The organism is Terriglobales bacterium (assembly GCA_035651995.1).
GTDB lineage: Bacteria > Acidobacteriota > Terriglobia > Terriglobales > Acidobacteriaceae > DASRER01.
Window position 1 is genome coordinate 1 of sequence record DASRER010000048.1, and the last position, 57,671, is coordinate 57,671.

The 57,671-nt window shown below is 63.2% G+C and carries 43 protein-coding genes, 1 tRNA gene and 2 pseudogenes (1 of these 46 running past the window's edge); 19 read left to right on the plus strand and 27 right to left on the minus strand.

Translation table 11 applies throughout. The features are described from left to right. Positions 1–161: 161 nt before the first annotated feature. On the plus strand, positions 162–368 hold the full coding sequence (locus VFA60_16050; GenBank protein HZQ93306.1) for an oligopeptide/dipeptide ABC transporter ATP-binding protein: 207 nt from the start codon (positions 162–164) through the stop codon (positions 366–368). 37 nt (positions 369–405) lie between these two features. Beyond that, positions 406–498 (plus strand): annotated as a pseudogene (locus VFA60_16055) (integrase core domain-containing protein). A 693-nt stretch (positions 499–1,191) separates the two neighbouring features. Here the strand turns inward: VFA60_16055 and VFA60_16060 are convergent. Both VFA60_16060 and VFA60_16065 read right to left on the minus strand, forming a co-directional pair. Then, a tRNA-Pro gene (locus VFA60_16060) sits at positions 1,192–1,268 on the minus strand. Between the two features lie 89 nt (positions 1,269–1,357). Next, positions 1,358–1,870, minus strand: coding sequence for a DUF4112 domain-containing protein (locus VFA60_16065; GenBank protein HZQ93307.1), 513 nt, complete (start codon positions 1,868–1,870; stop codon positions 1,358–1,360). A 103-nt stretch (positions 1,871–1,973) separates the two neighbouring features. On the opposite strand from VFA60_16065, the gene VFA60_16070 reads away from it, so the two are divergent. From VFA60_16070 to VFA60_16085, 4 genes are all read left to right on the plus strand, one after another. Then, a complete protein-coding gene (locus VFA60_16070; GenBank protein HZQ93308.1) occupies positions 1,974–2,525 on the plus strand; it encodes a 2'-5' RNA ligase family protein in 552 nt (183 codons plus the stop codon). Between the two features lie 145 nt (positions 2,526–2,670). Further along, positions 2,671–3,939 (plus strand): nucleotide sugar dehydrogenase, encoded by a 1,269-nt coding sequence (locus VFA60_16075; protein ID HZQ93309.1) that lies wholly within the window; start codon positions 2,671–2,673, stop codon positions 3,937–3,939. Positions 3,940–4,114: 175 nt separating this feature from the next. Next, positions 4,115–6,325 carry a beta-N-acetylhexosaminidase gene (locus tag VFA60_16080; protein HZQ93310.1) on the plus strand — a complete coding sequence of 737 codons (2,211 nt, stop codon included), beginning with the start codon at positions 4,115–4,117 and terminating at the stop codon, positions 6,323–6,325. Positions 6,326–6,332: 7 nt separating this feature from the next. Beyond that, the gene (locus VFA60_16085; GenBank protein HZQ93311.1) at positions 6,333–7,352 is read left to right on the plus strand and encodes an ROK family protein; all 1,020 of its coding nucleotides are present in this window, start codon (positions 6,333–6,335) and stop codon (positions 7,350–7,352) included. A 45-nt stretch (positions 7,353–7,397) separates the two neighbouring features. Here VFA60_16085 and glmS read toward each other — a convergent pair whose 3' ends face one another. The 6 genes from glmS to VFA60_16115 all read right to left on the minus strand — a co-directional run bounded on the left by glmS (position 7,398) and on the right by VFA60_16115 (position 15,537). Continuing rightward, positions 7,398–8,525, minus strand: a complete 1,128-nt coding sequence (glmS, locus tag VFA60_16090) for a glutamine--fructose-6-phosphate transaminase (isomerizing) (protein HZQ93312.1) — start codon at positions 8,523–8,525, stop codon at positions 7,398–7,400. Between the two features lie 26 nt (positions 8,526–8,551). Next, the gene (gene nagA / locus VFA60_16095; protein ID HZQ93313.1) at positions 8,552–9,712 is read right to left on the minus strand and encodes an N-acetylglucosamine-6-phosphate deacetylase; all 1,161 of its coding nucleotides are present in this window, start codon (positions 9,710–9,712) and stop codon (positions 8,552–8,554) included. Positions 9,713–9,768: 56 nt separating this feature from the next. Beyond that, positions 9,769–10,644 (minus strand): glycine betaine ABC transporter substrate-binding protein, encoded by an 876-nt coding sequence (locus VFA60_16100; GenBank protein HZQ93314.1) that lies wholly within the window; start codon positions 10,642–10,644, stop codon positions 9,769–9,771. 1 nt (position 10,645) lies between these two features. Further along, on the minus strand, positions 10,646–11,278 hold the full coding sequence (locus VFA60_16105; protein ID HZQ93315.1) for an ABC transporter permease: 633 nt from the start codon (positions 11,276–11,278) through the stop codon (positions 10,646–10,648). 61 nt (positions 11,279–11,339) lie between these two features. Next, a complete protein-coding gene (locus VFA60_16110) occupies positions 11,340–12,116 on the minus strand; it encodes an ATP-binding cassette domain-containing protein (GenBank protein HZQ93316.1) in 777 nt (258 codons plus the stop codon). A gap of 76 nt (positions 12,117–12,192) precedes the next feature. Next, positions 12,193–15,537 (minus strand): hypothetical protein, encoded by a 3,345-nt coding sequence (locus VFA60_16115; protein ID HZQ93317.1) that lies wholly within the window; start codon positions 15,535–15,537, stop codon positions 12,193–12,195. Between the two features lie 99 nt (positions 15,538–15,636). Here VFA60_16115 and VFA60_16120 point away from each other — a divergent pair, with 99 nt between their 5' ends. Next, entirely contained in the window at positions 15,637–17,184 is a 1,548-nt protein-coding gene (locus VFA60_16120) for a benzoate-CoA ligase family protein (GenBank protein HZQ93318.1), read from the plus strand. A 227-nt stretch (positions 17,185–17,411) separates the two neighbouring features. Here VFA60_16120 and VFA60_16125 read toward each other — a convergent pair whose 3' ends face one another. After that, entirely contained in the window at positions 17,412–17,624 is a 213-nt protein-coding gene (locus VFA60_16125) for a rhodanese-like domain-containing protein (protein HZQ93319.1), read from the minus strand. A gap of 354 nt (positions 17,625–17,978) precedes the next feature. Between VFA60_16125 and VFA60_16130 the strand changes: the two genes are divergently transcribed. Both VFA60_16130 and VFA60_16135 read left to right on the plus strand, forming a co-directional pair. Beyond that, complete coding sequence (locus tag VFA60_16130) at positions 17,979–18,485, plus strand: hypothetical protein (protein ID HZQ93320.1); 507 nt, start codon at positions 17,979–17,981, stop codon at positions 18,483–18,485. Positions 18,486–18,514: 29 nt separating this feature from the next. Then, positions 18,515–19,153: a thymidine kinase gene (locus tag VFA60_16135; GenBank protein ID HZQ93321.1), complete on the plus strand. Its 639-nt coding sequence runs from the start codon at positions 18,515–18,517 to the stop codon at positions 19,151–19,153. Between the two features lie 517 nt (positions 19,154–19,670). Here VFA60_16135 and VFA60_16140 read toward each other — a convergent pair. The 3 genes from VFA60_16140 to VFA60_16150 all read right to left on the minus strand — a co-directional run bounded on the left by VFA60_16140 (position 19,671) and on the right by VFA60_16150 (position 22,713). After that, positions 19,671–20,246, minus strand: a complete 576-nt coding sequence (locus VFA60_16140) for a hypothetical protein (GenBank protein HZQ93322.1) — start codon at positions 20,244–20,246, stop codon at positions 19,671–19,673. 56 nt (positions 20,247–20,302) lie between these two features. Next, positions 20,303–21,712: a YCF48-related protein gene (locus VFA60_16145; GenBank protein HZQ93323.1), complete on the minus strand. Its 1,410-nt coding sequence runs from the start codon at positions 21,710–21,712 to the stop codon at positions 20,303–20,305. A gap of 95 nt (positions 21,713–21,807) precedes the next feature. Next, positions 21,808–22,713, minus strand: coding sequence for a sigma-70 family RNA polymerase sigma factor (locus VFA60_16150; protein HZQ93324.1), 906 nt, complete (start codon positions 22,711–22,713; stop codon positions 21,808–21,810). A gap of 125 nt (positions 22,714–22,838) precedes the next feature. Here VFA60_16150 and VFA60_16155 point away from each other — a divergent pair, with 125 nt between their 5' ends. Then, positions 22,839–23,948 (plus strand): DUF6569 family protein, encoded by a 1,110-nt coding sequence (locus tag VFA60_16155; GenBank protein ID HZQ93325.1) that lies wholly within the window; start codon positions 22,839–22,841, stop codon positions 23,946–23,948. 599 nt (positions 23,949–24,547) lie between these two features. On the opposite strand, the gene VFA60_16160 is transcribed toward VFA60_16155, so the two are convergent. From VFA60_16160 to VFA60_16190, 7 genes and pseudogenes are all read right to left on the minus strand, one after another. Then, positions 24,548–25,798, minus strand: coding sequence for a hypothetical protein (locus VFA60_16160; GenBank protein HZQ93326.1), 1,251 nt, complete (start codon positions 25,796–25,798; stop codon positions 24,548–24,550). A gap of 41 nt (positions 25,799–25,839) precedes the next feature. Then, entirely contained in the window at positions 25,840–29,289 is a 3,450-nt protein-coding gene (locus VFA60_16165) for a carboxypeptidase regulatory-like domain-containing protein (GenBank protein HZQ93327.1), read from the minus strand. Positions 29,290–30,279: 990 nt separating this feature from the next. Next, a complete protein-coding gene (locus VFA60_16170) occupies positions 30,280–31,389 on the minus strand; it encodes a membrane dipeptidase (protein ID HZQ93328.1) in 1,110 nt (369 codons plus the stop codon). 250 nt (positions 31,390–31,639) lie between these two features. Then, positions 31,640–32,029 (minus strand): annotated as a pseudogene (locus VFA60_16175) (integrase core domain-containing protein). 229 nt (positions 32,030–32,258) lie between these two features. Next, on the minus strand, positions 32,259–33,239 hold the full coding sequence (locus tag VFA60_16180; GenBank protein HZQ93329.1) for a GntR family transcriptional regulator: 981 nt from the start codon (positions 33,237–33,239) through the stop codon (positions 32,259–32,261). Positions 33,240–33,528: 289 nt separating this feature from the next. After that, the gene (locus VFA60_16185) at positions 33,529–34,857 is read right to left on the minus strand and encodes a lanthionine synthetase LanC family protein (protein HZQ93330.1); all 1,329 of its coding nucleotides are present in this window, start codon (positions 34,855–34,857) and stop codon (positions 33,529–33,531) included. Positions 34,858–34,883: 26 nt separating this feature from the next. Then, the gene (locus VFA60_16190) at positions 34,884–35,267 is read right to left on the minus strand and encodes a DinB family protein (protein ID HZQ93331.1); all 384 of its coding nucleotides are present in this window, start codon (positions 35,265–35,267) and stop codon (positions 34,884–34,886) included. 725 nt (positions 35,268–35,992) lie between these two features. On the opposite strand from VFA60_16190, the gene VFA60_16195 reads away from it, so the two are divergent. Further along, a complete protein-coding gene (locus tag VFA60_16195) occupies positions 35,993–37,150 on the plus strand; it encodes an alpha/beta fold hydrolase (protein HZQ93332.1) in 1,158 nt (385 codons plus the stop codon). A 12-nt stretch (positions 37,151–37,162) separates the two neighbouring features. Here the strand turns inward: VFA60_16195 and VFA60_16200 are convergent, their stop codons facing one another. Beyond that, positions 37,163–38,050 carry a LysR family transcriptional regulator gene (locus VFA60_16200; protein HZQ93333.1) on the minus strand — a complete coding sequence of 296 codons (888 nt, stop codon included), beginning with the start codon at positions 38,048–38,050 and terminating at the stop codon, positions 37,163–37,165. A gap of 273 nt (positions 38,051–38,323) precedes the next feature. Between VFA60_16200 and VFA60_16205 the strand changes: the two genes are divergently transcribed. Together VFA60_16205 and VFA60_16210 are read left to right on the plus strand one after the other, a co-directional pair. Beyond that, a complete protein-coding gene (locus VFA60_16205) occupies positions 38,324–41,653 on the plus strand; it encodes a TonB-dependent receptor (protein ID HZQ93334.1) in 3,330 nt (1,109 codons plus the stop codon). Positions 41,654–41,830: 177 nt separating this feature from the next. After that, positions 41,831–43,138, plus strand: a complete 1,308-nt coding sequence (locus tag VFA60_16210) for a glycoside hydrolase family 28 protein (GenBank protein HZQ93335.1) — start codon at positions 41,831–41,833, stop codon at positions 43,136–43,138. 41 nt (positions 43,139–43,179) lie between these two features. Here the strand turns inward: VFA60_16210 and VFA60_16215 are convergent, their stop codons facing one another. Together VFA60_16215 and VFA60_16220 are read right to left on the minus strand one after the other, a co-directional pair. Continuing rightward, on the minus strand, positions 43,180–44,784 hold the full coding sequence (locus VFA60_16215) for a CBS domain-containing protein (protein HZQ93336.1): 1,605 nt from the start codon (positions 44,782–44,784) through the stop codon (positions 43,180–43,182). Positions 44,785–45,017: 233 nt separating this feature from the next. Next, positions 45,018–45,350 (minus strand): PilZ domain-containing protein, encoded by a 333-nt coding sequence (locus VFA60_16220; GenBank protein ID HZQ93337.1) that lies wholly within the window; start codon positions 45,348–45,350, stop codon positions 45,018–45,020. A gap of 290 nt (positions 45,351–45,640) precedes the next feature. On the opposite strand from VFA60_16220, the gene VFA60_16225 reads away from it, so the two are divergent. Both VFA60_16225 and VFA60_16230 read left to right on the plus strand, forming a co-directional pair. After that, on the plus strand, positions 45,641–47,446 hold the full coding sequence (locus tag VFA60_16225; protein HZQ93338.1) for a histidine kinase: 1,806 nt from the start codon (positions 45,641–45,643) through the stop codon (positions 47,444–47,446). Beyond that, positions 47,439–48,104, plus strand: a complete 666-nt coding sequence (locus VFA60_16230; protein ID HZQ93339.1) for a response regulator transcription factor — start codon at positions 47,439–47,441, stop codon at positions 48,102–48,104. Before VFA60_16225 ends, VFA60_16230 begins: the two co-directional genes overlap by 8 nt. 124 nt (positions 48,105–48,228) lie before the next feature. On the opposite strand, the gene VFA60_16235 is transcribed toward VFA60_16230, so the two are convergent. Further along, positions 48,229–48,531, minus strand: coding sequence for an SDR family oxidoreductase (locus VFA60_16235; protein ID HZQ93340.1), 303 nt, complete (start codon positions 48,529–48,531; stop codon positions 48,229–48,231). 130 nt (positions 48,532–48,661) lie between these two features. On the opposite strand from VFA60_16235, the gene VFA60_16240 reads away from it, so the two are divergent. Then, the gene (locus tag VFA60_16240) at positions 48,662–49,213 is read left to right on the plus strand and encodes a hypothetical protein (protein HZQ93341.1); all 552 of its coding nucleotides are present in this window, start codon (positions 48,662–48,664) and stop codon (positions 49,211–49,213) included. Between the two features lie 157 nt (positions 49,214–49,370). Here the strand turns inward: VFA60_16240 and VFA60_16245 are convergent, their stop codons facing one another. Beyond that, on the minus strand, positions 49,371–50,099 hold the full coding sequence (locus VFA60_16245; protein HZQ93342.1) for a DUF72 domain-containing protein: 729 nt from the start codon (positions 50,097–50,099) through the stop codon (positions 49,371–49,373). A gap of 144 nt (positions 50,100–50,243) precedes the next feature. Between VFA60_16245 and VFA60_16250 the strand changes: the two genes are divergently transcribed. Beyond that, positions 50,244–51,050, plus strand: a complete 807-nt coding sequence (locus VFA60_16250) for an SRPBCC family protein (protein ID HZQ93343.1) — start codon at positions 50,244–50,246, stop codon at positions 51,048–51,050. Positions 51,051–51,071: 21 nt separating this feature from the next. Here the strand turns inward: VFA60_16250 and VFA60_16255 are convergent, their stop codons facing one another. Continuing rightward, entirely contained in the window at positions 51,072–51,599 is a 528-nt protein-coding gene (locus tag VFA60_16255) for a hypothetical protein (protein HZQ93344.1), read from the minus strand. Positions 51,600–51,761: 162 nt separating this feature from the next. Between VFA60_16255 and VFA60_16260 the strand changes: the two genes are divergently transcribed. Further along, positions 51,762–53,558, plus strand: a complete 1,797-nt coding sequence (locus tag VFA60_16260; GenBank protein ID HZQ93345.1) for a TonB family protein — start codon at positions 51,762–51,764, stop codon at positions 53,556–53,558. Positions 53,559–53,627: 69 nt separating this feature from the next. Here the strand turns inward: VFA60_16260 and VFA60_16265 are convergent, their stop codons facing one another. Together VFA60_16265 and VFA60_16270 are read right to left on the minus strand one after the other, a co-directional pair. Continuing rightward, entirely contained in the window at positions 53,628–55,892 is a 2,265-nt protein-coding gene (locus tag VFA60_16265) for a hypothetical protein (GenBank protein ID HZQ93346.1), read from the minus strand. Positions 55,893–55,981: 89 nt separating this feature from the next. Next, entirely contained in the window at positions 55,982–57,433 is a 1,452-nt protein-coding gene (locus VFA60_16270; protein ID HZQ93347.1) for a tetratricopeptide repeat protein, read from the minus strand. A gap of 154 nt (positions 57,434–57,587) precedes the next feature. Here VFA60_16270 and VFA60_16275 point away from each other — a divergent pair, with 154 nt between their 5' ends. Continuing rightward, positions 57,588–57,671, plus strand: partial view of a hypothetical protein gene (locus tag VFA60_16275; GenBank protein HZQ93348.1) — the 5' end (the start) only. The gene runs 390 nt beyond the window's last position; the window shows 84 of its 474 coding nt (coding positions 1–84); the start codon lies at positions 57,588–57,590; the stop codon falls past the right edge of the window.

Sequence of the window (57,671 nt, forward strand, 5' to 3'; positions counted from 1 at the left end):
GAAAATCGAGCGCACCTTCGCCTGGTTGCACACCTATCGCCGCATCGAGATACGCCACGACCGCATCCTTGCTGTGTATCGAGGCTTCTTCCACCTCGCCTGCCTGATGATTACGTTGAGGTATTTATGAAACCAGCTCTAATCAAAAGCTCGGTTCGACCATGCTGTTCGTCTCCCACGACCTGCTCTCGGTGGCGGCGATTTGCGACCGCATCGCGATCATCCATGACGGCGAGATCGTGGAAACGGGTGAAACCGAACGCATCTTCATGCGTCCCCAGCACCCCTACACGCAGCAGCTTGTCGCTGCCCTGCCTGCACAGCCCGCATTCAAGCAACGAAATGTCGCGAAGATCGCGGCGACGTGAGAGCCGCTTCCCGATAGCGCCAATGCCCGGAAGTGGAGTGAGCTGGTTTCAGAACCTGTTCGACGCCCGGCGGAAGATCGCGGCGTGGCAGAAGGAGTACAACGAAGAGCGTCCGCACAGCAGCTTGGCCTGTCGCGCGCCCAGCCTACAATCATCATCCAAGGCTCCTTCTTCCCCAGCGTCTTTAGGCCCTCCAGTCCAAGACGCTGCTAGGGTAAGCTCGGAGCCTTCGCTCTTATCCAATCAACCCTTTTTCCCCACGTCAATCTCGATTTTGGGTGCCCCATCCTTTGCGGAGCGCGGTTTGCTCCGCAAAGGGGTGGGAGCTCGCCACCAGCATTATCGCTGGAGAATAGATTGGGACGCGTGGCCCACTCAGCCTTCCTTCGGCTTGAGTGGCGGCAGTTCCCAGATCCTCTGTCAAGCCCCTAAAATCCGGCAAACGTCCTCAACTTCAACCAAACACTCACAATAAATATCGCGCCACCCTTCCCATTCTCCCCACCGATTTTGCTACTCTAAAGGTGGATGCCCCGCCCGCGAGCCGGCCTCGCGGCAGCGGGGCTTGTTATTTGACAACTGATTGAGCCGTCGAGCTTTAAGACCTCGGTCTTAAACCAGCTCCAGTCAATACTTTGCCGGGAAAGAGCCGCGCAACTGCTTGCAAACAATAGAGGGCACCCGGGGGCAAGGGGGGGAGGGGCAGCTCACACTTAGCGGAGCGGCCGGTGCAGGCCCGGGCGCGTTCATTGGCCTGGCCGAGCTCCAGGAAAGTGCAGTCCCTCAGCGGTTTTTGCAGCGATGCGACAGAAAAAAAAACGATTGGTCGGGGCGACAGGATTTGAACCTGTGACCCCCTGCGCCCAAGGCAGGTGCGCTACCAGGCTGCGCTACGCCCCGACACGGCGACAGGCGGGAGTTCCAACCTTGAGTTTAACACTGACTGCTCGTCGCGCACTTTCGGCGCCCATCGAAACTCGATGTCGCTTCTATCGCCACAGCCACCGCACCAACACCACCAGCACGGCCAGCGGCAGGAGCGCCAGGCCGAGCAGAATCATTCCCAGAATCCCCAGGAACAGCCAATCGCGCCAGCTCTGCCGGCGTCGCTCGGCGCGGCCCTGCAGCAGGTTGAAGTTCATGCGGTTCGACTTCCAGTAAAAGTCGAACGCGTCGCCCACCACGGGCAGCGCGCCGCCGACCGAATCGATGGCGATATTGGCGAGCATGCGCACCAGCGTCACGCGTGGCAGGCCCCGCCTCCATCCCGCGTAGATCACCAGGAACGAACCAATCGCCGCCAGGGCGTCCCCCAACCCGGGCAGCAATCCGAGCAGCGGATCGATTCCGAAGCGCAGCCCGACCACGGGAAGGCGAAATCCGTCGTCCAGCAGCGAGACGATGCGCTCCAGCAGGTCGTCGCTGGGACCGGCGAAGCTCCGGCCGCGCATGACGAACGGCTCGTCGGGCGAAATGATTTCCGGTTCGCGTTGCGCTTTCATCAGCTCGCGGCCTGCTCCAGACTGGCGCTGGGCCCATCATCTCACGCGCCGCGGGCAATCGGCGGCCGGCGCGAGCGGGCGTATAATTCCCGAATCATCGCAGATGAAGCAGCCTCTGTACGCCCTGGTTACCTACGTTCAGGATTCGGTCGGTCAGTTCGTGGAAGACCTGCGCCACCAGCTTCATCCCGACCACGCCCATCTTCCCGCCCACATCACCTTGATGCCGCCTCGTCCGCTCGCCGGCAGCGAAGCCGACGCCATTGAGATGACCTCTCAGGTCTGCTCGTCCGTCGAACCGTTCGAGGTCGGACTCGGCGATGTGGAAAGCTTCGTCCCGCTCACGCCCACGGTCTTCATCCGCGTGGCGCACGCCGCCTACCGCATGCGCGAGCTGCACGACAGGTTGAACACCGGCGCCCTCGCCTTCACCGAGCCCTGGCCCTACATGCCGCACCTCACGATCGTCAAAAGTGACTCGGAGCAGACCTCCCGGCATGATTTCCACCTGGCGCGCCAGCGCTGGGCTGCCTACGCCGGCGCGAAGCGCGTTCGGGTGGAACAGCTCACCTTCGTTCGCGAGGGCGAAAACCGCACCTGGCACGACATTGCTCCGATCCCGCTCGGCCGCCGCCTCGCGCCCCTAATGCGCTGAAGTCCCGCTCTTGCGGAAGCCGCTTTGAGCCAGCCGCCACCAGCCAACAGCGGCTGTCGGTACATGTCCTTCCGCGCGTACATGTCCTTTCCCCATCTTGGCGGACCTCGCAGGCAGGTCTAAAAGTGAAGATGGAGGTAGAGGCATGCACATCGGCGTATACGGCTCCGGATACCTGGCGACGATCGGCTCGGCCTGCCTGGCCGACTTCGGTACACCCGTCACCTGCTACGACAAGGACACGGAGCGCGTCTTCGGCCTCGCCGAGGGCAACGTCCCGTTCTACGAGAAGAACCTTCAGGACGTGATTCGCCGCAACGTGCGCGCCGGCCGCCTGATCTACTCCACCGACCAGGAATCGTTCGCGCGCAAGTCGCAGGTCATCTTCCTGGCGCAGGATTCGCAGCGCTACATCGAGGACATGGCGCTCAACCTGGCGCAGATGGCGTCGCCGGAGACCATCTTCGTGGTCATGACGCCCTCGCCCGTAGGCACGGCGCGCCGCATCGAGCAGCGCCTGACCTCGGCCGGGCTCCAGCAGGTCGTCGTCACACAGCCGGTGTTCCTCACCGACGGATGCGCCGTCGAAGACTTCAACTGGCCCGACCGCATCGTGCTCGGCGCCGATTCGCCGCAGGCCGTCCTCACGCTCAAGCAGATTTATCGGCCGCTGGTGATGCGCGGCGTTCCCGTCATCGTGACCAACCACGAAACGGCGGAGCTGGTGCGCGAGGCCTCCACCGCCTTCGTCGCCACCAAGATTTCCTTCATTAACGAGCTCGCCAGTTTGTGCGAGCACGTCAAGGCCGACTCCATGGACCTGGCCCTCGCGCTCGGCCTTGACAAGAAAATCGGCCCGCGCTGCCTCCAGCCCGGCGCTGCCCTGGGTGGTTCGTTCGTCGAGTCGGAGATGGAGTCGCTCGCCGAGCTGGCCTACGGCAACGGCGTCTCGCTCAAGGTCCTCACCGCCGCGCGCGAAGTCAACCGCGCCCTGTGCGACACGGTGGTGAGCAAAATCAGCTCGCTCGTGCACAACATCGCCGGAAAGGAAGTTGGCATCCTTGGCCTGGCATTCAAGCCGCACACCAGTTCGGTGGCCGGCTCGGCGTCGCTCACGGTGGCGCGCAAGCTGGCCTCCGCCGGCGCGCGCGTCCGTGCCTACGATCCGGTGGCCCAGGCGGAAGCGCGCGAGCAGCTGCAATCGGCCGTGCGCTTCTGCGAAACGCCCTACCTGGCTGCCGAAGGCGCCGATGCTCTGGTGGTCGGAACCGGCTGGCCCGAGTTCCGCTCGCTCGACTTCGACAAGATCAAGAAGCAGCTGCGCCAGCCCATCATCATCGACACCAAGAACCTGCTCGATGGTGCGCACCTGCGCTCCATGGGCTTCCAGTACGCGGGCGTCGGCCGCGCCTAGCTGGCCGGCCGAATCCCCGCATTTTGACGACGGCGCCGCCCGACGCCGTCGGGCTGAGAGATCGCGCCCCGCCCGCAGCAGAGCGCCGGCACGTCTTTCAGCCCAGAGGGCATCCGGCCCGGAGTGGCCCAACCCACTCCGGGCTGCTATATTGGCCGCGCATTTCACCAGGCCAATGCGAAAACCACCCGCGGTCCTCTTCCTGCTGCTCTCCTGCTCTTTCGCTTTCGCGCAAACACCGTCAGCCGATCTGAAGCTCATCCCTGCCCCGCGCGAAGTTCAGCGCAAATCCGGATCGTTCGCCATTGGCGCATCCACCCGCATCGTGCTCGCGTCGCGCACTGCGGCCGAGGACCGCATCAGCGCAGAAATGCTCGCCGAAGAGATTGAGCGCGCGACTGGCCGCAAGCCCCGAATCACTACCGGCGGCGCGTCCGGCAGCGGCCTGATCTTCCTTGGTCGGAGCAGCGCTGACGCGAACGCCCGCGCTTCGAACACGGCAATAGCGGACGAGGAAGGCTACGAAATCGTGGCTGAGCCGGCGCGCGTGGTCATCACCGCGCGCACCGCGGCCGGTGTTTTCTACGGCGGGCAGACGTTGCGGCAGCTCATTCAACCGGGCGAACGCGGCAGCGCGTCGATCCCTGCGCTCACGATTCGCGACTGGCCCGCCATGCGCTGGCGTGGCGTACACATCGACCTGAGCCGCGGCCCTGTTCCCACGCTGACCGCGCTCAAGAGTTACGTGCGGACACTTGCCGAGTACAAAATCAACATGTTCGCGCTTTACATCGAACACGTTTTCGATTACGAGGCGCATCCGCTCATCGCGCCAAAGGAAGGTTCGCTCAATGCCGCCGAGGTTCGCGAACTTGTGGAGTACGCGCGCCGCTACCACGTCCTCATACTGCCCGAGCAGCAGGCGTTCGGGCATTTGCACCATGTCCTGAAGAGCGAGGTGTACAGCGATCTGGCGGAGACGCCGCACGGACACGTGCTCGCCCCGGTCAACCCGCAGTCCTACGACCTGATCAAGTCGCTCTACGCCGAACTCGTGCCGCTGTTCCCCGCTCCGTTCTTCCACATCGGCTCCGACGAAACCTTCGAGCTCGGCATGGGGCAGACATGGACGCGCGCCACCCAGGTGGGACTTGGCCGCGTGTACCTCGAGCACCTGCAAAAAGTCTCCGAGATCATGCAGCCCTACCACAAGCGGCTCATGTTCTGGGGCGACGTCGCCATCAAGTACAAAGAGCTGCTCAACATTCTTCCCAAGGACATGATCGCGGTCGCCTGGGAGTACGACGCGCAGCCCGATTTCACGCCCAAGATCAAACCGTTTCGCGACGCGGGCCTCGACGTCGTCGTTTCGCCCGGTGCGAACAACTGGAACCTGATCTGGCCCAACTTCAATGCCGCCTTCGTCAACATCCGCAATTTCGTGCGCGACGGCCAGAAGCTCGGCGCCATCGGCATGCTGAACACCACCTGGGCCGACGACGGCGAAGCGCTGTTCGGCATGACCTGGCCCGCCCTGGTCTTCGGCGCGCAATGCTCGTGGCAGGCAGGCGAGTGCTCCATCGAACAGTTTTCCAACAGCTACGACTGGGCGTTCTATCGCAACAACGATTCCACGTTCCGCGATGTCATCCTGAACCTGAACCGCAGCCATGCCCTGCTCACCGGCGCCGCCGCTGGCCTGGCGAACGACGACAGCTTCTGGCTGGATCCGTTCACCGAGGGCGGCTCGGTGTGGAACAATCGCGCTCTTCCCGCCGCCCGTGATCTGCGTATCGCAGCCGAGCGCGGACTCGAATCGCTGTATCGAAACGGCGCCAAAGCGCGCCTCCACGCTGACACCGTCGACTTCCTCCGCCTGGCCGCGATGCGCCTCGATGCTCTGGGCATGAAAATTCAGTTCTCAACCGAGATCAGCCGCTACTACATGGACGCGTATCTGAACATGAACGATCGCGACCGCGTTCGCCGCGACCTGCACGAGATTTCCGCGATCAACGCGCGCCTGGAAGACCTTCGCGACACGACCACGCGCCTGCGTGGCATTTATTCCGACGTCTGGCTGAAGGAGAACCGCCCTTACTGGTTGCAGAACGTGCTTGTCCGTTATGACACGCTCGCCGAGATCTACCAGCAGAAGATCATGCACGTGAAAGGCGCGCAAACGCAGTTCCGCCTGCAGCAAACGCTGCCCACACCGCAGCAGATCGGCTTCTACGTCGTGCCGGGCGCGCCACCGGTGCCCGCAACCCTGCCCCCACCGCTGCCGCCGCCGGCCGGGCCGGTCCCTGCGTCCGCTGGATCGGCCGCTGCCCCTAACCCGGCTGTTTCGCCGGCGGCGGCTGCGCCGCCCGCTGCTCCGAAGTAGCCGCCATATGTTTTCGGCAAACAGCCTGGTGCTCGGTGTGGACGTGGGCGGCACCAAGGTCGCCGCCGGCCTGGTGGACGCTCGCGGCCAGATCGTGCACAAGGCGCGCCGCCCGATGGTCGCGAATCGCGACGCCGAAGACGCACTGGCCGTGGTTCTGCGCGCCGCCGATGCTGCGCTGGCTTTGCCCGCGGCGCGGGAGGCCAACATCGAAGCCGCCGGCATCAGCGCTCCCGGCTACATTGATTCCGAATCCGGCGCGGTCATCGGCGCTACCAACCTTCCGTGCTGGCGCGGCTTTCCGCTGGCGCGCCGTGTTGCCGAACATACCGGTCTGGCAACCCGCATCGACAACGACGGCAACGCCGCCGCCCTGGCCGAGGCGGTCTGGGGATCGGGCGCCGGCTATCGCAGTGTCTTCTACGTGACCATCGGAACCGGCATCGGCACGGGCATGGTTTTCGATGGCCGCATCCATCACGGCCGGACCGGCGGCGCAGGCGAAGGCGGCCACGTGAGCATCGACTACCGTGGACCGCGCTGCCTTTGCGGCAAGCGCGGATGCATCGAGATGTACGCCGCCGGACCGGCGATCGCTGCCCGCGCGCAGGGTGCGCTGGCGGCCGCAGGCAGGCGCCGCTCGGCTCCATCGAAACGCGAAGCATCGCTGCTGCGTGAATTGGCTTGCGGCAAATTAAAGGCTGTAACGGCGGAAGTCGTCGGCAAGGCCGCGTTGGAAGGCGATGCGCTCGCGAATGCGGTGTTGCGCGAGGTCGCCGACCACCTGGCGGTGTGGCTGGGCAACATCGTTGATCTGCTCGAGCCCGACGTCATCGTTGTGGGCGGCGGGCTCGGGCACCTGATGGCCAGCTTCTTCGGACACATGCGCGAGCGGATGTCGCGCTGGTCCATAAACCCGCGCTCTTCCGAGATTCCCATCGTCGGCGCCATGTACGGCGCCGAAAGCGGCATTGCAGGCGCCGCCGCCCTGTGGCAGGAAGCTCAGGGTCGTGGCGCCGGCGTGTAATTTCCCGCCGATCTCCGTGTCTCTGTGTCTCTGTGGTGGATGCGCTTACTCCACCAGCACCGCCTTCGCCAGGTTCCGCGGCTTGTCCACGTCCAACCCGCGCCGCACAGCGACGTAATAGGCCAGCAGTTGCAGCGGGACAATTTCCAGCATTGGCAAAAGCAGCTCCGGCGCCGGCGGCACAAAGATCACATGGTCTGCGCTCTCGGCGATCTCGTCATCACCCTCGACGGCCACCGCGATCACCTGCCCCGAGCGCGCCTTCACTTCCTTGAGGTTCGAGAGCGTCTTCTCGTAACGTGTGCGCGAGCCGGCGCTGGCATCGTCCCGTGTTGCAAGAATCACCACCGGCAGGTCTTCATCGATGAGCGCATTCGGCCCGTGCTTCATCTCGCCGGCCGGATGGCCTTCGGCGTGAATATAGGAGACTTCTTTCAGCTTCAAGGCGCCGTCGAGCGCGACCGGATAGTGCACGCCGCGCCCCAGATAGAGGAAGTCCCGCACGCCGCAATACTCCTCCGCGAGTTGCCGGCACTGCCCGGCGGTTTGCAGAGCCGAGTCGATCGCGGCCGGCACGTCGAGCAGCGCGGCGATGCGCTGCCGCAATGCCTCGCCCGACAGGTTGCCGCAATGCTCACCCAGGTACAGGGCCAGCAGGTACAGCACCGCCAGTTGCGCCGTGAACGCCTTGGTGGACGCGATGCTGATCTCCGGGCCGGCGTAGGTGTAGAGCGCGCCGTCGGCCTCGCGCGCAATCGTGGAATCAATCACGTTGCAGATGCCGATGGTCCGACCGCCCCGCGCGCTGGCCTCGCGCAATGCGTTCAGCGTATCCACGGTTTCGCCCGATTGCGTGATCGCGACCACCAGCTCGTTCCCGCCGACGATCGGATCGCGATACGCGAACTCGCTGGCGTGGTCCACTTCCACCGGCAGCCGCGCGAGTTGTTCGATCATGTACTTGCCCGCCAGGCCGGCGTGCCGGCTGGTCCCCGAGCCGACAATCTGGATGCGCCGCAGCGCGCGAAACTCGCTCTCCTCGATTCCCAGGCCGGGGAACACCACTCGTTCGTGCGCTGACGTAAGGCGCGGGACCACCGTTTCGCGCACGCCGCGCGGCTGTTCGTGGATCTCCTTCAGCATGTGATGCGGAAAGCCGGCCCGCTCGGACATTGCAGCTCCCTCTGCCATGGTGGACGCTAGGACTCGAACTCCACGCCGCCGCAGAAAGTGGTGACCACCTCGCCGCTGGGCGTGACCACGACGATGTCGGCCCGCGCTCCCGGCGCAATCCTGCCGCGCTCGCGCTGCCGGCCGATGACGCGCGCCGGGTTCAGCGACGCCAGACGCAGCGCCGGACCGAGCTCCCAGCCGGCGAATTCCATCACGTTCACCACCGCGCGCTCCATCGTGAGCACGCTGCCGGCAAGCTTGCCGTCGTGCAGGCAGCGGTCGCCGCGCACTTCAACGGTGAATGCGCCCAGCTGAAATGTGCCGTCGCCCATGCCGGTAGCGCTGATCGCGTCGGTGATCAGCACCGCGTTCTCCGCGCCCTTGGCTTTCAGGAACAGGCCCACCATGGCAGGATCGACGTGAATGCCATCGGCAATAATGTCGGCAGTCACGCGGTCATCGCTCAGCACGCAGCCGGCGATGCCCGGTTCGCGATGGTCCAGCGCGCGCATGGCGTTGAAGGTGTGCGTCGCATGGCGCGCGCCCGCAGCGATGGCCGCTCGCGCCGCGGCGAGTTCGGCGTTGCTGTGTCCCAGGCTGACGCACACACCATGCCGCACCGCCGCCGCGATCACCTCGGCAGCTCCCTCCAGTTCAGGCGCGATCGTCATCAGCGCGATGTGGCCCTGCGACGCCTGCCAGAAGCGTTCGAACAACCGCACCGACGGGGCGGCGATATCGGCCGGCGGATGCACACCGCGCTTGGCGTGGCTGATGAACGGTCCTTCCAGGTGAATGCCAATCGGCCGCGCCAGCGGGTCGGGATGGTTGCCGGTTATGGCGTCGCCCAGGCGCTCCAGCGCGCGCAGGGTCGCGTCGAGCGGCGCCGTGACCGTGGTAGGGCAGTACGTGGTAACGCCGTGCCGCGCCAGCAGACTTTCCATGGCGGCGCGGCCGTCGGCAGCGGCGCTCATCACGTCGATTCCGGCGCCGCCGTGCACGTGAATGTCCACATAGCCGGGCGCGAGAACATTGGCGCCAAAGTCATTGACGTGCGCGCGTGGAGGAATTGCCACCGCGCTGCGCGGTCCCACCGCCGTGACCACGCGATCCTCGACCAGCACCACGGCGTCGGCAATGCGCTCCAGGGGCGTCCACAGCTCGGCGGCGGTCAGGGCGGTGATCATTGAGTTGGATTGCGGGCGCGAGTGTCTGCGAGCCAGATTCTAACCAATACCGGGCGCTACAAATGTTTGCGACTGAGGAACTCGCGGACCACGTCCTTCACGTCGCGACGTTCGCCGTCCACGGCGTAGTTCATGCGCCGCATCTCGTCTTCGCTGATCTGGCCGGCCAGCTCCGCCAGCGCCGCCCCAACCGCGGGATGCTCCGAGAGCGTCTTCTCGCGCACGATGGGCGCCGCTTCGTAGGGCGGGAAATAATGTTTATCGTCCTCCAGCACAACCAGCCCCAGGGCGGCGATCAAGCCGTCAGTCGCGTTGGCCGCGATCATGTCCACCTGTTTTTCCGTCAGTGCACGATACAGCAGGCCAAGGTCCATCACGCGCGGCGGCTCGGCGAAGTGGAGGTCGTAGGTCCGCGCCAGGCCCTTGTACCCGTCGGGCCGCTCCAAAAACTCGTAGCCCACTCCCAGCCGCCATTGCGGCGTGTGCGGCGCTGCTTGGGATAGCGTGCTGATGCCGAGCCGGCGCGCCTCATTTCCGCGGACCACCATGGCAAACGTGTTGTTGAAGCCGAGCGACGGCCCAACCGCAAGGCCAAAGCGTTGCGCGTATTCACGCTTCACTTCGGCGAACACTTCTTCGCGGCTGCTGCGCGGCGGCTGCTTGAGGATCGCGGTGAGAGCCGTGCCGGTGTACTCCACGTAGACGTCGATGCGTCCAGCCAGGACCGCCTGGTGGCAGATGTACGACCCTGCCAGATAAAACCTGCGGTCCACCGGCATGCCCGTGCGTCGCTCCAGGTGCTGCGCAATCAATTCGCCGAGCACCACCTGCTCGGTGAAGTTTTTCGAACCCACGACCAGGCGATCGCGCCGCGGCGGCCCGCAGGCGCACGCCAGCAGCAGCAACGCGACGACGGTCAGCGCGCGGCGCATGTCACCAGCGCGCCTTCAGCCGCCGCTCCAGCGCGCCCAATCCGACGTCAGCGCCCACGGCCAATGCCGCCGCCGGAATTGCGCCGGCCAGGATGAGCTGGTTGTTCACCATCGCCACCCCGCGAAAAATGAATTCGCCCAGGCCGCCGGCGCCGATCGCAGCGGCAATCGTAGCCACGCCCACGCAGATCACGGTCGCGGTGCGAACGCCTGCGATGATCACGCCCATCGAGAGCGGCAGCTCGATGCGCCACAGCAGCTGCGAATCGGTGAGACCCATGCCGCGCGCCGCCTCGCGGATCGCCGGATCGACACCCGCGATCCCAACGTACGTGTTGCGGATGATGGGCAGCAGCGCGTACAGCGTGAGCGCCGTGATGGCCAGCCGGTCCGCGCGCGCCCCCAGCCACGGCGCGGGCAGTAGAAATCCAAAAAGCGCCAGGCTGGGAATCGTCTGCAGCACGTTCGCCAGCCCGATCACCGGCTTTTGCCAACGGCGGCGCGTGAGCATGATGCCGAGCGGCAGCCCCACCGCAATCGCCAGCAGCATGGAGATGCCCACCAGCCACACATGTTCGAGCACGAGCGTGCTCACCTCGGCGCGGTCTTTCATCATGAATTCGAAAACGTTCATCGCATGCGCATCCTTCGTGCCCTTTGTGGCCGTTCGCGTCCTTCGTGTTTCGCTGTTGACTCTACGCTGTTGACTCAGCTTCCCCGCCCCGAAACGCCGCCACATATTCCCGTACCAGGGGATCGGTTGAGCGCAGAAACTCCGCCGGCGTAAACGGCCCGCGCATCACGCCGGCTTCGAGCAGCGCGATCCGCGATCCCAGCAGCAACGCTTCGTGCAGGTCGTGAGTGACAAAGACGACGGTCTTGGCCAGCCGCCGCTGCAGCGCGCGAAATTCGCGCTGGATCTCGGCGCGCGTTAGCGGATCGAGCGCGCCGAACGGCTCATCCATGAGGAGAATCGGCGGATCGGCCGCCAGCGCGCGCGCAATCCCCACGCGCTGCCGCTGCCCGCCTGAAAGTTGATTGGGATAACGCGAGCGAAATTCGGCCGGCGGCAGTCCGACCAGCTCCAGCATTTCATCCACGCGGGCGCGGATGCGCTCCGCGGGCCATTTTTCCAGGTCGGGAACCAGCCCGACGTTGCGCTCCACCGTGAAGTGCGGGAAAACAACGGCCTCCTGGATGACGTATCCGATGCCCCGCCGCAGGCGGATCGGGTCCCACCGTAGCGTGGAGCGTCCTTCGACGATGACCTCGCCCGATGTGGGCTCCAGCAGCCGGTTGATAAGCTTCAGCGCGGTCGTTTTCCCGGACCCGCTGCGGCCGAGCAGGATGAGCGTTTCGCCGCGCGCGATCTCCAGCGTGAGTTCCCGCAGCAGCGCGCGTCCGCCGTCAACGGTGTACGTCACCCCGCGATACGCGATGGCTGGGCCGTCGCTGCGCTCTCTGCCAGACACAAACCGCTACTTTGGCACGCCGAAGCCGCCAAGCGCCAGCAGGAAGCGCGAAGCATCGCCGTTTGACTTGAATCTTCTACTGCGTCCCCGCCGCGCCCGCCTGCACGCTCACCGCCGGCACATTCTGCTGCCGCACCAGGTCGTTGAATGCGGGAACATCGCTCGCCAGCACTTGTTTCCACTTCGCCAGCTGCTCATCTGACTCGTGGCTCAGCATCTCGAAAACTTCGTATGACTGCTTGGTTGGCGCCGTGTCCGCGCTCTCCACCACACCCGCCAGCGCGGCCAGGCGGTTGTTCAGCTTGATGGGGAAATTCAGCGGATCCTGCGAGCTGCGAGACTTGACCTGGATCAGTTCCTCCTCGATCAGCGACATCTTCTCGTTCAGCTTCTTGCCCGCCTCGGCGATGGCCTTGGCCCCTTCAGACTTCTCCACGTGCCGGTTCAGCTCTTCAATCTGCTTGCGGACGCTGCGAATCTGGTTCACGGCCTCGTGCACCTGGGTCAGCTTCTGATGGATCTGGCTCCGCAGCTCAAATTGCTTTTGCAGGTCAGCCAGCGGCGTCTTCACGCGCGGGTCCGTCCTGATTTCCAGCGGCTGAGTGTACGTTTTTCCGGCGACGGTCAACTTCAGCTGATACGTCCCCGGCAGCACCTGCGGCCCGGCCACGCTGCCCGCCCACAGGGGCGAGTTGGGCACGCGCGGTGCATCGTCCACGCGCAAGTTCCACACGAAGCGGTCGAGCCCCGGCTCGGCTGCCAGGCGGTTTGCCGCGCCTCGGCGAAATTCCGGTGGCGTTTCCGCATCGTTCGGATCAACGTCTTCCGGGCGCTGAATGTTGGAGAAGCGCCGCACGCGTTTGCCTTGCCCGTCCATGATCTCCAGCGTGATTTCCTCTTTCTCCTTGGGCGCGACCTTCAGTTGGTAATAAATCCATGCTCCCGTCGGCGGATTCTGTCCCGCGGGCGCGGTGACCGGAATCTCGAAGCCGGGCCCGCGCAGCCGATACGCGACCGCGGGCGCGTACAGCTTCGTCTCCTGGCTCGCCGGGTCGCCGGAGAACTGACGCACCGGGCTCAGATCGTCCAGAATCCAGAACGATCGGCCATGCGTGCCCACAACCAGCGCCGCGTCCTTCACAACCAGGTCGTGCACGGGCGTGGTAGGCAGGTTGCGCTGCAGCCACGGCTGCCAGTGCGCGCCGTCGTCCCAGGAGACGTACAGCCCGCTCTCCGTGCCCGCGTACAGCAGCCCGCGCCTGACTGGATCTTCGCGGACGGCGTGCAGCACGGCGCCCTGCGGAATTCCGGTGGTCACCTTCGACCAGCTCTTGCCGTAGTCCCCCGTCTTGAAGATATACGGCGCCCAGTCGTCCATCTCGTGCCGGTCCACCGCGACATAGGCCACGCCCGCTTCATGCGGCGACGCTTCCACCATGTTGACGCGCCCCCACTCGGGCATGTCTTTCGGCGTGACGTTGGTCCACGTCTTGCCCGCATCGCGCGTGATCTGCACCAGCCCATCGTCGGTGCCCACCCAGATCAGGTCTTTCTCCTTCGGCGACTCGGCCACGCTGAAGATCGTGTCGTAGTACTCCACGCTGGTGTTGTCTTTGGTGATCGGCCCGCCCGAGGGCTGCTGCTTCGACTTGTCGTTGCGCGTCAGGTCGGGCGAGATCGCCGTCCAGCTCATGCCCTTGTCGGTGCTCTTGAACAGGACGTTGGCGGCGTGGTAGATCACGTTCGCATCGTGCCGCGAGATGATGATCGGCGCCGTCCACTGGAAGCGATACTTAAGGTCCGAGGCGCCGTGGCCCATCGGATTGTCGGGCCACGGATTCACCTGCTGCTCCTGCCCGGTCCGCCGATCCAGCCGCGTAATCAACCCGCCGTAGGAGCCGGCATAAATAATGTTCTCCGGATCGTTCGGATCGGGCGCGATGTATCCGCTCTCGCCGCCGCCTACGTCGTAGTAGTCGGCGCGGCCAATCACGCCGCTGTCACTGCGGCTGGCAATCGCGACCGTGGTGTTGTCCTGCTGCGCGCCGTACACCCAGTACGGCCAGCGATTGTCGGTGATCACGTGGTAGAACTGCGCCGTCGGCTGGTTGTCCTGCCCGGTCCAGGTCGCGCCGCCGTTCACGCTCACGTTGGCGCCGCCGTCGTTGGAGTTGATCATCCGCTGCGGATTGTTGGGATCGATCCACAATCCATGATGATCGCCGTGCGGCGCCGGCACCGGCGTGAACGTCCGCCCGCCGTCGTTCGAGCGATACATGCTGGTGTTCAGCACGTACACCGTGTCCGGGTTCTTCGGATCAGCGAAGATGTGCGTGTAGTACCACGCCCGCTGCCGCAGCCGGCGCTCGTCGTTCATCAGCCGCCAATTTTCGCCGCCGTCGTCGGAGCGGAAGACCCCGCCGTTTTCGGCCTCCACCAGCGCGTACACGCGATTCGGGTTCGTTCCCGAAACGCTCACGCCGATCCTGCCGAGAATCGTCTTCGGCAGGCCTCCGCCCGTGATCTGCTTCCACGTGCTGCCGCCGTCGGTGGATTTGTACAAGCCGCTGCCCGGGCCGCCGCTCTCCATGCTCCACGGCGTGCGGTGCGCCTCCCACAGCGACGCGAACAGGGTGTTCGCGTTCGTGGGGTCGAAGGTGATGTCGATCGCGCCGGTCTTGTCGTCCTTATACAGGACCTTCTGCCAGGACTTGCCGCCGTCGACCGAGCGGAAGACGCCGCGGTTCACGTTCTGCCCGTACACGTGTCCCATCGCGGCCACGAAAACGGTGTTGGGATCGCGCGGATGCACGATCACGCGCCCGATCGTCTGCGTGTCGTCGAGCCCCACATGCGACCACGTCTTGCCCGCGTCCATGGATTTGTACACGCCGTTCCCGGCGACGATATTGCCGCGAATGCACGCCTCACCCGTGCCGACATAGATCACGTTCGGATCACTCTCCGCCACCGCGATGCTGCCGATGGAACTAACACCGCGCACCTTGTCGAACACCGGCGTCCAGCGCAGCCCGCCATCGGTGCTCTTCCACACGCCGCCCGCCACAGCGCCGAAGTAATAGACGTTGGGCTGGCTCGGCACGCCCGCCACAGCGAGCGCGCGCCCCCCGCGAAACGGACCGATCTGCCGCCAGGTCAGCGCGCGAAAGGCCTTCTCTTCGGCCGTCGTTGCCGGAGCTTCGCCGGCGCTGCCTGCTGATTCGGGCGTCTCCTTCGCGCGGCCCTCGGGTTGTGCCGCCTTCTTCTCCTCCGCTGCGGCAGCTTTCCACTTCTGCTCCGGCTGCTGCTGCGCCGCCGGCTTCGGCTGCTGCGTGTCCGCCTTCGGCTTTTCTTGCGCAAATGCAAACAGAATGGAAGAGACGGCAACAATCACGACCAGCGGAAACAGGCGAGCGCGCATCGAGCCCCTCCAGGATGATGAAAAGGACTGGCTATCCTAAAATCCAACGAAGGAAATGGGAAGTGGCCGCCGGTTGGGAAAGGTCGTAAAGTAGCCGCCGTGGACCCGCTCCGCATCCCCGAACGGTTCAACGCCGCCGCGTACTTCGTGGACCGCCACCTGGCGGAACATCGGTACGCGAAGGTCGCCTTCGAGTGCGGCGGCGAGCGTGTAACCTATGCGGCGCTCTACGAACGCGTGAATCGCTGCGGAAATGCGCTGCGCCAGCTCGGCGTCCGCGCCGGCGATCGCGTCATCCTGCTGCTGCTCGATACTCCCGCGTTTGCCTGCGCATTCTTTGGCGCCATCAAAATCGGCGCCGTGGCTGTCCCGGCGAACGTTCTGCTGAAGCCCTCAGACTGGCAGCACATTCTGGCCGACTCCGGGGCGTGCGCCGTGGTCGTGGCGCTCGAATTGCGGGATGAGTTCCTGAAGGTCGATCGCACCAAGCTGCCGAACCTCAAGTTCGTGCTCGTTGCCGGCGGAGAGTCGCTCCCCGGCGCGCTCAGTCTTGCTGACGCCATGTCCGCTGCCTCGCCCGCGCTCGATCCCGCCGCAACCGGAAAGGACGAACCCGCGTTCTGGCTGTACTCCTCCGGTTCGACGGGCGTGCCGAAAGGATGTGTCCACCGCCATCGCGACATGCTCGTCTGCGCCGAACGCTATGCCAAGGGTGTGCTTGGAATTCGCGAAGGCGACCGTTTCTTTAGCGTCGCCAAGCTCTTCTTTGCGTATGGGCTCGGCAACGGGCTCTACTTCCCGCTTGCCGCCGGCGCAACCGGCATTCTGTGGCCCGGGAGCACCTCGCCCGCAAACATCTACTCGGTCATCGAGCGCACGCGCCCGACGTTGTTTTTCTCCGTGCCCTCGAACTTTGCCGCGCTCCTCGCCACCACACGCGAAGGCCGCGACTACGATCTCAGCAGCATCCGCTACGCCGTTTCCGCCGGCGAATCGCTGCCCGCCTCGCTCTATCACCGCTTCCATGAGCGTTTCGGAGTCGAAATCCTCGATGCCATCGGTTCCACCGAGTGCCTGCACATGTTCATCGCCAACCGGCCCGGCGCCGCCCGTGCCGGCTCCAGCGGCCAGATCATTCCCGGATACGCAGCCCGCCTGCTCGACGAAAGCGGCCAGCCGGTCGCGGCCGGCGAAATCGGCAACCTGTTCATCCAGAGCGACGCCACCTGCATTGAGTATTGGAACCAGCCGGAGAAGACGCGCGCCACCATCCGCGAAGGCTGGATCCGCACCGGCGACAAATATCGCGTGGACGCCGACGGCTACTACTGGTACGCCGGCCGCTCCGACGACATGCTGAAGGTTTCAGGGATGTGGGTCAGTCCGGTAGAGATCGAGGCCGCGCTCATCGAACACCCCGCCGTCCTCGAAGCGGCGGTTGTCGGCCGCGAAGATGGCGAGCGCCTGGTGAAGCCAGCCGCCTACGTCGTGTTGCGCGACGCCGCTGGAACCGATGCGCTCGCCGCCGAGCTTCAGCAGTTCGTCGCGCAGAAGCTGGCCGCCTACAAGCGTCCTCGCTGGGTGGAGTTCCTGCCGGAGCTGCCCAAGACGGCCACGGGGAAAATCCAGCGCTTCAAGCTTCGCTGAAAGAAAGACCGCCACGGATTCTCGCGGCTGAACACGGATCGCTTCTTGGTCACAAAATCCGTGTCATCCGTGTTCATCAGTGGTGAGTTCTACCGCTTCTCCCCGTGGTGATGGTCGCTTTCCGTCGGCAGGCCGGCATCGATCCAGCCTTTCTTCCCTTCGGCGTAGTCCCTGATGTTGGTGTATCCCATGGCCGTCAGTTCACGGGCGGCCTCTTCGGACGCGTGTCAGGTCATGCTGCCGCAGTAGACGACAATGTCCGCGTTCTTGTCCGGCAGCAGCTGCGGCCCGAGTTCCCGCACCTTGTCGAGCGGCAGATTGATCGCTCCGGGAAGGTGCGCATGGTGATAGGTCTCTGAAGGCAGCGTCTCGACCAGCACGAACTTGTCTTTGCCCTCGATCTTGCGTTTCAACTCATCGCGGTTGATGACTCCAGCCATCTCGCCTCCTCTCCTTGTGGGATGCGCGGTCCCGCAAAAGGAGGCAGCTCCGTAGTTACTAACTAAAAACAGCCTCCGGCACGACGCCAGAGGCTGTTGAGTTTGCAGCAGAGCTACTTCCCGTTCAAGGTCAGCGGACTGCCGACGCCGGTCACGAAGTCGTATCCGGCTTTGGCGGCGAAGCTCTCTTTTCGCGGCCTTGGCCCAGAAGTGACGCTTCAGTAACCAATTCCGGTGACCGTGCGCAACCTTCACGGCCCGAATGACCGCTGTTTTGCACAGCTTTTTCAACAACTTACGCAAGATTTCCCTGTTGACGCCGCCTCCACCACCCGCCACAATCCCCGAGCACCCATGCTGTTCTACCTCTCCGGCGCCATCGAGTACGCTCCCGACCGCGGCACCGGCTGGCGCGCGGAGATTTCACCCTTTCTGCAGGCTCTTGGTCACCAGGTCTACGATCCGGCCGCCGACCATCGTAAGAACCTGACCGAGGACGAGGCACAAAACTTTCGCCGATGGAAGACCGACGATCTGCCGCGCTTTCAGCGCACCATCCGAAAGATCATCGCCTGGGACCTGGACTGGATCGAGCACAAGGCCGGCTGCGTCCTTGCTTATTGGGACCAGTACTCCGGCCGGGGCGCCGGCTCGCAGGCGGAACTCACCTTGGCGCACCGCCGCGGCCTTCCCGTCTACCTGGTCTGCGGCATGCCCGTGAGCGAAGTGAGCGGGTGGATTCTCGGTTGCGCCACCGAAGTGTTTCGGGATTTCGAAGAGCTGCGCGCTTTTCTGCTCAAGCAATCGGGGCCCGGGGATGCCCGGCCTGGCGATCAGCTCACCGTTGCGGCTGATCGCTGACCGGCTGATAAACTTTTTTTGGGGAGACCATGAACCTTACCAAGGGCAACATCGGCTGGATCGAAGTGATCTGCGGTCCCATGTTCAGCGGCAAGAGCGAGGAACTCATCCGCCGCCTTCGCCGCGCCGAGATCGCGCGCCAGCGCATGCAGATTTTCAAGCCGGTGATCGATCAGCGCTACGGCGACGACCACATCGTCTCGCACAGCGACGCCAGGATCCGCTCCGTCTCCGTACGCGACGCTGCCGATATCGAATCGCGCCTCGACCTGCGCACCGAGGTCATCGGCATCGACGAGGCGCAGTTTCTCGGCATGGAAATGGTTCCGCTGGTCATCCGCCTCGCCGACATGGGAAAGCGCATCCTGATCGCCGGCCTCGATACCGACTATCTCGGCCGCCCGTTCCATCCCATGCCCGAACTGCTTGCCGTGGCCGACGAGATCACCAAGACGCTCGCCATCTGCATGCAGTGCGGCAACCCCGCCAAGCACACCCAGCGCCTGGTGGCCAGCGAAGACCTGATCGTGGTCGGCGCCGCCGGCATGTACGAAGCCCGCTGCCGCCGCTGCTTCGAGCCCAACCTGGCCAAGGTGGCGCAGGAAAAAGCATCGGAAAATGGCAAGGTCCAGCCGGCATCGCCTGCCGTCACCGCCGGATCGGCCTGAACTGTCGTCTGTTGGCGCAACTGCCGGGCAGATTCCCGGGTTGTCTTGGAGCGATCACCGCGGCCAACGGAGGCGCCTTCCTGGCCAAGCGGCTGCTTTCTGCAAGTGTCGCAGTCGCACTCACCGCGCTGTTGGCCGCCTGCGGCGGCGGCGTAAGCCACGTCACCACGCCCTCGGCTCCGCCCCCTGCTTCCGTCACCATCTCCGGGCAAAGTGGCGCGCTGAACGACGCGAACGCTTCCCGGACGTTCACCGCCACGGTGGTGAACACCGCCAACACGGCGGTCACTTGGTCAGTGGTTCAGGGCGGTGGCGGAACCATCACCGGCTCCGGCGTCTACACCGCGCCGGCAACTCCGGCGACTTATGGCGCCAATCCCACCTTCCCCTACACCATCGAGGACTTACCCGCCGCCGAATTGACACCGTGCTGGCGCGCCGCGTCGCCAACAACGACAAACGCCCAAGGTCTTCGCCCGGGCGCTTGCAACTGGAAACTGGAAACTCGAAACTCCGTTTATGGCGTTTTCTTCTTCTCCTGTTTCTTCTGCTCGTCCTTTTCGATCTTCTCAATGTCTTTGCGCAATTCAACGAGTAGCGCAGGGTCGCGGCCCCTCAGCCCGCTGGGACCGCTCTTCGACCACACCACCATGCCTCCCACGCCACGCGCGTCATAGATGCGCAGCATGTCGTCGCTGGGCCCGGTTTCCACTCCGACCGTTTGCCCGACCCCGATGGGAACATTCCGAGGAAGACCGACACGCGAATCGCCGCTGGGAAATGGCCCGTTCCCCACGCCGACCCCGCCGGTCGCTGCCAGCACCCTTCCGGCGCGCACCTCGAAGATCAGGTCGGCATTCTCGTTCATATAAACCAGCTTGTATCTGCCCCACTTTTTCAGGGCCTGTTCCACGGCGGCAATCGCGGCCCGATCGTCAGGATTTGTGCGCATGTCGTACTCATCGCCCGTGAATCCGACCACGCGCACGTAGGTCGCGTTCACCAGCATCTTGTTCTTTGGATTCTCACCGGCTACGCCGAACAGCGGCGTGAACAGGAAAGTGATGGAAGCGATCAGTGCGCGGCGCCGCATCATGTACCTCGCGCTGGAAATGAAGATCTATATGCGAGGCCCAACTCTACCAGAATCTACGGCTGCACTGACCAAGTGCGTCCGCCGTCGATCGTGGACCAAACCTCGCCGCTCGAGGTATGCACATGGCCATGGATCGTGTCGGCGAATTCGATGCGCGTGACGTCGGACGTCAGCTTGCGGTCGCCTGCTTCAGGAACCACCGCGTGCCAGCGGACGCCGCCGTCGTCGGAGTGATACAGCGCGCCCTTGGCGCCGCCCACCCACACGTCGGAATTGTTGGCGTTGACCGCCCGCCACACCCCGCCCTGGCCAACATTGACCGTCTGCCAGCTGCGGCCCTCGTCAACCGAGCGCATCAGCGCGCCCAGCGACACGTTCCATCGCGCGTTCAGCAGGACCGCAGGCGCCTCAGATTCACTCGCGCCGCTCTCCGATGCCCGCAGGCTCGTGCCCAGCAGGCTCTTGCTGTTGGCGAAACCAGTGGTCTTGCCCAGCCGCCCAACAAAGCCCGCCTTGTTGTTGCGGTTCTCGCTCGCAACCGTGACCGGAGTGCTCGGACCGCGACGCGCCTCAGCGCTTGCCGTTCCGCCGATCAACGGCGTGCTGCCCCAGGGCGTCGGCTGGCCCTGCAGCGAGAAGGTCTTCTCCGGCTGCGGCACCATCTCAAAACCGCCTGCGCTGGTCTGCGGCTGCACCTCAACCAGCGGAGTTGAGCCCGCTGACACCGCCACCACGCTCGAGGGTTCGTCCACGTGCGCCTGTTCGGCGGTTGCAACCGGGCTGGTCGGTTTCGGCGCTACCTTGTCCAGCGGCCTTGCCGGCACGCGAGCGGCGCTTGCCACCTCCATGCGTTCCGGCGCACGCTTCGCCGAAGCGGGCGCCGCAAGTGCCTCTTTTGATTTCTCCCTTACATCGGGGGAAGGGCGGTCGCTGGCGGCGACCGTCGTCTCGGCCTTCTTCGGCTCGGTCTTGGATCCGCTCTTGCCCTGCGCGGGGACTGCCTCTCGCGTCACCGGCGCCACCGAGTTGGAACTGGAGCGCGCGCTGGCAACTTGGTTCGCCGGCGGGCGGGACGGCTGATTGCGATACAGCGCGATCCCGATAACTCCCACCGCCACCACCGCTGCTGCGCTTCCCCAGCGCAGCACCGGCCAGCGCAACCACGAACTCGCGTCGCTCACCGGCCCTTGCACCAACGCTGGTGCAACAGACTCCGGCGCCGCCAGCGCAACCACGTCGCGGCACATGCCGCAAGCCGCCAGGTGCTCCACAACCTGCTCACGCTCCTGCCCCGCCAGCGCCTGCTCCATGAAGCCGGTCAGCAGGTCCGCGTCGGGATGGTTCGCCATGGCGTGCTTCTGCCGTTCGGCCGGGTTCTGGTTCGCCCCGCTGCCGTTGCCGGGACGCACCGGCCCTGCTGCCGCGCGCAAACGATCAACTACGATCTTGGGAAGCTGCCCCATTTTCCTGCTGTTCCTTGTCCCCGAACGGCCGTTCTTTGCCTATATTCAGAACGCCGCCGGCGGTGTTTCTTGCGCTTGCGAAACCCGCGTCCAGCCTATGTTTCCACGTTGCGCTGCTTGACCGGCGCCTCCTGGGCGCTCAATCGCGCCCGCAGATTCACCTGCAAGTCCCGCACGTCTGCCTCTAACGCCTCCTCGGCCTGGCGCCGGCTCATGCCCTGGTGCAGCAGGCCCTCGCGGACCGCCGCATGCAGTGACTTCGTAATCTTGTCCAGCCTGCGGCTGATGGTGGATTCGTGTACCCCAAGCGACTTGGCGATTTCCGCCAGCGTCCGCTCATCCAGAAAATAGGAGGCGAGCACATAGCGGTCCTCGGCAGGCAACTTGCCCAGCGCCTGGTCCACCGCCTGGACCAGCCTGGGATCGGCCGGCTGCTCCTCTACCCGCTCGGCGGCGATAAACTGGTGTCCCGCCTCTTCCTCCTCATCCAGGCTGACCAGCCGGCGACGGCTGCGGTAGCGGTCCACGTGCTCCTGCGCCAGGACCGTGCGCAACCAGCCCTCCAGCGATCCGCGGCCCATGTACGACGCCAGCTTCGACACCCGGCGCCCGTCGCGCTCATTCATTCCATACAGGTTGGCGTAGAGCGAATCGGCCAGCTCCCGCGCTGCCGACTCCTCGCGCGCGATGGCCCAGGCCGCGTCATAGAGCTTTTCGCGATAGCGGGCAAGAAAGATGTCCCACGCTGCCTCGATGCCCGCGGCGCAGGCCCGCGCCAGCGCCAGCTCTTCCAGCTTCAGGCCGCGCCAGAACTCCGCCGCTTCCTTGGCTGCTGCGGTGGCCGGCAGGTACTTTTGCGCCGCTTCGCTGAGCGCCTGCGAAAACGCCGCCTCGCTGAGCCCGAACTTCGACGCGCCCGACTGGGCAAACAGCTTGCGCAGCACCGGACGCACTTCCGCCAGCCAGCGAGTCCCGGCCGGTGATTGGGCGCTTCCGCTCATGACGGGGATTTCTGGATGTTACCAATTTCGATGCAAAAAGGGCACCCGCGGACGTTCACAATTCCAGTGGGGTTAGTGCCCGGCCGGACATGCACCCTGCATTCGCAGGGGAGGAATTTAGCAACATGAGACGCAGTACGTGGTTTTCTGCGACCGCCGTCGTCTCGGCGCTCGCCATGCTCCTGGTGTTCTTCGGGATGCTTCCGGCTTCATCGGCTTATGCCGGCGAAGCCACTCCCACCCAGGGATACAAAGTTCTTTCACCCATCACCCATGCCAATCTGACGATTTTTCCCGTCGTCGCCTCCAGCGCTCGTGACACTTCGGGATTTCTCACGCTCGATGAAGGCCTTCGCTCCGGTGAAGTCGTGGTCACCGAAGCAGGACGCATCGCCATGGTCCGCCGTCCCGGACAACGCGATTGGTTGCCCAACGGCGGCGCGCAGGTCAACAACCTGGTGCTGGTGAACAACTCCAAGCGGCCGCTGCTGCTGCTTGCCGGCGAAATCGTGACCGGCGGCAAGCAGGACCGCGTGATCGCCACGGACCGCATCGTGCCTGCGGGCAGCGACCCGATGGACCTGGGCGTCTTCTGTGTCGAGCCCGGCCGCTGGACCGCGACCTCAGACAAGTTCGGCGGCTTCTCCCAGATGGCGCAACCCAGCGTTCGCCACAAGGCCATGGGCGCCAAAAGCCAGCAGGAGGTGTGGGCCGAAGTCAACAGCTCCAAAGACAGCGCCACCCGGAACGTCGCGGCGGCATCGCCTGCGGCAGCAGCCAGCCTCGGCGGGACATCCTCCTACGCGCGCGTGATGGGCAACGATGAAGTGAAGCGCCAGGTCGACGCCATCGCCGCTCCCGTGCAGGCCAGCTTTACCGGCGTGCTGAACGAGCTGCGCGATCGCAACGCCGTGGGCGTGGTGGTGGCCGTCAACGGGCGCATCATCTGGGCCGACATCTTCGCCAGCACCTCCCTCCTGGAGAAGTATTGGCCCAAGCTTTCGCGCTCGTATGCGGCCGAAGCCTACGTTCGCGGCGGCAACGCCAGCAGCGTGGACCTCGCCGCCGCCCAGCGCTTCCTCAACGAAGCCAGCGGCACGCGCGAGGTCAGCGAAGTCGAGCCCGGCGTCTATCGCCACACCGAGGTATCCGGCAACGGCTATCGGGTGTTCGAACTGACGTCGCTTCTGCCCAAGACCGGCTTCGACCTCCACATCGCCAAGATGGCGGAGTAGGCCTTACACCACAAAGGCACAGAGACACAGAGGAGACAGATCTCAATAACCTTCTCTGTGACTCTGCCTTTGTGATGGATTCAGTCGCTGGCGTTATCGCCTGCCAAGGGCGATGACGGGCCGATTCAGATACCAACCGATCATGCCGGCCCGGATTTGCTGAGATACCAGATGAGCAAACCCACTGCCAGAACGAAATCAAAAATGATGCCTAGCGGATGGTAATAGTCATACCAGACATTCAGGAGGACCAACACTCCGACTATCACCCATAACGCGGGCGAGCGTCTCAACCGACCAGAGGAAGGAGCTTCCGTGAGTTCACGAATTTGTCGGCCGATGCCCCTTGAAGGCGAATCTGCCGAGAAGATAGATTGATGCCGAGTAGGAGATGGCAGTGAAGACTACAGTTTCGATCGTCGCATAACCACCTCCGCCACCGGCCCGGAAACTCATTGCCCCACTAAGGCCAAAAAAGGGCTTCAGCGGGCCACCCGTCCAACGGGGATCTTTTCAATGCAGCTCCTTCAAGAATGCCTTGCCGCGCATGGCCAAGGCAATAATCAAAGCCATTCCGACAGCTTCAATGACGCCGGTTACTACGACAGTGCGAAAGTAAACGAAGCATTCCAAGCGCGCAGCGCCCACACCACGACACCGTGAAGCACGGCCAATACGCCTATTACATTCCAGAATTTCCAATCCCTCCAGCGTCGCCTAAAACCCGTGAGGACTGACCAAAATACGCCGATGGTTAGCACAAGCATTAACGTGGCGTCTGCAGGCAAAACATCGCTAAAGTATGAGCTAATAGCGAACAAAGCGACGCCAAGCAAAACAGATGGAATAAGCCAAGACAGACTGTTGCCGTGCCCCTTTTTAGAACTTTCCGCAATTTCCCGCATCAACCTGCTCCTTATAATACCGAGCTGCTTCGGAGCGGCGTAAAACCCTGCTGCTACCGCTAGAAATCGTCCAGCGAAGCCTCCGAGTGTTCTCCCGGCTGTGGTTACTGTCTGTCCGGCCGAGCCACCCAGTTGAAGAGTGCCGGCCGTAAGTGCGACAAAATCTGGGCTCCTCAAGTATTCTGCGCCCTTCTTTGCAACTTCAATGCCTGAGCCGATGGGGTCGGAAGGATCGATGTTGTTTCCCAAGGGTATGAGGCTGGTACCGAATTTGAAGGCAGTCTTGACCAGGCACCCATTCGCATCTCGATAGTCTTGGGCGGTTGGCTGATAAGGGGCAGGAGGTTGTTCAGGAGCCCGCCTGATCATTGGCCCGCAAGGGCGTCCGCGGACATCGTCCGACTGGCACACCGAGAAGACCGGTCTCCACGCCGGCAGCCAAATTATTTCCAGCGCGCCGGGCGGCAAGAATCCAGTCGGATTGGCGGTGACAGTTACACTTATGGTAGTTCCAGTTCCGCCTCCCCCTAGGCGGTCGTCATACGTCGCCTGAAAGCTGCTGCTGCCGCTCTTGCTCACGTTCCCGAACGCATCATAGGTGAACGTCTGCTGCCACTGCGCGCCACCGGTACCGCAGCTGACCGAGGCAATTCTTGCCAGTGCGTCATGGGTATAGGTGCACGACTTGTTGTTGGCGTTGAACGCGTCGGTGATGTTCAGCGAGCCCAGGGTGCCGTTCGTATTCCACACGAGTGACGCGGTGAACTGCTGCCCATTCACGTTGAACGTAAACTGCGACATTCGGTTCGTGTTGGAATCGTAGCTGTACGCATCGGTATCGGCCGAGTTGGAGCCGTAGGTGACCCCCGACACCAAACCATTCGCCTGATTTCCGCTGTTATACCCCGTGGCCGTGACAGGGTTCTGGCCTGACGAAGCGCTCACCGTCTTAGGCCTGCCTTCGGAATCCACGTCATAAGTAGACACTAGAAGTCGAGCCGCAGTGCGAACTGGATCTGCCGCCCTGAGTTGTCGATGGTCTTGGTGATCTTCCCGAAGCTTGACAGGGCTGCCGTCGAAGACGGTCCGGCGAAGATCGGAGTGTTGAGCAGCTTAAAGAAGTCAGCCCGGAAGCGCACGAACGTTTGGTCACCAAGCGCCCGGATGGGGAAGCTCTTCACCAGCGCCATGTCGAACCGTTGCTGGAATGGTGCGCGAAAGACGCCGCGGTTGCTTGGGCCAATCAATCGCCCGCTCCCGGTAACCGTGTAAATCTGGTTCCCGGGTCCGTAGAAGGGCGACATCGGGCCAATCGTGCCGGTGACCAACGGCGTCCTGGAAACGCAAGCAGGATCCAAGTATTGGATGGTAGACGTACTTGTGTTCAGACCGAGGGTCAGGCTGCAGTTGGGAAGAATCACACCGTAACCAGAAACACCACTCAGCGAGGTCGAGAATACGGATTGGGTGACATAGCCGGGCAGTCCGGACTGGAGCGTGGTCAGACCAGAAACCGCCCACCCGCCGATCAGATGCTTGCTCCAATTCTGCGTCGGTCCAGGCAAATCGTACAGATACGTGATCACCAAGCGATGCGGCGTATCGAACGTGGACAGGCCACGGTTCAGGCTGGTGAGCCAAGGATTGCCGGGATTACCGATTCCCGGCTCGAAGCCAACGGTTGATGCAGTGTCGTCGATCGACTTGGACCAAGTGTAGGCCGCCTTGAAGAAAAGGTTCTTCGACATCTGGTGACTGACCGTGAGCAGCATGGCGTGGTAGATCGAACTGCCGTTTCCCGCCATATAGAAAATGCCGCCATTCGCGATGCCGACAAAGGGCACGCGGGCGTCGCGGTTCGCGACGCTGTTGGTCACGATCCCGAACGGACCTGCATTGCTGGCGTTGCGCAGTTCTGACGAGTTCGGGTTGAGAGCGGTCTGCAGCTTGACTCCGTGAGAGCCGGCGTAGCCCAGTTCCGCCGTCCAATTCTTCAGGAACGCGTACTGCAAGGCCAGGTTCCACGATTCCTTGTACGGGGGCTGTATGTTGCGATCAATGGCCGAGACGTAAAACTGATCGCCATTGAAGATGGGCGCTCCACTGGTGGTCAGACCGGTCAAAGTCGGCCAGCTTGACGGCCAAATCGGAAACTTGTCGGGAGTGGGCAAGGTCGGGAAAGGATTCGCTAGGTTCATTTTCGGCGGGTTACTTGGATCGTAAACGGTGACTGCGCTTGTAGCGAACGGTGGGTTGCTGATTGTCTGCAGTGCCTGCATGGCGGCGAGCCGCTCGTAGTACATGCCAAATCCGCCGCGCAGAGCCAGCTTGCCATTCCCGAAAACATCAAGCGCGAAGCCGACGCGTGGGGCGAACTTGGAATCTCCCTTGTCGCTCAGCGTGGAACGGGAGGCGCCCGGCGTACCAAAATTGGGGAGCGCTGAGGGCAGGACAAACGCATTCTGGTACCCGGACCCGCCGTAAAGGGCTGTGTTCGGATCCACGAGGTTGGGATCGAAGTTGGAAATGCGGTTGTTCTTCTCGGTAGTGTTTCCGAGGTAGTCCCAGCGCAAGCCAAGGTTCAGCGTTAGCCGATTGGTGACGCGGAAATCGTCCTGGATAAAGGAGCTGATATCGCGTGCGCGGAACGCAAACCGCTGCAGCCCGCTGCCGAGCGAGATGTAATACGGGGCGCCACGGAGGAAATCCTGGAATGTCGAAAATTCCAGGCTGCCGCGGTCGGGGGAGGGCGCGAAATTGAATTGGTATGGGCGATACTCGCCGCCGACGCGGATCGTGTGTTTCCCATGCGCCCACGAGATCGTGTCGCGAACGTCGCTGGAGAAGTTGTGCTGCTTCTGCTCGACCGAGACGCTGGCCCCGGCGAAGCTTGACGTACCGTCGTCGAACAAGAGGCTGGGGAGGGCAGGCGCGTATGACTCGTTAAACCGCGTCATGCCTACGTCGGATGGTTTGACCGGATTTCTGGAGGAAATGTCGCGGATGTTATAGGTGAACCCGGCGACGATCTCGTTGATGACCGTGCTCGAGAACATTTGCGTGTCGCGAACGGATAAGTTGTCGTTACGCAACGGATATTGGTATGGCTGCCCGGCGCCGCCGTTGGCGCCGGAAGGGTTGAAGAACAGGCCCTTGCTGTAGAAGTAGCTGACAGCCAGATTATGGGGGATGGCGGCGGTCGAGAACGATCGGTCGAAGCGCCCGTTCACCTGATTGGCGCTGTAAGCGACTGGCGCGGAAAATACCCAGGGCTGGAGGAGCTGGCCAACCGAGCCTTGGCCGCTCGGAACCAGGAAACCGCCAAAGGGACCGGAGTGCTGGAGAATCTTCAGTGCCACCGGATCGATTTGGTTTGCAGGCACTCCGAAAGCGGCGGCCAGGCTGTTGGCGTCGCGTGTGCTAGGAAACACTGGGAAGAACCCGCTGCCCGAGCCGGCCACACCGTTGCGCTGACGCATTCCTTCGTAGTTGACAAAGAAATACCCCTTGTTCGTCGCGGGATGGCCGATCGGCCCGCCCAGCGAGCCGCCGAACTGATTCTGCTTCATGATCGGCCTCGGCTTGCCGGCGCGGTTGAGGAAGAAATCGTTCGCGTTCAACACCGTGTTACGGAAGTATTCGTATGCCGTGCCGTGAAAACTCGACGTTCCAGACCGCGTGATCAGGGTCACATTGCCGCCGCCGCTGAATCCGGTAGTCGCGTCATACAAGCTGGTTTGGGTACGAAACTCCTGGACCGCGTCGGGATTGGGGATCGGCACCACCCCCAATGCCAGCGAGTGAAACTCGAAATTGTTGGCATCAACGCCATTCAGCATGTAGTTGTTCGCGGTGTCGCGCGATCCAGTCACGAACATCGCTGTCGATCCTTGCAGAATCGTTGCCGAGGGCGAGGAAAGATTCGTACTCACTCCGGCGTCTGTCGCCAGCAGCTCAAACGGATTCCGCGTGGCCAGCGGAATGTTTGTCACCACGGTGGAAGGCAAGGTGGCGCCGAGAGTCGGGTTCGTGGTTTGAACGACCTCGGCTGCGCCGCTCACTTCCACCTTCACACTGGCCCCGCCCACAATGAGGTGGATGTTCGCCGTAGTGACCTGCGTCACAAGCACAGTAATGTCTTTCGCCACGGCCACCTGGAAGCCGGAGTGCTCCACAGTCACGGAGTATCCGGAGGCTGGCTGCAGGAACGCGAACGTGAAGGTCCCGTTGGGCTGTGTCTTGGTGTCGCGGGAGACGCCGATCGTTTCGTTACTGAGCTTCACATTGGCGTCGGCGACTACTGCGCCGCTGGGATCAATCACTGTGCCCGTAATCGCGCCCGTAGTCGAACTGGTCTGAGCCGCCGCGAACGGGGCGACACTGAGAACCGAAAATAGACAAAACACGCGAACAAATTTGTATAGCCGCTGTTTCATATCGCCTCCATTCGGCAGCCGCAGCGCGAGGGCCCGGCCGCAAGACTGTTTCGAACTTGTAGAACGCGTTCTCATGCAATCGTCCCTTTTCCCTGTCCCTTTGTTTCCCGGTGCTGGCGACGGCGCGGATCAAACCGCACCAGACCGGAGCAGATCAACTTGAGCCCCGCCAAGAGTCGTAAATATCGGTAAGGCGGTGACCAACAGGCTGGACCGCCACATCGTCAAGTTGGTGTTGGGCACAACATTGACAGACACAATTCGCCTTCCTCGCGGGAGTCTTTCAAGCCGGAGGTTTGACCCCAAGATCACGGCAGCACGAAGATAGGGGGCATTCTTTCGTACTTCCGTGGGATAGTAACAATAGCGCAAAAGGGGGTGCTTGTACAGAGATAACCCCTTCTTGAGGAATGGAATGAGCGCAACCATTGTTATATATATGTATATTTTGTTGATCCGGGGGGGTTGTTGCAAACCCCAACTCGTCTTAACTCGCAATCAACTCGGCAGCGTCCGAGGTCGCAGGGCAATTGCGGTCAGATGGCCGAGATTCCGCTGGCCCGCGCGGGACTCTTCTGATGATCGACCGTCCCGCCGCCCGCCGGTGCCTTAGGGGTGGCGACCATCGCACTCGATGCGCGTCCGGATGGAGATGGCTCAAAATACGTAGACGCGACCGCGGTCTTACTGGCTGGAAGTGTAATCACTGACCACTTGCATGAACCTATAAGCCTCGACAATGTCTTTGCCAGTGAATGCGGACGCTGGATCGTGGCCGCACTGCGCCACCGCAAGTTTTTCAGCGTGCCGGAACTCAATCAGGCGATCCGCGAGTTGCTGGTGCGACTGAACGAGCCTCCATTCCGCAAACGCGACGGATCGCGGGCCACCTGTTTCAGAGCTGGAAAAACCCAGCTTCGCTTCCTGGGCGTAACATGTCGCAATGACCAAAGCCACACGCGGGGCGAGTACTCCGAAAGTCCCAGCGGTCTAACCGCAAACATCCCGAAACAGCCGGGCAAAATTGGCGCCAACGACCTTGTCGATTGCATCGGCGTTATAGCCACGCTTGGACAGTGCGTCCGCCAGCCGGGCCAGGCGCTCCGGGCCGTTCAGTTCTTTGACATTTACGTGCATTGGCAGCCATTCCGCCCCGGGCAAGCCGACATTGCGCTTGTAATACGACTGCATGCCTTGAAGCGCTGTTTCATCGGGGAGGTCGCTTTTCAGCACTGGGCCATCGCTGCCGAAGGAGACATGATCGATCCCCGCAACCTTCACGACGTGATCGATATGATCGACAACATCGTTGATCGAGGTCGTCGGCGCTTTGGTCAACCAGAGGCTCATATTGAAAATTCCCGTGACGCCGCCTTTCTCGGCCAGTGCCCGGATCTCTTCATCGGACTTGTTGCGCGCCGTGGGACAAAGAGCGTAACAACCTGCGTGGGTGATTGCACACGGCCGCTTGGAAAGGCGAATTGCCTCCAGCGTTGTTTGCCGGCCGCAATGGGAAAGATCGATGAGCATCCCCAGTGAATTCATTCCCGCGACTACGTTTTCGCCGAGGTAGCTGAGACCCGCGTTGCTCTTCTCACGGAACGAATCTCCCAAAGCATTGCGCTCATTGTGCGTGAGCTGCAGGCAACGGATGCCGAGATCGTAGAAAAATTCTAGGTTGCGAATGTTGAAGTCGTTCACCGAGGCCGTGGAGGCATCGAGGATCTGAGCATCCTGGCAAGCAAGGACGACGCCGAATTTCTTTTGTTCCTTGGCCGCCATCAGATCGCCAGCGCGCAGCACTTTCATCAGAAGCGGGTTTCGCCGAAAAGCCGCATTCCAGTCGGCAAGGGCATTGATCGCGTTCGGAAAATTCCGCGGATACATGGCCACATCGATCACCGCGCCTGTAAGCCCGGCTTCGATCGCCTTCTTGGCGTCGAAATTGGGCCCGCTGTTCACGAGGGTGTCGATCGCGACCCCGCGGGCCTCGGCAGGCGACGAATCCGAAGGCGCTTTAGCGCCCGCCGTGAGGTCGGGCAATGTGGTTGCCGCCGCCGCAGCGAGACCGCTTGATACGAAGCTCCTGCGAGTGATCATTCCTGCTCCTTATTGATGGCGCCGCACCTTGCGCGCATGTCAGTTAGTTGAATGGTGTTCAATGACGGGGCGGTTTGGCCGAACTCCGTCTTGGTTTTGACCTGCCCCTGCCCCCTTACTCCGCCGACTTCTGAATACGAAAGTTGATGTCAGCCCGATCCTCGTTGGGAGAGGGGATGAGGGCGTGGGGCAAGGGGCCGGCGTTTGAGGTCCCTTGCCCCACACCAGCGATCGCTAAATCCGCTTTCGCGGCCTGCGCAGCAAACTCGTTCGGCGCGCGACAGGCCAAGCTGCAGTGCGGACGCTCTTGGTTGTACTCCCTCTGCCACGCCGCGATCTTCCGCCGGGCGTCGAACAGGTTCTGGAACCAGCTCACGTTCAGGCACTCCTCGCGCAGCTTGCCGTTGAAGCTCTCGCATCGTCCGTTCTGCGTCGGCTTACCGGGAGGAATGTACAACGGTTCGACCCGCCGTTCCAGGCGCCAGGCCAGGAAGTGACGGCTGGTCAGCCCCGGCCCATTGTCGCAGCGGATCGAGAGCGGCAAGCCACGCCGCACGATGATCTCCTCCAGCACACGCGTCACCCGACGTGAGGCGAAGCTGGTGTCCATCTCCAGCGCCAGGCACTCGCGCGTTCGAGAACGCGGTCATCGCTGCGCGGCTCACTCCCGATTACGCCCTCCACGTCTTAAATAATCGATATGCGGTGCGGATTGGCGCCAAGTGCACGACCACTAATGATGAGAACAGTACGATCAGGCGCGAGCGCATGGTATCTCCTGTAAGTAACGCATCTGAGGAGAGCGCACGCGTCAATCGGCGAGGTTCGGTCGTCCGAATATCTGGTCGTCGGGTAGTTGGGTACGTCGCTTATGTAAGCGGCGACGCCGCTCCGGCCGCAAGCCTGTTCTTGAGCATTCCCAGGGATAGCGGATCAACGCGATCTTGGATGTTGAAAATCGGGAGCTGTTTCGGTGCTTTCTTCCTGATGGTGTTGTACACAGAAGGAGGAAGCAACAGGACATCAACACTTCTCAAGAGGGCGGCGACTTTGTCGGTCTCGCCCAGGAGGCAGGAGCTGACTTCGGACCTAATTCCTAATTCAGCTTTCAATGAGCTTGGATAAAGCTCTCGCGTCTGCTGGTCGCGGCAGATGAAACCGAAACGGGCGTCCTTGGGAAATGCGTCGATCTTGCGACGTGTCTCCGGGGACATGTTCGTGGTCACGAAGTCCACCGGAATCTGCCGGTCACCGATGATGTGCAAGACCTCGCTCATGTGGAAACCGGTTGTGATCACGAGGGCGAGGTCTTCATTGCGAGTGCGATCAATCTCCTCACGCAGCTTATCAAGAAGCACCGGCTGAATGTTGAGCTTCAAGAACTCCTTCAACACTGCAGTAATCTCTCGCGCCTGAAGCGGATTGCACTCCACGAAAAAAACGATCTTCCTCTTCCGCTCTTCCGCTAATCGCTTCAGGATCGAAGCAACCATTTCCTTTACTTCTTCCACGCTCTTGCCCGTTCTCAGGAGTTGCCGAACAATCTGCTGCAGCACCTGCGCAGGATCGCTCACCGAATCTGTTCTCGACTCCAGCGGCAATTGTGGCGCCACGTGGTCCTTGACGAAGGTGCCGCGTCCGCGCTGGGTCGAAACCAGGCCCTCTCTTTCCAAGTCCTTGTAGGCCTTGCGAACGGTCTCGAAATTGACCGCGAGCTGCTTCGCGAGGCCGTGTACTGTCGGGAGCCGCTGCCCATGCTGTATCGCCCCCGTCGAAATCGAATACTTGACCAAATCCTTCAACTGCAAGTACAGCGGCATCTTGCTTTGCTTGTTGACGATCCATTCCATTTGGGAGAAATGCCTCCCGTGCCGTGGGACTCGCCCCGGCTGCGTGCAGGCCGCTGCCGCGGAGAGCCATTTCTTGCGGCCAATATATATATATATATATATAACATTAATCAACGCTTTTTGTCGACAATCCCCGGCGGGCGGAAATTACTTATTCGATTATTCCGTATCTATGTATCCGGTACTCATCATTCAGCTCTGGCCTTGTAAACGAACGTTCCCAATAAGCTGGGCATACCGGCTTGCGACAGCTATCCCGAAGTTGGTCGTATCGGACTTCGCTGCGGGCTCAATAGGTGAACGGGTTGTCCGGCAATTTCATGACAGGCAGATGCTTGCCGTCTTGGAAGGCGCTGAAGTGCAGGAGCCACATGCCAATGCCGGAGGCCCCTTGCATCAAGCCCGTCTGGGCAACCAATAGGTCCGGTTTGACTCGGTGCTCAGCCTGAACCCAGCGAACGCCACGATCGTCGCGCGTGGCTTTCTTGAGCAGGAGGTCGCTCATTTGTCGCGCAAGGTCGAGATACTTCTTCTCTTTGGTGGCTTCGTACAGACTTAGGTAGAACTGTGCCTGAGCGGTGACACCGCAGCAAACGCTCACGTTATCCCACTCGCCTGGTGTCACGGCTTTACCGACGTAGTGGGTTTCGGCGAGTGAACGCGCCAGTTTCTTCATCCAATCCATCCACTGCGGATCTTTCGTCACCTCGTACAGGCGATAAAAGAAGCGCGCCGTCCCTGCCGGACCATGACACCATCCGAGGTAGTACATCTTTTTCCCCTCTGGACTGTCGTCGTGGTAGATAAGGCAGGCTTCGCCCTGCGTATCGGCAATAGAGGTCAGATAGTGCGCGCCTGCCACCGCGGCATCCAGGAAGCGCTTATCCCCAGTTTTGCCATACAGCGTGGCCAGAAAATATGCGACGCCGGATGTGCCATGCGAGAAGTTCGGCATTTCGCGGGGAAATTTGGGATCCATCATCCACTTCAACTGCCCCGGTGCGGGGTGTTGAGCGGCATCGATCAGGTGTTCGCCCGCTCTGACAGCCAGCTCTCGGGCGCCCTTGGCGTGGAGGTGCTCATCAGCCCAGAGCAGAAAAAGTCCGGTTCCAGCGCTGCCAGCGATCACGTCGGTGGTGTCGTTCCACTTAATGCCATGGTCCGTCGGCTTGGCCGATTGCGTGAGCCATTCAACAGTCCGAAGGGCACCGTCGCGGTATTTCGTGTCCTTGGTGACGAAATACGTCTGCGCCAGAGTGAAGCCGGTACCGGCGAGCCCTTCGTACAGGCCGGGATCGTCCTGCGGCCTCATCGAAGCAAGGAGAGCGTCAGCGCCGGAGCGCGCCAACTTCAGATAGCGTTGCTCCCCAGTGTAGCGGTACGCCTCCAAGAAAAAGAGGATCGGTCCGGGCGTACCGGCATAGAGACTGGTGTTTACAGTCTTCGGATCGCGAGGGTCGCTGGACCACACGACACCAGTCTTCTGCGCAATCGTGCTCGCACTGAGCCACTGGGCAGCGCCCTCCGCCGTTGCCAAGTACGCATTTGGACGTGCGCCAGCAGCCGAAAATGTGAAGATCAGCGTGCAGGCCATGAGTTGGATTGAGCGCTTTGCCATGACAACCTCGTGCGTGCTCTTGGAAATCATTTCGCCGGGACCACGCAGCTTAGCAGCCCGTCCGAGTCTGCTCCGGCATCACCGGCAGCTATGCCGATATGCCGGAGATGGTGAATCAAATGATCCAGATAGTCACCTACAAGGAATTCGAGGGTGATCGGCTCGCCGCCGCTGACGATGAGGGTCCGCCTGCCAGTCTGCGCTGAGATCGCGCTCGCGGCTCGGATCAATTGTTCGTTGGCAACCCGCCAGCGTTCGATGATTGCCTCCCATTCCATCTCCTTGATACCGATGCAACTCGACCCAACGGTCACCATCGTATCCGGGGAGGGCTGGCTTGTCATCCAGTTGCGCGCGGACGATCCGCTGGTTTGGGGACCGAATAGTGCCCGCCAGAAAAACCGCACCATTACTGCACGTCGAGTTCATCCCGCATGAGCACATCTCACCAGCCTCGGCCCAGCGACCAGCGCCACGCCAGCGCGTGCAGCGCCCGTTAGATCAACGGACCGCCAACAGACCTCGGCCGCTAAGCTGATGATTCCATTCAAAAGGACGGGGGGAGGGGTATATGTCGAGCCCCCGTGCAGTCCCCGTCGCACAACGTGATCACCAGGATTTCCTGTGCCATCAGTGGGGAGACGGTGGGGGCAAACACACCTCCGCCCCGGTTTTGGCGAAGGTGCAGGAGAACAGCACGAAAGAGGCGAGAACTGGCTGGCCGATGTCACCGCATTTGCCGGCCGTCCCGTCGGGTTGGTGGGCCCGACCGGCTGCTGCGCCGCCGAAGCAGGAGCGGCGTAACGCCGAGCGCGCGTTCAACCCAAACGCGATAGATGGGCGCGCGCTGCATCGGGCCCGATTGAGCGCACTCTATGACGGAGGCGGCCGGCGGCCTAGATGGCATCCGTAACCAGGGGCGGTAACTCGGGTAACGCAGCGCTCAGCGCTCGGCAGTCAGCATTCCGCCCCTGAACCACTGCCGAACTGCCGGATTGCCGAACTGCGGAATTGAAAGTCGCGCCGTCCGTCCCGGTTTCGGCAGCTGGGCCATCCGCCACTTCGGCGGTCAGTCGCAGGGGCGGCCAGGTGCTGAGTGCTCTTTTTCGTCCCAATCATCTATAACTCTCCCCGCATGCCCATCACTCCCTTTCGCCCCCAGGTCACCGACGCGCAGATCGCCGACTTGCGCCAGCGCCTCGCGCGCACCCGCTTCCCTGACGCCGTCGGCGGCTGGACCTACGGCTTCGACATCGCCTATTTGCGCGAACTCCGCGACTACTGGCTGAACAAATTCGACTGGCGCGCGCAGGAAGCCGCGTGGTCGCGTTTTCCGCAGTTCCGCGCCGAGATTGACGGCATGGGCGTCCATTTCATCCACGCGCGCAGCGCCAATCCCAGCGCGCTGCCTATTCTGATCTCGCACGGCTGGCCGGGCTCGTTCCTCGAGATGCTCAAGCTCATCCCGCTGCTCTCCGATCCCGCCGCTCACGGCGCGGACGCGCGCGACAGCTTTCACGTGATCGTGCCGTCGCTTCCCGGCTTCGGCTTCTCCGACCGGCCGCGCGTCACCGGATTCAACACGTTCAGCATGGCGCATCTTTTTTCCGAATTGATGCGACAGCTCGGGTACGAGCGCTTCATCGCCCAGGGTGGCGACTTCGGCGCCGGCATTTCCACCATTCTGGCGTGGAAGTATCCGCAGCGCGTTACTGCGATCCACCTGAACTACATTCCCGGTTCCTATCGTCCGCATGTTGATCCTGCACGCCCCATCACCCCCGAAGAACAAGCGGCGCTCGACGCCGACGACCGCTGGATGGAGGAAAAAGGCGCGTACTCGCACCTGCAGCGCACGCAGGCCGACGTTGCCGCCGCCGCGCTCAACGATTCGCCCATGGGCCTCGCCGCCTGGCTGATCGACAAGTTCCGCGACTGGGCCGATTGCGAGAACCCCGATGGCACGCGCGACCTCGATCGCCGCTTCACCAAAGACGAACTGCTCGCCAACGTTTCGCTGTACTGGTTCACCGAGACGATTGCTTCATCCATGCGCCTCTATCGCGAGAGCCGCCTGGCGCCGCTTGAGTTCGGCCCCGGCGAGCGCATCGCCGCGCCTTGCGGCGTGGCTCGTTTCGCCAAGGAAGAGCCGTTCATGCCGGAGTCGTGGGTGCGCCGCGTCTACAACGTGCAGCGCTGGAAGGAAATCCCCACCGGCGGCCACTTCGCCGCATGGGAAGAGCCGGAACAACTGGCGCAGGAGCTGCGCGAATTCTGCCGCGCATACCGCTAGCGCGGTTGGCGGCTAGTTGCAGAGCGCGTCCTGGAGAAACTTCGCAACTTCGCTGGTCAGGGCCCGCGGTTGCGCGGTGATCGGCAGGGCCAATGCCTGGTGCCGCACCAGCCTGCGGCCCGCAATGCGCAAGGTCTGAAAATAGCGGCCCGTCTCTTTGAGCGCGTACTCGGGCAGCATCGAATACCCGAAACCGGCCTCCACCAGCCGCTTGATCGCCTCGGTATCGGTGGCTTCCACGATTACGCGCGCGTGCACCGGCAGCGCCTCCAGAAAGCGATCAATCAGGATCCGCATGTTGCTGTCGCGAGGATAAAGAAGAAAAGGCGCGCCATCGAGCTGGTGAGGCGCGATGGAACCGACGCGCAGAGAGCGCACGGGTGACGCGGACGGCCTCAGCAGCAACAGCTCCTCGTCGAACAGGTGAATCGTGCGCAGCTTGTCGGTCCGAATCGGCAACGACACCAGCCCGAGGTCGAAGCGCCGGTCCAGCAGCCCGGCCACGATCTCCTCGGTCGCGAGCACCGTCAGTTGGAGGTCCATGTGCGGATACCGCTTGCGCAGATCGGCCAGCGGCTTCGCCAGCCGGTAGATGAGCGTGGTGGCGCCGGTCGCGAGGTGGAAGGGCTGGGTGTCGCTGACTGGCTCGCGCGAAAAATCCAGCTCCAGCAACCGCAACTGGTCCATCACGTTCCGCGCGTGGGCCGCCAGCCGCCGCGCTGCCGGCGTGGGCAGCAGATTCCGCCCGGAGCGGACGAACAGCTCCGACTTGACCTCCCGTGCCAGGGCCTTCAGCTGCACGCTCACTGCCGCCGGTGAAAGATCGAGCTTCTCGGCGGCGCTGGTCAGCGACGCCGAATCCATGACCGCCAGGAGCAACTCGAGTTTGCGCACTTCCACGGCGGGATCCTCGCGTGTCGCGGGAGTCGTGAATTATTAACTTTGATTGAACGAATGCTTTAAATCTTTAGCGTTGACACCCCACTATACAAACAGAGATGCTCACTGCGAATCAAGGCCCATAGAACCGGCTGCACCCAACGGTGCCCAAGAACGGATCGCCTGGTCCCTTTCTTTGGAACATGCGCGCGGGTCGATTGACTCGAAGAGTCGGCGTGGCCTCCTACCGGACGCCACCACCGGAACACGACACCTAAGCGATATGGAGGCAGTATGCGGAAGCACAGGTTTGCCATCTTCGCCGCGGCCCTTCTCTCTCTCTCAGTCTTGGCAACCGGCCAGGCGGTGAACACCGCCCGCATCAGCGGCATCATCACCGACACGAACGGCGCCAGCATTCCTGGCGCCGAGATCAAAGTGACGCAAACCGCAACCGGCCTCACGCGCGTGACCACGACTGAACCCGACGGTTCCTATTCGCTGGCTTCGCTTCCCGTTGGGCCTTATCAGCTCCAGGTGAAAGCCAAGGGCTTTGGCGAGTATGTGCAGAAAGGCATCGTGCTCCAGGTTGGCGAAAGCCCGCGCATGGACATTGCGCTGAAGGTCGGCACCGTCGAGCAGGTGGTGGAAGTCACCTCGGCCGTGCCCCTCGTCGAGCAACAGAACACTTCCGTCTCCACGGTCATCGATCAGCGGCGCATCGTGGACCTGCCGCTGAACGGCCGCCAGGCGACACAGCTGGTGATCCTTTCCGGCGCGGCCACCAACACCACGCTGGCCAGCAATGACCTGATCAGCACCAAGAACTACGGCAATGGCGTGGGAACCAGCTCGGTCACCATCTCGGTGGCCGGCGGCCAGGTGAACGGCACCAACTACGTTCTCGATGGCGGCGACAACAACGATTCCTTTTCCAACGTCAACCTGCCGTTTCCGTTCCCCGATGCGCTGCAGGAATACAGCGTCCAGACCAGCACCTCCTCAGCCCGCTACGGGCTGCACCCGGGCGCGGTGGTAAGCCTTGTGACCAAGTCGGGCACGAACAAGTTCCACGGCGACGTTTTTGAGTTCATCCGCAACAACGCCGTGAATGCCAAGCGCTACGCTTTCCCGGGCGCGAATCCAACCCCGGATACGCTCAAGCGCAACCAGTTCGGCGGCACGTTGGGCGGGCCGGTCCTCCGCGATAAGCTGATGTTCTTCGCCGGGTATCAGGGGACGCGCAATCGCTCCACACCCACGCCGACCTCGGTCCTGGTGCCCACGGCAGCGGCGCGCAGCGGCGACTTCAGCACCATGATGTCGGCCGCATGTCAGTCCAGCGGCACCGCGCGCCTGTTGCGCGACCCGGTAACCAATCAGAACTTCGCTAACAACTTCATCAATCCGGCGCGCTTCGATAGCGCTGCCATGAACCTGCTGAAGCTTGTGCCGGTCTCGACTGACCCCTGCGGCAAGCTTTCCGTTTCCATTCCCACCACCGGTGACGAGGATCAGGGAGTGGCGCGCCTGGACTATATCCGCAGCCAGAAGCACAGCATCTTCGCTCGCTATTTCATCGCCGACTTCCGCGATCCCGCGATTTTCGACCAGCAGAACATCCTGACCGCGACGAAGGCGGGGCAGCTTTCGCGCAGCCATTCGCTGACGCTGTCAGACACCTACACCTTCACGCCCACGCTGCTGAACACGTTTCATCTGACCGGGACGCGGCTGGCGATTGATCGCAGTAGCCCGGGCGACATCCCGAACTTCACCTCGCTCGGCGTCAACATTCCCAATCCGCTGGATCACGCCATGGTGCTCTCCATCAGCGGCTACTTCAATGTTGCCAGCGGCACGGCGACACCGGGGCACTTCAACCGCAACGCCCTTCAGGTGGCCGACGACGTGGACTGGACCTTGGGCCGCCACCAGCTCTCGTTCGGAGTGGACTGGGTGCACAACCGGCTGAACGAGCTCTCGAACTTCCAGACCAACGGTCAGTTCACCTTCAACACCACCTTCACGCGCGACGGGTTGGCGGACTTCATGCTGGGCCTGCCCACCACTTTCGCGCAAGGCAATCCCGAGTGGGAGAACTGGCGCCAGAATTACGTCGCGCTCTACCTCCACGACAACTACCGCATTCGCCGCAATCTGATGCTCAATCTCGGCTTGCGCTGGGATCCGTATTACCCCGCCCATGACGTTTACAAACGCGGCAGCCACTTCGACCTGGCCGCCTACACCGCCGGTACGAAGAGTTCGGTCTTCACGAACGCGCCTCCGGGAGTGTTCTTCTGCGGCGACACCCAGACGCCTTGCTCCTATGTGAACAGCAAGGCTGCGCAGTTCTCGCCGCGCGTCGGACTGGTCTGGGACCCGTTCGGAAACGGAAAGCAGTCCATACGCGCCGGCTACGGCATCTTCTACGACAACGCCGAGACGTTCTACTTCGACCGCTTCGCCGACAATTCGCCCTACGGCGCGGGCATCAGCCTGTCATCGCCCGCGGGCGGCTTCCGGAACCCCTACCAGGGCCAGAGCGTGCCGCCGTTCCCGACACCCTTCCCGACGTCGTCATCGAACGCGTTCTTCCCCGCGAACGCCGTCTGGATCAACTCGCCACTGGACTTGCACCCGACCTACGTGCAGCAGTGGAACCTCAGCATTGATCGCCAGCTCGGCAACAACTGGGGCGTCTCCGTTTCCTATCTCGGTAACAAGACTACTCACCTGTGGCTGGGCTACGAGGCCAACGCGGCCGTGTTCATTCCCGGCACATGCGGCTCGGCAGCGTGCTCAACCACCGGCAACACGCAATCGCGACGCGTGTTGTCTCGCATCAATCCAACCGCCGGCGCTTTCTTCTCCAGCGTGACGCAGGCCTTCGACGGCGCCGATGCCTCGTACAACGGTCTGCTGCTGGCGGCCAATCACCGCTTCAGCCAGAACTTCTCGCTCAACGTCAACTACACCTGGTCGCACTGCATCAGCGACGGCGACTTCAACGGCGAGCTCACCAACAGCCGCCAGACGCAAACCCCCGATCCACGCGTCGGCGAGCGCGGCAACTGCGGATTCGATCGGCGTCAGCTGTTCAACTCATCGCTTGTGGTGTCCAGTCCGCGCTTCCAGTCCAGGCCCCTGCGCCTGCTGCTCGGCGACTGGCAGCTGGCCAATATCCTCAGCTACACAACCGGCCAGATGATCACCGTCCTTACAGGGTCGGATCGCTCGCTCTCCGGCATCGGCAAGGACCGCCCCAATCAGGTCGGCGATCCGTTCACCGGCACCTGCCCGAACGGCTCGCCCGTCGGCTCGCTCAACTGTTGGTTCAACACCGCCGCCTTCGCACAGAACGCGACGGGCAGTTTTGGAAATGCGCCCCGCAACAGCATTGTTGGACCTGGGTTCCTCACCTTCGATCCCAATATCGCGCGCAGCTTCCGCATCCGCGAGTCACAAAACCTGCAGGTGAGATTTGAGGTGTTCAACGTGCTGAACCACCCCAACTTCGGGAACCCGGTGCTGACGCTTAGCAGTGGACAATTCGGCCAGGTCCGGTCCATAGCTGGGGAGCCTCGCGTTTTCCAGCTGGCCATGAAGTACTCATTCTGATCCGGGCAAGACTGGTTCACGGGGTGCGCAGTGAAGCAACACCGGCGCGAGTTTCTGAAGAGAGTTGGCATCGGAGCAGGGGCCGCTGCGCTTTCGGCAGGCAGCGGCTTCGGCCACAGCTTATCGCCGCCCGGGACATTCTTCGCCGGGCCATCTTCGCCCTCTCCATGGGACGAAGTGCCCCGCATTCTCGCGCGCATCCGCCCGCCGTCGTTCCCGGCCCGTGATTTCGATATCACGCGCTTCGGCGCAATTGGCGACAACCAGACCGACAACACCGAAGCCTTCCGCAACGCGATCGCCGCCGCTTCCCGAGCCGGCGGCGGACGTGTGGTTGTCCCCAGGGGCAATTTCGTCACCGGCGCCATCCGCCTGATGAGCAATATCAACCTGCATGTCGCTGCCGGTGCGACCATCCGGTTCTCACGAGACAGCAAGCGCTACCCGCTGGTGTTCACCCGTTGGGAAGGCATCGAGCTAATGAACTTTTCCCCGTTCATCTATGCCTTCGAGCAGGAGAACATCGGCATCACCGGTCCGGGCACGATTGACGGCAACTGCGACTGCGACCACTGGTGGCCGTGGAAGGGCCGCACCAACTGCGGATGGAAGCCCGGCGATCCCAGCCAGGAAAGTGACCGCGCCCGGCTGTTCGAGATGGCGGAACGCGGCGTCCCCGTCAGTGAAAGGGTTTTCGGCGAAGGCCACTACCTGCGACCGATGTTCATTCAGCCCTACCGCTGCAAAAATGTGTTGCTCGAGGGATTCACGCTGCTGAACTCTCCGATGTGGCAGGTACACCCGGTGCTCTGCACCAACGTCACCGTGCGCGGGCTCAATATCCGGACCAGCGTGCTCGGCCCCAATACCGACGGCTGCGATCCTGAATCCTGCACCGACGTGCTGATCGAGAAGTGCTTCTTCAGCGTGGGCGACGATTGCATCGCGATCAACTCCGGGCGCAATGCGGACGGACGCCGCGTCAACGTTCCTTCACAGAACATCGTCATTCAGGACTGCCACATGAAGGACGGGCACGGCGGCGTCACTATCGGCAGCCAGATCTCCGGCGGCGTGCGGAACGTTTTTGCGCGCAACTGCCGGATGGACAGCCCGCAGCTCGATATCGCCGTGCGCATTAAGAACAACGCCATGCGCGGCGGCGTTATCGAGAACGTCTTCGTGCGCGACATCGACGTCGGCCAGATCGCCATGGCAGCGCTGGCTATTGACTTCTTCTATGAAGAAGGGAAAGCAGGCAAGTTCACGCCGGTGACGCGCAATGTCACTATCCAGAACCTCAAGACGAACAAGGCGAAGTACGCTCTCTACCTTCGCGGTTTTGAGAATGCGCCCATTGAGCGCATTGCGCTGGTGGATTGTGACTTCGGCGGCGTGGAAAAACCCAGCGTCATAGAGAATGTCCGCGGCCTGTCCTTCAGCAACGTCCGCGTGAACGGCGAACTGGTCGAAAAAGCGATCTAATTCGCGACAGCGCGCCGAGACCGGAGACTCGAAACGGTCCCTTACACCGCGCTCTCGATCGCGATGTGCCGATACGCCAGCACGATGTCCGTCTTACTGATCATGCCCAGCAGCCTGCGCTCCTGGCGGCGTGACACCACCGGGAAGTTGGCCAAGTGCCGCTCGCGCATGCGCTCGACGACCTCGTGCACCGTCTGATCGGGAAAGGCCGACTGCACTTCGCGCGTGTAGACGGCCGCGACCCGCACGTTGCCGCGCTCGCCACGCGCGATCTTGGTGATGTCGCTCATGCTGAGGATGCCGCACAGCTCCTCGTCTTCGTCCACCACGGGCAGCGCGAACACCTCGCGCATGAACATGATGTCCTGCGCCGCCTCCAGCGTGTCGCCGGGAGAGAGCACCGGAACTTCGGTCATCACTTCGCTCACGCGCACGCCGCTGAGCACATGCAGCGGCGCTGCAGTGCTGCCGTCGAGCAACTCCGGGTACGCCGCCAACCCGTGCTCGGCCAGGTCGAGCCCAGCGACCTCGCCCTCTTCACTCACCCGCAGCCCAACCGTGCTTTTCATCACCGCGAACATCACCACCGACGCCACGAGCGCGTAGGCCAAACCGGTCGCCGTGCCGATCACCTGCGCGCTTACGCTAACGGTGTATCCGTGGAAGCCGTTGGGGATCATCGGCGCCCAAAGTCCCGCCGCCAGCCCGCCCAGCAGTCCCGGCAGCGCGTGCACCGGGCCAACGTCGCAGGGGTCGTCAACTTTGAGGCGCCTGGAAATCCACGCCGAAATGAACGGAATCTGCACGCCGGCCACGATGCCGATGACAATCGCGAACAGCGGATGCACCAGGTGCACGCCCGAGCAGATCGCCACCGCGCCCGCCAGTCCGCCGTTGGGCGTGACGATGGGATGCGGCTTCTCCTGCGCCCATGTTCCGATCAGCGACCCCACGATGCCGCCGGCAATCGCCGCAATCGTGTTGATTGCCACCAGCGGCAGGTCCTGCGCAATGTTGCCGTATCCGGGCACCGAGCCCAGGTTGAATCCGAACCAGCAGAACATGAGCAGCATGGCGCCCAGGCCCATCATGGGAATGTCGTGCGCTGACGCCGCCGCTTTGCGTTTTCCCAGGAAACTCGCGCCCACCAACCCGACGATTCCGCCCACCGCGTGCACGCCCAGCGACCCGGCGTAATCCTGCACTCCCATGCGCGCCAGCGGTCCGTTCCACAGGATGTACGCGAACACCGGATATACGACGCCCACGTACAGTCCGCTGAACAGCAGATAGGAGGAAAACTTCATGCGGCCGGAGAAACATCCGCTGGGGATGGCGCAGGAAACCAGCGCGAACATGAGCGACACGTAGAACGCGATGCTTTGACCGCCGTCGCTGATGAACTGCCAGGGATACTTCCATCCGTTGGGCAGCGGGTTCAGCGGCCATCCGTACTGTTTGATGGCGAAGCCGAACAGCAGGAACACGATCGTGCCCACGCCCATGTGGCCCGTCATTTTCATCATGACGTTGGCCACATCGCGCGAGCGCACCTGCCCGCCCTCGAGCAGGAAGAAGCCCGCCTGCATCAGGAAAATAAGGCTGCCCATGGAGAGCAGCCAGAGCCAGTAAACGTTTGTCTCCAACGAATCACCCCAAAGCCGCGACAGGCGACCAACCTGCACTCGGCGACCAGTGACTCTGTCTTACGGGCAAGCGCCCGTGCTGGCAAATTCAAACTTTTTATGGGAGCGATAAAGGGCGCGGAGCGCGCCCTCTCAGTGCCTTACAGGAAGCGATTTTGAAATCTGAAACCTGAGCGGAGAAGACAGGCTTCACCTCGAGCGCCGGATCGGCCCTCGGCCCTGGCAAATTCTGTTCAGGCGTGCAGGCGTGGGTAATAGACCGCCGGCGGCACGCACGCGCGGCGGATACCGTCGCTTACGTCGTATGAGGGCGCGACAAACTCAAGCCCACAGTACATGCGCTCCTGGTGCCGAACGCGAGCGCTGACCAGCATCGGCTCGGGCTGGGCGGGCATGGCAATCTCCAGCAGGACGAAGTCGCCCGGCCGCAGCCGGCCGGCTACGATGCATCCCGCTCCCGCTTGGCTGAGGTTTACGCAATGACCCTTCACGGTTGAACTGATACCGTCCATGGTGATGCGCACGTTGACTGGCATGTCCACTTTCTGCCGCTCGTAGCGCCGCAAAAAGCACCTCCGGACTGCTTATCGGCTCGCGTTCCGGGCAGGGACATCTGACCGGTCGCGGCAAGTTGCGCCTCTATGGGGGCCGCAATGATGCACCTCGTCTGCCACGGTAACTCCCTGATAAGACAATGCTTGTACTCGCCTGTTGAAATCTGGAGATGTAATTCTTACCGCTGCCTGCAAAAATTCCGGAGCCCTTTGGTGCCGTACCGACTCTGGGTTTTCATTGCCAGCGCTGCCTCACCGGGGGATAATTCGGCCACCTTCCGTCGTTAGTTTGGCCCGGAGCCGTGTCGCGACTTGGATTGACCATCCCGTTTCTCCGCCGTTTTCCGTCGGAGATTGATGCCGGTGAACGCCTCCGCGTAGAGAAGATCCTCGCCGTCGCGCGTCTGTTCCTCTCCAGTTCATCGCTGATCGCGGTGTACATGGACCCGACCGAGCCGGCACGCTACGAACGGCTCGCCTACTTGTTGATGGCGGCCTATGTGGTCCATTCCGTCATCGTTTTTGCCTGGGTGCAGCGCAGCCGTGAAGTATCCGAGCGATTCGCTTTCACGGTGCAGGCCATCGACATCGCCTGGCCGGCGCTCATCAGCCTGTTCACCGAGGGGCCCAACAGTCCCTTCTTTCCGTTTTTCTTCTGCATGCTTTCGGCGGCGTTTCGCTGGGGATTCGTGGCCACCGCTGCCACCGCCCTGTTTGGCGTGGCCACGCTCTTTGTCGAAGGGCTGCTGCTTTCTTTCGCGGTTGGGGGCGGGCATCTGATCGAGGGAGAGTTCGAGGTCAACCGGCTGGTGCTGCGCTCTTCGTACCTGCTCATCATGGGTGTGCTGGTCGGGATCGCCGCCGAGCAGGAAAAACAGTTGCGCGCGGAGGACTCCCTCATCGCGAAGATGACCCAACGCGTGCGTTTCGCCGAAGGCAGCCTTCGCGGCACCATGCACCAGTTGTTCGACGAGATGGCGCGGCTGTTTGACGCACGCGCAATCATGGTGGTGATCGAAGAGCTCGCCACCGGACGCGCCTTCCTGTGGGAGTTTCACCCCGGCGCGAGCCTCATCACATCAAGGCTGAACCTTACCGAACTCGACGCCGAGGGACGAGTCTCCTATCTGTTCCCCGCACCGGCGTCTTCGTGGCATGCGCGGCGGCGCTCCGACGCAGGTACTGCGCCTCGCTGGCAGATCACAGGCATGACCGCAGAGGGCCAGCAGAGTCCGGACGCCGCCGCATCGGCCTCTCTCACTTCCTTTGCCGACAAGCTGCAGTGCCGCTCGCTGATCGGAGCCACAGTCCAGGCCGGCACCGCCTGGATGGGAAACCTGCTCATCGTTGATCCGACGTTGCGTGGCTCGGCCAGAGCCGAGCTGGGCTTCGTGCGAAAAATGCTGCGCAGCCTGCTTCCGGCCGTCTACAACCACTATCTCGTGCGCAAGATGCGTTCCCGCGCCGGCGCCATCGAACGCGCCCGTGCCGCACGGGAGTTGCACGATGGCGCCATCCAATCGCTGATCGCCGCCGAAATGCAGGTTGAGGTTCTGCGCCGCCGTACTTCCGAGAACGGCAGCCACATGGGCGACGAGCTCGACCGCCTGCAGCGCCTGCTCCGCAGCGAGGTGCTGAGCCTGCGCGAACTCATGCAGCAAATGAAGCCGGCCGACGTCGGTCCTCGCGACCTGCTCGAATATCTGGCCAATATGGTGGACCGCTTCCGCCGTGACACCGGCATCGACGCGCGCTTCGTCTCGCGTCTCGACGAAATCCGCCTGCCCGCACGCACCTGCCGCGAAATTGCCCGCATCACCCAGGAAGCGCTGGTCAACGTGCGCAAGCACAGCGGCGCCGTGCGGGCCGTGGTCCGCCTCAGCCACGACGACACCCGGTGGAAACTCGAAGTGGAAGACGACGGCCGCGGCTTCAGCTTCGCCGGACGGCTCACCGGCGACGAGCTCGCCGCCTCCAGCCAGGGCCCACTCGTCATCCGCGAACGCGTACACTCGATAGGCGGACAATTGATCGTAGAGTCAACCCCCGGACGTGGGGCGCGCATCCAGGTCGAACTTACCCAACCCGCGAGCGTGATTTATGGATGAAATCATTCGCATCGTCATTGCCGACGACCACCCGATTTTTCGTGACGGCCTTCGCCGCCTGCTGGAAGCCGAGCCCGGCTTGCAGGTGGTTGGTGAGGCCTCAGACGGCCAGCAGGCGGTGCAGCTGGCGCAATCGTTGAAACCGGACGTCCTTCTTCTTGACCTCGCGATGCCGCGCTATCCCGGCCTCGACGCCTTGCGCGAGCTCTCCCGCGGCAACGGGCACCAGGTCCGGACGCTGTTGCTCACCGCCAGCATCGAGAAGCAGCAGATCGCCGAGGCCTTGCAAATCGGCGCTCGGGGTGTGGTGATGAAAGAAGCCGCCACCCAGGTGCTGTTCACGGCTTTGCGGGCGGTCATGCGGGGCCAGTACTGGGTTGGCCACGAAGCCGTCACCGACCTGCCGCAGCACCTCCGTTCGCAGCTCAAGACGGAGCCACGCGGCGGCGCGAAACCGCGCCCCTACGGCCTGACCAACCGTGAACTGGAGATCGTGGGGAGCATCGTCGACGGCAACACCAACAAGGAGATCGCGCAAAAGTTTTCGCTCAGCGAAGATACGGTGAAGCACCACCTCACCAGCATCTTCGACAAGCTCGGCGTTGCCAATCGCCTGGAGCTGGCGCTCTTTGCGATCAACAACCGGCTGATCGGCTGATCTTTCCATGTTGCAGCGGCGGGCGTCCTGGCCCGCCGAGGCGCAACGACCGACTTCCCGAGTTCCTGCCCGGTACTTGGTTCTGAGCACCCGGTACTCGGTTCCGATCGCTCGGTACTCCTCTTTACGCCGCCGCCGTCTCTCCTCCCAGCAGCGTCAGCACTTCCCCGGTGATGTAGCTCGAATCGGCATCCGACGCAAAGAACACGTACGCCGGCGCCACTTCTTCCGGCTGCGCCGGCCGCTCCATGGGCGTGTCCTGGCCATGCTTGCCGGCTTGTTCCGCCGGCTTGTCGGCCACGTTCAGCGGCGTCCACACCGGACCCGGCGCAACGCAGTTCACACGGATTCCGCGGTCCACCAGGTTCTGCGCCAGCGACTTGGTGAACGCGTGAATCGCGCCCTTGGTCGCCGCGTAATCCAGCAGCGCCCGGCTGGCCTTCCAGACCGGCGATTGATCCGGTGTTGATGATGGCGCTGCCGCGGTTCAGGTAACGCAGCGCTGCCTTCGCCATGTGGAAGTAGCCGAAGATGTTGGTGCGGAACGTCTGCTCCCATTGTTCTTCCGACAACTCCTCCAGCGACTCGGCGTGTTGCTGGAACGCGGCGTTGTTTACCAGGATGTCGAGCTGCCCGAATTCCTCCACTGTCGCCTTGACCGCATCGCGGCAGAATTCGGAGTCGCTCACGTCGCCGGCGATCAGCAGCGCGCTCCGTCCCTCGCGCTCCACTGCTTCGCGCGTTTCTTCCGCGTCTTTCTGCTCCTCCGGCAAATGAATCACCACCACGTCGGCGCCTTCGCGCGCATAGAGCACCGCCACGGCACGGCCGATGCCGGAGTCCCCGCCGGTGATGATCGCCACCTTGTCCTTCAGCTTCTCCGACCCGCGATAGTTTGGCGCGAGGTATTGCGGGCGGGGCTGTATCTCCGCTTCCAGGCCGGGTGGCTCCTGATGCTGCCCGGGAAACGGCGGCTTCGGACGCAGGCCCGCTACGGCCCGCTGCTGGCCTGGCGCACTCCCGAGCGCCGTTTTGAGGTCGGGAAACGCGACCACGTTGCCTCGCCGCGCCGCCGGCCGTTCACCATTGCCGCCCGCCGCGCCCGATGAACTCTGCTTGCGCTTGCGGGTTCGCTGCCCTGTGCTCCGCTTCGTCTGTGCCATACTCCCGCTCCTCTGATTGGGCCCGCGCTGAATTCAGATGCCCCGCCGGCCGGGCGTGATTGCCGCCAGCCGCCGCTCCACTCAACGGTTCACTGCCCCTTCGCTACCGGGCACTCAGGAGTTGTTGCTTCAGGCGGAGTGCGTTTTCCGCCGCGTAGCCCGCCTGATCATTGTCGAAATACACGTGCACTTCGCGCAGTCCGCGCCACGAGCGGATTCGCGCCGCCCATTCGGCAATCGCCTGGTCGGAGTAGCTGCCCTGGTACTTCCCGCCGGGCCCGTGCAGGCGCACGTAGGCGAAGTCAGCAGTGATCTCCAGCGGCGAATGAAGCCCGGCCAGCTCGAAGATGCAGAATGCCGCGTTGTACACACGCAGAACCTCGCACACCGGCGGCACGTGCCAGCTCGGATGCCGAAATTCGAACGCGTAGCGCAGCCGCTTCGGCAGCGCCGCCAGGAACTGCTCCAGCCTCTCCGCGTTGACGGCCCACGCGGGCGGAAGCTGGAACAGAATTGGCCCGAGCTTTTTCCCCAGCCCTTCGACCACCGGCGGCAGGAACCGGTCGAGCGCGTTCTGCGGATCTTTGAGTTTCTTGTTGTGCGTGATGAAGCGGCTGGCCTTCAGCGCAAAGCAGAAGCCCGGCGGCGTGCAATCGCGCCAGACGCGCAGCGTCTCCGCTTTCGGCAACCGGTAGAAGGTGTTGTTGATCTCGACCGCATCGAACTGCTGGACGTAAGACGCGAGCATGCCCGAAGCGGGACAGCGCTCGTCGTAGAAGCTGCCTCGCCAGTGCTTGTAGTGCCAGCCTGAGGTCCCGATGCGTAGCTGCATGCTTTCCCGCGTCTCCGTGTGCCCGATTTCTGCTCGGGCGCAATGGGTTGCGCCAGACATCGGGCGCCGCTGTATTCAAGCAACCTGCGCCGGAGTCGCACGGTTCTTATGAAGACATCATCCATGAAGATACGGAGGAGCGCCATGATGGGCCGGAAGTGGAGCAGCCTTGCCTCAAAGCGGTGGTCAAACGCGGCGGAATCGGGCCGCGACAAAGTGCGCGACAAGCTAAGCCTTCTCGCCGAAAGCCGGATCGCTCGCAATCTGCTCGCCCGCCGCCGGTCACGCAAGTGGGCGGGCTTCGCCGCCGGCGCAGTGGCCGGGGCCGTGGCCGCCGCCGGCGCCGTCGTCCTGTGGCGGTTTGCGGGACGGATGCGCGAAGGCCGCATCCTTCGCATCGACAAAAGCCTTCAAATCGGACGCCCCGTCGAGGAAGTATTTCAGGCTTGGTCCGACTTAGCGCGCTTGCCGCAGTACGTTGACTTCATACGCGAGGTGCGCTGCGACGGACCACTCTCCGACTGGACGGTTGATCTCGACGGCCGCATGGTCCACTGGCGAGCGGAAACCACACAACATGTTCCGAACCAGGCGCTGGGCTGGAAATCACTGCGGGGACCGCATCATACCGGCCGGATCGACTTCTCGCCCATCGGGCACGACACGCTGGTGCACATCACCATGAATTACGAACCGCCGCTCCGCCTGGGCCGGCTGTTTTCTCCCGCGGCGCCCATGCTGGAAGGCCGCATCGAGCGCGCGTTGCGCGAGTTCAAATCGGCGCTGGAGAACGGAGGGCGCGCCGCGCAGCGAGCCACCGGCACCGAGGGTCAGCTTGCCGCCCCCGGCGAGCAGCCCCCATCGCGCCATGCCGACATTCGGCAGACGTCACGCTTCGGTTCGCCCGACCTGGCAGTGGACTATACGCGCCCGCCGGAGACGAAGTCGTAAGCAGCAGTTATGGACTGGGGGTTATTTCTTTCTGTCCGGGGTCGCCGCCTGCGCATCCTCCGCGTCCTGCGGGAACGACTTCAACCCCACTTCGCGCATGAACGCGCTTTCTTTCTTGTGCGCGTCGGTGCTGTGCTTGGTCAGCGTGCCGCGCAGGACGAAGTAGGCTTCCTCGGCGCGCGTTTTCCCGGCGCCGCGCTCTACCCGTCCCTTGAAGTCGAACCACACGCCGTGCACCGCCTGCGTAGTGAAGCTCAGGTCGCGCCCTGCCAGCTTGCCTTCCCTGATGAAGTGATCGAGAAAGGCGCCCTTGTCGCTCTCGAGGTCGCCGTAGCGGGAGATAAACCCGCCGACCTTTTTCTCCAGCGGACGATCCGGCGGACCATCCTGCACGTCGATCTGCACGAACTCGCCGTCTTCCAGGAAGCTGTACATGCCAGAGATCTCGTCACTGGGAAGGACGGGGGTCACGGGCGCGGCGGATTTGTTCTGCGCCACCGCAGCGACGGCAAGGATCAATCCAACCACTGCCGATACAGCCCGTTGCATGGAATCAGAATACCTCACTTTTCATCCCAGTTTTCCGGAGCGTCAAATCGGCCCGGGCGGACGTGACCTGCCGTAACGGCCTCGTCTGCGTGCTCGGCTTCGGCCGGGAATCGCCCGCGCCAGGCTGGGCTATAATCCGCAACAGCTCCTCTCTGGTGTTGGATGCCGAGTCTTTCAGATCGGACGGACGCGCACGGGGAGACTCGGCCCGCAGCCGCGCCACGTCTGCTTACCGAACTCGAACCCTGGCACCACGTCTTCTTCCGCAATCTCGGCGACCTGCTGTTTCTCAGGGGCCAGCCTGCGCCGCTCATCGCCGCGCGGACCGCGCCTTTCTGGCCCGACGTGTTTGTCACTCGCGGCCTGCCCACCCGCGCCCTGACGCAGTCAGGCCTCGGGCACGTTCTCGTCCTGCTCGCAATTTACGGCATCTCGACGGCCTGGTTTTCGTCGCGAGCCGGGCAGGTGAATGCCTTTCGCAACGCCAGTATCACCTACTACAACGTTTCCGAGTACCTGCCGCCCATCGAATCCGGCAGCGAGCCCGCCAAGATTGAAAAGAAGGGCGAGCCGGCATTCGCCAAACAGAAAATCATTTCGCTGCCCCGTAACCCCGACAATTCCCGGCAGACGATCATCGACCCCTCCACCACGCGCATCCTCCGCGGAGACGTCCGCATGCCGAACCTGGTGGCCTGGGACCCTGTTCCCGCGCCGGTGCCGATGGCCGGCGCCCGCGATGCTTCAAAGATTTTCCTCCCCGCGCCCGACCTGAGCGTTGTCCAGCCGGCGCCCTCCGACGCCCGCGGCAATGTTGCGCGCGTTGCACTGCCCTCTCCGTCGCTCGACGTGGTTCAGCCGGCGCCCAAACCCGGCGGCGCCGCAACCGACGTGGCCAGGCTCAACCTTCCCGGCGCCGCGCTCGATGCCGTGGTCCCGCCGCCCGCGAACGCAACCGACGTCACTCGCAAGCCCGGCGAGTTGAACATGTCCGCAGCGCTCACGTCGGTCCAGGTCCCGCGTCTTCCCGTACCGGAGGAGCGCGCGGCCGTGGCGGGAGCCGGTGGCGGCGGTGAGGGCGCTTCGGCGCCCTTGTCAGCCGGCATAGGTGGCGCCGCGGGCCAGGCGGCAGGTAGGCTGATCGCCCTCGGGCTCGACCCGGCCGCGGTTCACGGGCCCATTCCCGTACCCGGCGGCAATCGCAGCGGCGCTTTTGCTGCTGGACCAGAGGGCAAACCCGGCGCGCCCGGCACGCCCGATATCACTGCGGGCGGCAGCGGACCCGGCGGCAGCGGCTCCGGTTCCGGCGGACCTGGACGCGGCAGCTCCTCCGGCGAAGTGCCCCCCGGCATCACCATCGGCGCCGGTCCTAATCCTCCAGGCGGCGTGGTTGCGGGCGGTGTGCCGACCGTCGCGTCGCCTCCGGGCACGAATGGCAATGCCCGTTCCGCGCCCAGCAATGCAGGCAAGAGTCCGCTGATGGCTTCCGTGACGCCTCCTCGCGTTGGCGACGTCGCTCGGCAGCCCCAGCCTCCGAATGCTCCGGCGAAGGTCGAAGACCAGGTGTTCGGCGCCAGGAAGTATTACTCGATGGCGCTCAACATGCCGAACCTCACGTCATCCGGAGGCAGCTGGATCGTGAACTTTGCCGAACTCGGCGAATCACGCGTGAAGGGCGAACTCACGGCGCCGGTGCCCACGCTGAAAGTTGATCCGAAGTACCCGCCTGACCTGATGGCTTCGCGCGTGGAAGGTGTTGTGACGCTCTACGCCGTGATTCACTCCGATGGCACGGTCGGCGAGGTCCGCATCCTGCGCGGACTCGACGACCGCCTCGACGAGAACGCGCGCACCGCCCTCGAGCACTGGCACTTTCAGCCCGCCACCAAGAACGGCGCCGCCGTGGCGCTGGAAGCAGTCGTGCAAATCCCGTTCAAAGCATTCAGAGTTCGGTTCTGACGGGCCTATACGCGGACGACAGTTGCGGAACCGGAAACTTCGAAACTTGAAACTCGAAACTTGCTCTTCTTATCTGCTGGCCATGGCCTGGCTTCCCGCCTCCAGCGCCTCATAGATAGACGCGCTGGTGCACACCTCATAATAAGGACGCTGCGTCCACTCCTTGAGCGAGCCATCGGCCGCGTCGATGTGCGGCACCATGCCGACCCGCACCACCAGGTCGGAAAACGACGCTCCGCTCACCGGCACCAGCCCGCGATAAAGTGTGACGCTCTCGGTGTTCCACAACATGGGCAGATCGAGCTTGTGCTCGCGGAGCGAAATCTCCTCACGCAGTTTGCGGAACGCCTCCGCGCTTATGTTGATGCCGCTCACGTTGTAGCGCATGAGGAACTCGTCGGGATTGCCGCCGGTGTCCTTGTCCTCGACCGTCTGGAACGTGAACACGTTGAATGGCGTCTCGCGTCCGGCCAGCAGCCTGCGCGCGCCTTTGCTGCTGCCTGACAGGCGGTCGCTCTCGTTCAGCGCGCTGGAGATCATGATGCGCGAGGTGCCGTCCATCAGGTACATGGGCGCGGCGTCCTTGTAGCAGATGCCGATGCCGATCTCCAGTGTGGGCAGCCCGGCGTTGGCCGACTGCTCGTTGTAGCCGCGCACCACCTGGATCATCTCGCGGGCCAGCGCGCAGGCGCGCGCCACGCAGGCGCTGCGCTCTCCCTCGCGCTCGAACACCGCCAGGATCACCGCGTCACCTTCGAGGAAGACTTTCGTGGCGTCGAAGCGCGGCAGCAGCTTGTTCACCGGATCGTAGAAGTTCAGGCTGAAGTACGATGCCGGATTCAGCCCGCGCTCCAGCAGCGTGCGCGTCAGGGTGGTCGAGTCGCGCACGTCGGCTTTCACAATGACGTGCCCGATCACCTTCTCCTCCGCCGGCTTCTGTTCCACCGGCAGCAGGAATTCATACAGCGTGTGATTGATGGAAGAGAGTTCGCGCAGTTTGTCGCTGGTGATCAGGTTGATCTGGTCGCAGGCGGCGTTCACCGCTTCCATGCGCCGCAGATCGCGGCGGTAACGCATGAAGTCGAGCAGGAAGCGTCCCGCAACCTTGGCCCGCTCCGTGCCCTTCAGTCCCGCCACGCGCTTCTGGGCGACGTTCAGCGCGTCGGGCGAGAGCTTGCCATGCTCCTGCAGCAGCGTCATCACGCGCCCGTGCTCTTCCTTGCTGAGCAGCGCCGCCTTGAGCTGCTGCGCGTGGATCTGCGGCCAGTAGTGCGCCAGCAGCGCCACCACTTCGTATGACGCGACGACGCGGTCCATCACGCCTTCTTCTTCGAGCAGCTCCGTCCACGCGTTCAGTACCGCGCGCTGCGCCTTGCCCTTCGCGGTCTCCTCGTCGGGCGCGCCGGCCGCTACCAGCTCCTGCGCATTCTCGGGCTGGCTGAGCAGCCCGTCATAGGTGGCGTAGTTGGGGGCCAGCTTCAGTGCTCCGATCGACTCCAGGAACTGCGCGGCGATGGCCGCCATGCGCGCCACGCGGTCCGGATCGCGCTCGTAGTTGCCCAGCATCACGTAATGCTCGGCGTTCAGGTAGTCGTCCCACACGTCTTCGGTGAACAGCAGGCGGTTAATCAGCAGTCCGTAGAGCTCGGCTTGCTCGTCGCCCAGCAAGGAGCGCCGCAGGCGCGCCAGCTTTTCCTTTTCCACTTCGCGCCAGGTTTGGAACAGCTCCTGGCCCGACTTGCGGATGATGTGCTTCTTGTTGACGTGGAGTTGTCCCACCCGGTCACGGATCTCGATCGCCTTTGCCGGATTCGGCGCGCGCGGTCCCTCCAGCCCGCTCAGCCGGCTGCGGCAGCGCTCCAGCACGATGGAGAACTGCAATCCCAGCTCGGCGCGCAGGAACTTCAGCACCGCCAGGCGCGCCAGCATGTCGAGCGACGGATTCTCCTCCGCCTTGGCGCGATCGAGAGCGGCGGCGTGCAGGTCACCAAGCATGTTTTTGAAGTCGGCGGGATCGGGTTGCTTGGGCGCCGCCGGCTTCGGAGGCCCGCCCTGGGGACCCAGCATGGGCAACGTGCGCACCGTGCCAATAGCAGCCGGCGAGCCGGACTGCGGCCCCAGCTGCGCCAGGTCTTCCACGTTGCCGTACTTGGCAATCATGCGCGCCACCTGCGCGCGTGCCACCCCGCAGAACTTCGGGCTGAGGAAAACGTCGTGGCGCACGTTGTCCACGCCGGGGATGAGGTTTTCCAGGACCAGGACAGGGTTGTACTGCGTGAGCTTGAACTGGCGCGCAAGCTCGGCAACATTCGCTTTCGGGCGAAACAGCGCCATCAGAGCTCTGGACGCGGCTGCTGCCGCTTATTCTCCGCTTACCGGGCGCGCCGAATCAATCACTGCCGCTGCCGCGCCAATCCGCCGGTTCAGCGTGCCGAAGCGAGCCGCCCGGAATCGCTGCCGGCGAGCGCGTCTTCCAGCGTGGGCTCGTGGAAACTGGCCAGCCGATGCCGCAACTCGCGAGCGTCGTCCATCGCGCCGGTTTTTTCGTAGGCGCCGGCCAGCAGGCCCGCGGAAATCGGGTTCACCACATCCTCTTCCAGATGCGGGATCGCTTGCGGAAATTTTCCCTGCGCCACCAGCAGTGCTCCCGCAGCCCCGTGATAAGAACGCTGGATCAGGTGGCTGCGGCTGGCGGCCGCCATGCTCGCCAGCTCGGCTACGGCTTTCGCGGCGCCCGCGCGGCCATCGGCAAACCGGGCCCGCAACGCGCGCGCGTACAGAATTTGCGCGTGCTCTTCCGCGCGATCGGACTTCGCCATCCCGGGATCGGCGGCGAGCGCCTTTTCGGCACGGTCCAGCCACTTCGTGGCGGCCGCGTTGCTGGTGGCGTACATCCCCATCGCGCGATACGCCGTCGCGCGCCGCCGTGCCATGCCGAGCGCGCGCGCTTTTGCCGCCACTTCGCCGAACGCCTTGTCGGCGTCCTCAAACTTCATCTCGCGCACATACGTGAGGGCGGATTGCAGCGCGTAGTCCACGGCATCGCCCTGCGTCGGGGCGTTGGCGATGGCTTCGGCGTACGCGGCGCGGGCCTTCTGGCCCTCACCCATCAGAGCGTACGTATCGGCCAAGCCCAGCAAAGAAAACTTGGGATCGATTTTCAGCGAGGCGCGGTAGTGCTCCAGCGCCTGGTCGTAGCGTCCCGCCATGCGGCAAACCTCGCCCCACGAATCATGCGGGTTCGGCTCGTTGGGCAGCAGCGCCGCGTAGCGCGCCATCACTTCAACGGCCTTATCGTAGTTGCGCGAGAACGCGTATGAGTAACCCAGTTCGTTGAGCACCGCCGGATAGTTCTGGTCGGCGGCCAACGCCCGCTCCAGCAGCTTCTGTCCCTGCTCATAACGCCGTTGCAGGATCAGCCATCGCCCTGCCAGGAAGCCGATGCGCGGATCGTCGGGAAAATCGTGCAGCAGGTCGTTCATGGCCGCGATCGCGGTCACGTAATCGTTTTCCCGCGATCCCGCGATCCAGGAAATCAGGAGCTTCTCGCCCCGTGAGCTGCGCGGCGCCAGCCGGCGCGCGGCGGTAAGTTCGCGCGTCTCCTCCGCCGGATCAGTGGTGCAATACGCCACGAACAGGTGCGCCAGCGCAAAGCTCGCGTCGGCTTTGGCGGCGGCGCGAAATTCATCGAGCGCCGGGCCAAGCTGAAGATTTTCGATGGCCGCGATTCCGCGCTCGAACTTCGCACGCGCTTCGGCCGACGCGGTGCTCGCCGGCACCAACTTCGGCTGACTCGCCGCTTGTGGGGCGGGCATCGCCGTCACGCATGCGGCAGCAGCAACCAGGCACACTGCCAGATCGCGGATCTTCAGCATCGGGTCCCTCGTCGAGCACACGAATGCGGCTTCACGCGAACGCTAGCACATCGGAACCACGCGGCCAATGTTACCGACGGTACCGTGCGCACCGTGGTTCATGGGCCTTCCCGGCCGCGCAGTTTGGTATTATCGGCGGCGAAAAACTGTATTTATGCTTCTTTTGGGCCGAGTGGCGTTGTTGATGTGCGCGGTTTGCGCCTGCTGCTCGACCGCACTCGCGCGCGACATTGCTATC

What these genes read in the sequence shown, in the direction of transcription:
- VFA60_16140 (HZQ93322.1), bottom strand. Translation starts at nt 20,246, where the DNA reads ATGCGGCGCCGCGCACTGATCGCTTCCATCACTTTCCTGTTCACGCCG.
- VFA60_16185 (HZQ93330.1), bottom strand. Translation starts at nt 34,857, where the DNA reads ATGGCAAAGCGCTCAATCCAACTCATGGCCTGCACGCTGATCTTCACA.
- nagA (HZQ93313.1), bottom strand. Translation starts at nt 9,712, where the DNA reads ATGATCACCGCCCTGACCGCCGCCGAGCTGTGGACGCCCCTGGAGCGC.
- VFA60_16145 (HZQ93323.1), bottom strand. Translation starts at nt 21,712, where the DNA reads ATGGGGCAGCTTCCCAAGATCGTAGTTGATCGTTTGCGCGCGGCAGCA.
- VFA60_16195 (HZQ93332.1), top strand. Translation starts at nt 35,993, where the DNA reads ATGCCCATCACTCCCTTTCGCCCCCAGGTCACCGACGCGCAGATCGCC.
- VFA60_16075 (HZQ93309.1), top strand. Translation starts at nt 2,671, where the DNA reads ATGCACATCGGCGTATACGGCTCCGGATACCTGGCGACGATCGGCTCG.
- VFA60_16125 (HZQ93319.1), bottom strand. Translation starts at nt 17,624, where the DNA reads ATGGCTGGAGTCATCAACCGCGATGAGTTGAAACGCAAGATCGAGGGC.
- VFA60_16150 (HZQ93324.1), bottom strand. Translation starts at nt 22,713, where the DNA reads ATGAGCGGAAGCGCCCAATCACCGGCCGGGACTCGCTGGCTGGCGGAA.
- VFA60_16260 (HZQ93345.1), top strand. Translation starts at nt 51,762, where the DNA reads ATGCCGAGTCTTTCAGATCGGACGGACGCGCACGGGGAGACTCGGCCC.
- VFA60_16180 (HZQ93329.1), bottom strand. Translation starts at nt 33,239, where the DNA reads ATGGAATGGATCGTCAACAAGCAAAGCAAGATGCCGCTGTACTTGCAG.
- VFA60_16245 (HZQ93342.1), bottom strand. Translation starts at nt 50,099, where the DNA reads ATGCAGCTACGCATCGGGACCTCAGGCTGGCACTACAAGCACTGGCGA.
- VFA60_16165 (HZQ93327.1), bottom strand. Translation starts at nt 29,289, where the DNA reads ATGAAACAGCGGCTATACAAATTTGTTCGCGTGTTTTGTCTATTTTCG.
- VFA60_16070 (HZQ93308.1), top strand. Translation starts at nt 1,974, where the DNA reads ATGAAGCAGCCTCTGTACGCCCTGGTTACCTACGTTCAGGATTCGGTC.
- VFA60_16270 (HZQ93347.1), bottom strand. Translation starts at nt 57,433, where the DNA reads ATGCTGAAGATCCGCGATCTGGCAGTGTGCCTGGTTGCTGCTGCCGCA.
- VFA60_16135 (HZQ93321.1), top strand. Translation starts at nt 18,515, where the DNA reads ATGAACCTTACCAAGGGCAACATCGGCTGGATCGAAGTGATCTGCGGT.
- VFA60_16205 (HZQ93334.1), top strand. Translation starts at nt 38,324, where the DNA reads ATGCGGAAGCACAGGTTTGCCATCTTCGCCGCGGCCCTTCTCTCTCTC.
- VFA60_16255 (HZQ93344.1), bottom strand. Translation starts at nt 51,599, where the DNA reads ATGCAACGGGCTGTATCGGCAGTGGTTGGATTGATCCTTGCCGTCGCT.
- VFA60_16115 (HZQ93317.1), bottom strand. Translation starts at nt 15,537, where the DNA reads ATGCGCGCTCGCCTGTTTCCGCTGGTCGTGATTGTTGCCGTCTCTTCC.
- VFA60_16080 (HZQ93310.1), top strand. Translation starts at nt 4,115, where the DNA reads ATGCGAAAACCACCCGCGGTCCTCTTCCTGCTGCTCTCCTGCTCTTTC.
- VFA60_16155 (HZQ93325.1), top strand. Translation starts at nt 22,839, where the DNA reads ATGAGACGCAGTACGTGGTTTTCTGCGACCGCCGTCGTCTCGGCGCTC.
- VFA60_16130 (HZQ93320.1), top strand. Translation starts at nt 17,979, where the DNA reads ATGCTGTTCTACCTCTCCGGCGCCATCGAGTACGCTCCCGACCGCGGC.
- VFA60_16265 (HZQ93346.1), bottom strand. Translation starts at nt 55,892, where the DNA reads ATGGCGCTGTTTCGCCCGAAAGCGAATGTTGCCGAGCTTGCGCGCCAG.
- VFA60_16170 (HZQ93328.1), bottom strand. Translation starts at nt 31,389, where the DNA reads ATGATCACTCGCAGGAGCTTCGTATCAAGCGGTCTCGCTGCGGCGGCG.
- VFA60_16190 (HZQ93331.1), bottom strand. Translation starts at nt 35,267, where the DNA reads ATGGTGCGGTTTTTCTGGCGGGCACTATTCGGTCCCCAAACCAGCGGA.
- VFA60_16230 (HZQ93339.1), top strand. Translation starts at nt 47,439, where the DNA reads ATGGATGAAATCATTCGCATCGTCATTGCCGACGACCACCCGATTTTT.
- VFA60_16105 (HZQ93315.1), bottom strand. Translation starts at nt 11,278, where the DNA reads ATGAACGTTTTCGAATTCATGATGAAAGACCGCGCCGAGGTGAGCACG.
- VFA60_16050 (HZQ93306.1), top strand. Translation starts at nt 162, where the DNA reads ATGCTGTTCGTCTCCCACGACCTGCTCTCGGTGGCGGCGATTTGCGAC.
- VFA60_16085 (HZQ93311.1), top strand. Translation starts at nt 6,333, where the DNA reads ATGTTTTCGGCAAACAGCCTGGTGCTCGGTGTGGACGTGGGCGGCACC.
- VFA60_16100 (HZQ93314.1), bottom strand. Translation starts at nt 10,644, where the DNA reads ATGCGCCGCGCGCTGACCGTCGTCGCGTTGCTGCTGCTGGCGTGCGCC.
- VFA60_16250 (HZQ93343.1), top strand. Translation starts at nt 50,244, where the DNA reads ATGATGGGCCGGAAGTGGAGCAGCCTTGCCTCAAAGCGGTGGTCAAAC.
- glmS (HZQ93312.1), bottom strand. Translation starts at nt 8,525, where the DNA reads ATGTCCGAGCGGGCCGGCTTTCCGCATCACATGCTGAAGGAGATCCAC.
- VFA60_16065 (HZQ93307.1), bottom strand. Translation starts at nt 1,870, where the DNA reads ATGAAAGCGCAACGCGAACCGGAAATCATTTCGCCCGACGAGCCGTTC.